Here is a 57671-nt window from a genome sequence, read left to right as displayed (position 1 = left end):
AATCCTGACAACCTGACACTAAATGCGCACAGAGAAATGCAATTTGCTGATGCCGTTTTCTACGATCAAGAAGTTAATACCGATATCATTGAATACATCAGGCGTGACGCCAGTAAATTTCCTCAAGATATATCATCAAGTATTTTAATTAATGTTCAGCACGCGCTAGATTTAGCCGAAAAGGGTGAAAAAGTTATATATTTACTGCACGGTACATTAGAGCTACCTAGCAATAAAACCTTAACTGAAAGTCCAATTACTAAAAAGCATTTATATAGCGGCAACTAGTAGCTGCCGCTTTGTGCTAACTTAGTGCTGATGGCCGCTATTCGTCACCACAGCATTATCTCTAGGTGCAGATGTCGGCATCGAAAAGCCTTGGTTAATCATTTTAGCTAAAAATGGAATGCCTTCGTTATCTCCCACATCCGCATAATCAGTTGTTTGATAAGTATCGTATTGCTTAAATAACGCCGGCATATTTTCGTCATTGTGTTGATATTTTGTTAGCTGCCATTGCTGTGTTAGCTGCGCGCTTTGCAATTTAAGTGATTTTACTAAGCGTAAATTTGGTAACCAAATCAATTGAAAACCCTGATGCTGGCCTTTCAATACTTTACCTTTCAATACATAGTACTCTTCAAGCAAGCAACCTGATCCCCTTTGCTCAACCAGTTGCAATTGATTAAGTACGGGTATGTCAACCAACTGAAAAACATCTTGCCACTGTGGCTGATATCTCAATTCATTCGGTTGATAGTCAATAATATGCTGATACTTGTCAAATGCTCTGCTGAGCGATAAACGATTAGCATGTAATGACCAAATGTCATTGATACCTTTATTAACATTGCGTTGCAAAATTTGATTATTATTACGATGTAATTCGAATAATTGCTGAACTGGTGGTTGTTTCAATTCGTTTTCGGTAGTTTGAGTATCAAGTTGATAATAAGCACTGATTACATCAGCAGAAATTTCGCACTCATTGGCACTAGCACTTAATGATAAGGTGAATAATAAGGCGGCAATAATTTTCATAATAAAACCTATTAAGACATATTGTTGTGTCGTTATATAACAATGACTAGCCAGCATGATTGATCAATACGGTTAATGCAGACTAGCGAAAAAGGAAGTTACCATTTTTAAGGTGACAACTTCCCTAAATAAACTAACTCAGCGCTAATTAGTTTAATGCTTGCTCAGCCTTGCTCACTAAATCAGCGGCGTAATCCATGGCATGAAAAATCACACTTTGTTCATTCGTACCAGTAATTAAATGTGCTCCCGGTCCTGACGCATAAATACCTACATCTTCACCCGCGTGCGTTTCAGAGCCCATGGGTACTAAAGCTTCTTGGTGAAAACCAGCAGAAGTGGTATCAACAGAACTTAAATCCACACGTCCTGTGACTGCATCACCGCTATAACCAACATCAACATCCGTTTCTGACCCTAAATCTCTAAAACCTTTTCCGTTGGTATAACCTAAAGTGGTATATGGCATACCATCGCTTGCTAGACTTGGTTCAGTACTACCCACACTCACTACTTTGCCTAAAATAGGATTACCACGCTTAGGGTAGCCAGCCATGGTAAATACATGACTATGATCAGCGGTGACAATAATTAACGTCTCCTCAGGGTCTGTGGAATCAACAGCCGCTTGTACCGCATCAGCAAAAGCCATAGCGTCAGTTAATGCACCATGAGCACTACCAGCATGATGACCGTGATCAATTCTGCCCGCTTCAACCATCAGGAAGAAACCTTCTTCGTTGTTATCAAGTACATCAATCGCTTTACTAGTCATCTCCTTTAAAGAAGGCTCACCGGCAATATCATTACCTCGGTCAGCTTCATATTGCATATGTGATTCATTGAACAAACCAAATAAACGCGGCGTTGTATTGGCATCAACAGCGTCAAAGCCTGCTTGGTCGATAACATAGCTACCGGCTGGATACTGTGCTTTCCATTCTGCGGTTAAGTCTCGACCATCGGTTCTATCACCTTCAATAGCACTTACTGCATCAGCACTATTAAATGCGGCATCTTTTGGTAAAAAGTGTCGTCTTCCGCCACCTAATACTACTTCGATACCATCAACATCAGCGCCAGCAAACTTGCTTTCCATATCACTTTCAAAACTAATCAACTGTGAAGCGATATCGACACAACCAGCTGTAATAGCATCGGCTGGCATATCAGAAATATCTTCCCAGTTTCGGTCAGCTGATTTTGCGTAAGTTGCCGCCGGCGTAGCATGAGTAATACGTGCAGTAGAGATAATGCCCGTTGATTTACCCGCTATTTCAGCTAATTCTAAGGCGGTGACTAACTCATTGCCTGATACCGTATAACAATCTCCTCGGCTAATGGCTTCACTGACACCAATCACACCAACATCGGTTTTTACTCCTGACATCATCGCCGTCATAGTGCCCGCAGAGTCCGGTGTTTGTGCATCAACATTATACGTTTTAGCAAAACCAGAATAAGGCAGTTTATCAAAGCTCAGTTGATGCTCTTCGCCCATTTTACCTAACTTTTGTCCGGCTAAAATACGCGTTGCGGTTACGGTAGAAATGCCCATACCGTCACCAACAAATAGAATCACATTTTTCGCTTTACCTTTAGTATTCACTAAAGATTGAGCATTAAGATCAGCTTGCGCTAAAACACTTTGTCCTTGCTCATACCAGAGGTTATTTGTTGTCGCGGCCAATGCTGAACCTTGTGCTTGTGTTAAGGTTGGTGAGCAAACAAATTCAGTTGCATCAATCTCTCCAGCATCTAGCACACCAGAGCCATCATCATCTAGGCCTGAATCAATTTGTACACCGCCATTAAGACATTGCGCATCACCAACATTTAATAATGTTTGGCTGATCAGGCTATTGATACCGCTATTGCCGTTAACACCATTAGTGCCATTTGTACCATCGTCACCACCACAACCGGCTAATGCCGCCAACACGGCTAAAGATAAAATCTTTACTGTTTTCATGTTAATTCCTTTCGATTAGCAGGTTATTTAGCAATTAAGCCAAGAGATTGATTGATGATATGAAACACAACACTTTGCTCGATAACGCCTTGCGCCAAATGCGCACCAGGTCCCGAGGCATGTAAACTAATATCTTCGCCGGCATGGGTCTCAGAGCTCAGCGGTACGGTTGTCTCTTGATGAAAACCTGTTGTCGTAGTATCAACCGTTGTTAAGTTTTGGCGACCGGCTAAAGCATCATCGTTATAGCTAAGGTCGGCATCAGTTTCGTTTACTAAATTTCTGAAACCTTTACCATTGGTATAACCGACGGTGGTGTATGGCATGCCATCATCCGCTAAAGCAGGCTCGGTTGCCCCAACATTAACTACTTTGCCTAAAATTGGATTACCACGTTTAGGATAGCCGGCAATAGTGAAGACATGACTATGATCAGCCGTCACTAAAATTAATGTTTCTTCTGGATTAGTACTGTCGATAGCGGCTTGTACGGCGTTAGAGAATTCGATGGTATCAGTTAAAGCGTTATACGCAGAGCCAGCATGGTGCCCATGATCAATTCGTCCAGACTCGACAACAAGAAAGTAACCTTTTTCATTATTATCAAGAATATCAATTGCTTTGCTAGTCAGTTCGGTTAGCGAAGGCTCACCAGCAATATCATTACCACGGTCAGCTTCATATTGCATATGCGATTCATTAAATAAACCCAACACGCGTTCTGTGCTACTAGCATCCATAGCATCAAAACCTGCTTGGTCGATAATATATTGACCATTTTGATATTGCTCTTGCCATTTAGCGGTTAAATCAACGCCATCAGTGCGATCGCCTTCAATAGCACTGACAGCATCGGCGCTATTAAAGCTGGCATCTTTAGGTAAAAAATGACGACGGCCGCCACCAAATGCCACTTCAATCCCATCAACATCAACACCTGGAAAACGTTGTTCGAGGTTTTTTTCAAAATCAATAAGCTGGGTTGCAATATCAGCACAGCCGGCAGTTACCGCTTCTGCTGGCATATCAGAAACATCTTCCCAGTTACGATCAGCTGATTTTGCATAAGTTGCCGCTGGTGTTGCATGAGTAATACGTGCCGTTGAAATAATGCCGGTAGATAAACCTTTAATCTCAGCAACTTCTAAAGATGTGACTAATTCATTACCATTAACGGTTGAACAAACACCACGCTCAATACCTTCATCAACGCCAATCACACCAACATCGGTTTTAACACCTGACATCATCGCCGTCATGGTGCCAGCAGAATCAGGGGTTTGTGCATCCACATTGTAGGTTTTTACTTGTGCAGAATAAGGAAACGCTTCAAAGCTTAAATAGCCTTCTTCACCCGACTGGCCTTTATTTTGTCCATCTAAAATGCGTGCAGCGGTTAAGGTAGAAAGTCCCATACCGTCACCAACAAATAAAATGACATTTTTTGCTTTATTACGTGTTGTTAATTTAGTTTTAGCCATCACTGTTTGCTGACCATCAACAAACCATTGGCTGTTTTTTTGCACATTCGGTAAAACGCCAGCGACTGCAACGCTAGAGAGTAAAAAAGATGACAAAGCTGAAAGTGAAACCCATGTCGAGTTCATAATGCTTCCTTTAATGTTGTTTTTAGTGAAATAAGTTTTGCTAATGCACATGCACTAACATCACGAGCATGCTAAGCACTAAAAATGACAGTAAGGTAAAAGAAAAATGAACGAACGATGAAAACTTTATTACGTAAATATGACAAGGGTTGTCATGAAGAGCTGATTAGTATTATCAAATAACCGTAAAATATGTAGCTCAGGTATAAAATAGCTGAATTTAATCAGTTAATATTGTATTAATACTGCCGAGGCGTAAAAGAGCTAGTCTATGCTACCAGCGCAATGGCCACTAATAACATGAATACCGCAACACTCCGCATTAGATTAATGATAGGGCTTGCAGTGGGGAATTGATTAACATCTTGCATAAGTAACTCACCGGTAAACATATTAACTAAGTAATACTATAGAACCGTCAATAGTCGATTAAGTTCCAAGCTTTACGCTTCCTTACATTTATATTGTTTACCCTGTTTATATATGTAGACACCATTTAATTAATATATAACTTAAAATTCGCCAACTAATAACTTACACCTATGAATGCGGCTGCGAAGGGTATATTAATATGATCACCGATAACGCTAAAGATCTCCGTGTATTAATTGACTGGGTAATAGAGAAAACTCAATTTTCAGCCCGTAAAGTCAATGCTGCTGGGCTACCGCATCAGCGATATATTGTTTTTAAACGGCTACGGTTGCGTTTGGTAAACCCAGAATGGTAAACATAATAAAAATCAGCTAACCAACAAGAAATGTTTTACATGCCCAAACTGTATTCGGCTTAATTTCCTTCAATATAGGCCTTTTATTAACAACCTCTCCATTCACACTGTCTCATCACTTGAATCACCAAAGTAAAAATTTAATGGCTTTTTATGAAGTGAAATCTATCTTATTGATAATAAATCACCACATTACGCTCAAATGATAGACAACCCTAAACAAGTGTAATAATCTGACAAGAGCTTGGTTTATAATAACTAAATGTGTAAAAACAGGTTATTTTATAATTTTGAGTTACACTGAATTAAAGAGAAAAGTCTAATAAATGGAATGTAATAGATGCCAAATAATAAAGATATCAAAAAAGAGCAGCAGCAAGATGTAGCTCAAGTAAATGAACTTGATCAGCTTCGGCAAATTGTGTTTGGTGCAGCTGAGCAACAACTAAAACAACAAATTGCCTCTACACGCAGTGATCTTGAACACGCGTTGAGTAAACAAAATTCCAGCTTTAACGATCGTCTAACGCAAATGCAAGAAAGTATTAACCAACGATTTTCTAATTTAGAGCAACAATTACAACTTGCAGATAAAAGTCACGACGATAACGAAGCTTCAATTGAGAAAAACCTTGCTAGTTTATCATCAGAACATGAAATGTTTGCTAGTACCACTCTACAAGATTTTAAAAATATAGAACAAGCACTTGATAATGAAAGTCAGTCGCTTACTCGTAATTTCAACGATCAGCTAGAGCAATTGAAAACCCACCTCGAATCCGTATCAAAAGAACTTAGCTCGTCAAAAACCGATAGAAAAACACTCGCTAAATTACTAGCAACTATGGCAACAAATTTAGAAGATGATGAATTATAATGCCCACCGATGCAGCAAAAGAAGCTGAGTCAGCGCAACAATTAGAACAAGTTCGTACGCTACTGTTAGGTAAAGACAACAGTAGAATTACCGACAGTTTAAAAAAAGATGCGCGCAAAATAGTAGCTGAAGTTATCACTGAAGCGCTGCACGATAGGCAACAAAAAGACAATTCAGTAGATAAGGTATTACAACCTTTTGTAGAAGACTCGGTGCAAATATCTGTCGCGCACAATAGCGAACAAATGGTTATCTCTTTATATCCTATTGTCGGTAGTTTAGTGAGGAAATCAGTTGCGGCTTTCCTCAGTGACTTTATGGAAAGAACCAATCAGTTAATAGAGAATAGTTTAACCATAAAAGGCCTAACGTGGAGATTTAAAGCCCGACAAGGCGGTGTGAGTTACTCGCAATATGCTGCCTCGCAAACTTTTATCTATCGGGTTGAGCATGTTTTTCTTATTCACAGAGAGACTGGTCTACTGCTCAATACTGTCGCATTGGATAACGAAAGCAAAAGTGATGCTGACATTGTATCGGCAATGTTAACGGCAATTAATGATTTTGTGGGTGACTCGTTTTTAACCAACGATGATCGGCTCAAAGAACAATTACAATCAGTGACTACCGAAAACTTCACCTTATTGATCAAGCCTGGACCAAGTGCATTAGTGGTTGCAGCAGTTAGCGGGAATCCTCCCCAAAGTATCAGTAACCAATTACAAATAACTGTTGAAAACATTCATAGTTTGTATCTTGAAGAACTCAATAATTTTGATGGTGACAATCAGCAATTCAACAAAACCGATAGTTTACTGCGCGACTGCTTATTATCAGAGCAAAAAACAGCACCCTCCAGTAAGAAAAAAACACCTTGGTTTGCTTGGGCTATTGTATGTTTTATTATGCTATACGCTGGTTACCAAGGTTTAAATTGGTTAAAAACTTCGCAATTACATGAAAAAATAATGCAGCTAGATGCACAGCCTGGCGTTATTATTAAGCAACTTAACATAGACGATATTAATACTATAACACTTGACGTTTTACGCGACCCTGACGCCATAAAAATTTCTGACTGGCTCAATGCTAATGCAATAAACTCAGCTAACGTTAAACTTATCGAACGCAATTATTATTCTTTAGATGCGCCTATATTGCACCAACGTGTTGACCGGATTAATGCCAACTATCCTAATATTAACTTTACATGGCAAAACAATATGCTTGTACTCGCTGGCACCTTAAGTATCAGCGAAACTGAACAATTACTTAATGCTTTAGGACTTGCAGGATTTACAGTCGGTAATAATTTAGACACTTCACAACTGCAATTAACGTCATCTAACGCTGTAGCTCAAAGTAAGCAAATTAAACAGCAGGTATTTAACGACATAATCGGTCGAATAGCATCGCTTCAGCTAAATTTCCCTGTTGCCGCTCAAACCGTCACACCTGAAATGCGACTGACGCTGCAAAAAATTTATCAATACATAGAGCAGTTAACACCATTAGCAGAATCACTTAACATTAATTTTGGTTTACTCATATTAGGCAGTAGCGATAACACTGGCAGCTCTTCGACTAATCGTATTATTAGTCTGCAAAGAGCAAACAATGCTGCTGATGTGCTACAAGAGCATGGTATTGATAAAGCACAAATGTTTGTTACTGGTCTAGGAAAAATAGATATTAACGAGATAAGCACTAAGGCAAGAACCGTTATGTTTAATATTATTCATATAAATAACAATTAGCTAAATAATTAAGTGACTATTATACAAAAAAGAGTAGTATTTTAATCAGACTAATAACGCGTATAGTTTATGCAAAGCGAGAATTAAAAGCTTAATAAAACCAACAAACTGTCGAACATGGAGAGGACACTTTGATTCAAAAGAAAATATGCCTTTTAGGGGCTTCCAGTGTTGGTAAAACAAGTTTGGTTAAACAATTTGTTGAAGGTATTTTTAGTGAGAAGTATCTCACCACTATTGGTGTGAAAATAGATAAAAAAACTATAACTTTCGAAAATGAACAAGTTCAGTTCATGTTATGGGACATGGAAGGTAATGACACTTATAACGTTTTCCAAGAAAGGTATTTACGTGGTGCTGCAGGCTATATCATCGTTGTTGACCAAACCCGTACAACTTCTTTTCATGAAGGGTTAGATATCCATACGCTCGCGCGACAAGTGACTGACTGCCCCGCTATATTAACTATTAATAAAAAAGACTTACCTGCCACTTGGAATATAGAAGCCGAAGAAAATAAGGTTTACAAAGACTTATTTGAAATGCAGTTTTCAACTAGCGCTAAAACAGGAGAGAATGTCGAAGACATGTTTTTAGCCTTAGCTAAGTTATTATTAAAGGATTGAGTAAATATGACGTCGCTACTGAATAAAGTAATTAATGCCTTAGAACAAATTGTTTTAGAAGTAACCGATACCACCACAGGCACTGTAAAATGGGTTGAAGGTGATGGCGAATGGGCGCATGACTTATTTCCAAAGTCGGGTAACAAGCAAGAATTCACCATAAATGAAGAAACACCTTTCTTACTCGATTTTCTCTATGACGCAACATTACTATGGCAAGTACCAGAAAATGGCAGATTACGCTCAGGCTTGTGGACCGAAACGACGTTAAATAATAAAGAGTTACACTTAGAAGCTACCGCTATAAGGCAAGACCAACATAATCTGCTTATTATAACAAACCAACGAGAAGACTTTGATTTTCAACAAAAAACCAAACAAGTAGCACGTGAAGTTTTACTTTCATATGATCGACTTTTTCTAAAAAACGAGTATTTGCATACTCGATTACTGTCTATTTTAAATCAGCCTACAGAACAAAGTCATATTTTAAAAACCCTTGCGAAGGTTATTGAGAACGCTGAGTTTGCGGTATTTATCGCCAGCAGTGACTTTAATACCAATATAGAAAATTCCGCGGCCTTAAGCCTTTTTGAAGAACAGAACTTACTCAGTTCAGCGCCGACAAGGCCAATAAACATAATTCTTAATTTGATGCAGAATCAATTACCAGAATATGAACGAATATTGGCAACCCACTCGAGTTGGGATGGTGAATTATGTTGGATTTCACCACCATCAACGCTCAAATGGTTAAAAGTTGCATTTTACCCCGTTATAAATAAGCTTCACGAAGTTGAAAACTGGATAATATTCGCCAACGATATCAGTACTATTAAGCACTTGGTACAGCGTAACGAAAAGCTTGCTATGCAAGATATGCTAACAGAGTTGCCTAACCGCTATGCTTTTTTGCAAACACTAGAAAAACACATTATTAGTGACAGTCCATTTTATTTACTTTATATCGATATTAATGAATTTAGACGCCACAACGAGTTTTATGGTCACGAAGAAGGCGACAAACTACTTGCTGAATTAAGTAAGCGTATTAATGCCGCCGTAAAGTCATCAGATTTTGTTGCCCGTGTAGGTGGAGACGAGTTTGCGATAATCCTTGCAAATGTTGATAATCAATCGAGTTGCGAATCAGCCATTTCGCGTATTATTGACAGTGTAAATAAGCCATTTCACACTAAAAAGCCCAATAGCTTTCATATCAGTATTAGCGTTGGTGCGGCTAATTATCCTAATGATGCTCGCAATGTTGATGAATTGATGAAGTTTGTCGACTTGAGTGCATACAATGGAAAGAAAAATAAAAAGAATACAATCCAGTTTTATTCTCAATCGATGAAAGATGCTTCACAGCACCTTATTATAATTGAGCAAGAACTAAGACGAGCCATTAAAAACAATGAGTTTGAATTATATTTACAACCTATTATTGACATTAAAACCAATTGCATCAATAAAGCTGAAGCATTAATCCGTTGGAATCACCCTAAAAACGGCTTGGTTAGTCCTGATGATTTTATTCCAATCGCCGAAAGAAGCGGCTTGATCATTGCGATTGGAGAGTGGGTAATTAATCGCACTTGTGAAATTTCAAAAGAACTTAGCAACCTAGGGTTCGATATTAAAATATCAATGAACCTATCCCCTTCTCAAGTTGCCGATAGTAATCTGTTTACCTATTTGAAAGCCAGTATTGAAGACAACCAAGTTGACCCTTGTTTATTAGAGTTAGAAGTGACTGAAGATGTATTGGTTGATGATTACTCAGTGGCAGAAAAGCTCTTAAGTAAAGCGAGACAGATGGGAATGAGTGTGTCGGTAGATGATTTTGGTACGGGTTACAGTTCACTTTCGTACTTGAAAAAATTACCGTTAGACTATTTGAAAATCGACCGTTCATTTATTAAAGAAATTGTTGCCGATGATAACGACAAAGCCATAGTACGTGCTGTTATTGCGATGGCACATAACTTAAATTTATGTGTTACTGCTGAAGGTGTAGAAACACAAGAGCAATTAAGCTTTCTCGTTGATAATGCCTGTAACTCGGTGCAAGGCTATATGTTTAGTCGACCAATTAGTATGGTTCATTTTATAAAACTACTTAATGAACAACAATAAAATGTTCACTGAAAACAAAATCCCAAACTTAGGTTAACGAACTAAGTTTGGGATTTTCATGTTTTATATAAACTTGATTAGATATATATTGTAAATATTACTTTCTAGCGACTAAATGAACTGTACTGGTTGAGCGCTCGAGAAAAGCCCCCTCACAATAAGCAAAATAATAAAGCCAAAGACGTTTAAACTTCTCATCATAACCAAAAGGTTTAAGCTCAGGCCAAGACTGTAAAAAAGCTTCTCGCCAATCTGCGAGCGTTCTTGCATAGTCTAAACCCATATCGTTAATCGACTCAGTCACTAAATCGGTATATTGCGTTAAGTTTTGTGTCAGTACGGTAACCGAGGGTAAAAAACCGCCAGGAAAAATATAACGCTGAATAAAGTCGACATTGTGTTTGTAATGTTCAAAACGCTGATCCGCAATAGTGATCGACTGTATTAACAGTTTACCGCCAGGTTTTAATCTTTCATTACATTGTTTAAAGAAACTCGGTAAGTATTCAAAACCAACGGCTTCTATCATTTCTATTGAAACTAATTTGTCGTATTCACCAGTTAAGTCTCTGTAATCTTTTTTTAACAAGGTTATCTTGTCATCAAGCCCAAGCTGTTCAATACGGTTTTTAGCATACTCATACTGTGCATCAGAAATGGTGGTTGTCGTTACTTTACAGCCATAATGTTGTGCGGCATAAATTGCTAAGCCGCCCCAGCCAGTACCTATTTCTAATAAGTGGTCATCTGCAGTTAATTCTAAACGCTGGCAAATAGTCGACATTTTGTGAACTTGTGCCTCTGCTAAGCTTGCTTCTTTATTAGGGTAAATAGCTGATGAGTACATCATTTCAGGATCAAGAAAGCGACTATAAAGCTCATTACCTAAATCGTAATGCGCAAGAATATTCTTTTTTGAACCCGCCTGACTATTACGATTACGTCGGTGAAGCAATGCATACTTAAGCTTCGTTAGCCAAGGATTTTTCTTTTCAAGGCTATCAACCTCCTGCTGAGCACGAGCAAATATACGGATAACCGTCGTTAAATTTGGGCTACTCCATTTTCCTGCAATAAAGGCTTCTGCCACACCAATAGAGCCACCTTTAACAAAATCTTTATATACGCTGCTGTCATGAATATTAATGCGACCAAGTAACGATTTGTTTTCAGCAAACTCAGGAAAAAGAAAACGCTCAGTATTATCAACTAACTCTATTTGACCATAGTTAATCTTTGCGAATGCTGAAAAAACCAAACTGCGACAACGTTTGTCTAGCCAATTTGCTTGTTTTTTTATTTTTAAACCTGACACTTGTTCCACCACTAACCCCCTGTTTTAGAATTTGTTTGTTTACTTTTCTGATAACCAATAAATGGTATACGTTTCAAGAATAACTTCAGGGCTTGCCAGTAAATACCTAATACAATTTTCAACGTCATTACCGGTATATTCAGCCAAAGTTGCCATAACGAAGTGCGTGTAAATGGCGCTTTAATTAAATTCATTGTTACATCAAATATTTTGCGTTCTTGCTTTAGTTTGCTATCTACTATGGCAACTGCATTACTATCAGCATTTATATGGTTTTCTATATGTACTAATAGTGTTGAACTATTTTCGCTTGGCGCCTTAAAGCGCCACTTGTAGCACATGTTTAAATCCATAAAAGGCGATACCTGAAAATCTTTATCCGTAGAATGCGACATTGTCTCTTCATTATTAATATCGCTGTTAACTAACGGTACTAAATAATAATGTCTTTCGTTCCAGGGTGTATTACTTACTTCAACCAATACTTGTGTGCAGATATTATTAACGTCATAACAAAAGTAAAAATTGGCAGGACTAAAATAAATCCCCAAGCACCTAACCTGAACGAGCATACTAATGCGACTTATATCTTCAAAACCGGATAACATCGCTACTTTATTCTTTATACGGAGCTTAAGACTTTTAGGTTCACCTCTTAGGTAATCCTTTTGGTTAAACCTCAACAAGTTGTACCAGGAAAAGCCAAAAATTCCTGGCGGGGCTTGCTGAGCTTTCATTTCATCAACATCTAACGCCAGCATATAGAGTTTATAACTGAAACTATGCGACTTAGGTGTAAATCGCCTATGTCGAATTTGGCCACGATAAATGCGGCTATGTGTTGAAGGTTCAACCATTATTTTGTGATGGCCCACTTTGTTGTAAATAGCAGTCAAAACGTTGTGCAACATCTACTGCACTTCTAACACCGTCTTCATGAAAACCGCTATACCAATATGCGCCCGCAAAGTGAGTATGCTGTTGCCCACAAATAGCTAGACGCTGTTGTTGAGCATTTATTGAGTCCGTTGAAAATACCGGATGATGATAAATAAACTCACGTAAAATTTTGCTTGGTTCTATATCTTCACGTTGATTCAAGGTTACACAAAAAGTATGTGACGAGTTCAGTCCTTGTAATATATTCATATTATAAGTAACGCTGGCAGGTTTAGCTCTGTTGGCACTTAGCTGGTAATTCCAACTTGCCCACGCTTTTTTTCTTTTTGGTAATAAATTAATATCGGTATGCAAAACGACTGAGTTTTCACTGTAGGGAATAGCACCCAGTATTTCTTGCTCATGCTGACTGGCATCACCCAGCAATGCTAATGCTTGGTCTGAATGACACGCTATAACGACTTCATCAAAGGTTTGTACTTCACCATTAGCAAAACATAATTGGACTTGGTTGTTTTCTCTTGTGATCTTTTTGATATCAGCATTAAGATGAATATTATCAACAAAGGGCTCACACAGCGGAGCTAAGTAACTTCTAGAGCAACCCGGCACAACATACCACTGAGGACGGTCGGCTATATTTAATAAACCATGATTATGAAAAAATTTCACAAAAAAATGAAATTGAAAATCTTGCATTTGTACCAAAGAGCTAGACCAAATAGCCGCTCCCATTGGCAAAATATAATGCTCAGCAAAATAATAACCGAAGTCATTTTTTTGTAAAAACTCGCCTAATGTTGAACTTTCATCATAGTTTTTAGCTTGATAACTTTTCTTACACAGCTTATTAAACCTAAGAATTTCTTTTACTAGCCACCAAAACTTAGGATTAAATATATTGCGACGTTGAGCAAATAACGTATCTAGGTTATGACCATTGTATTCCATACCTGAATCAGAGTTATGCACAGAAAAACTCATTTCAGTTTCTTGTTTACCCACTCCTATTTCGTCCAGTAGTGCTAAATAGTTAGGATAGGTTTTATCATTAAAAACAATAAAACCGGTATCAATTGCGTAGTGCTGCTCAGCCAACTCAACATCAACGGTTGCCGTATGTCCGCCAATGATAGAAGACTTTTCAAAAACACTGACTTGATGCTTTTTCGAAAGCAAATAAGCTGCGGTTAAGCCCGAAACACCTGTTCCGATAATGGCAATACGCTTCATTATTTATCATTCCTTTTATTATTTTCATTTTTTAAAGCAATACTCTGCCAAATAAAATCAGGCAGCAGTGCAAATAATTTCATTATAAATGTCAGTCTTTTAGGAAATTGTAAATAAGCTTTGCGCGCATTAACCCCTTGGTAAATTCTGTTAGCTGCTTGCTCACTGGTCAGTAAAAACGGCATAGGAAAATCATTTTTATCGGTTAATGGGGTTTTAATAAACCCTGGATGCACTAAAGTAACCGCTATATTTTCTGCTTTTAAATCTAAACGTAAGCTCTTTGCTAGATAGTCTATTCCAGCTTTAGATGCACCATAAGCTTCGGCCCGAGGAAAAGGTAATATAGTGGCACTAGAGCTGACAAAAACCACTTGTCCACCCACGGCTACTTTAGGCAGGAAGTTCTCTAGCATATAACCTAAAAACTGTAAGTTTGTGGCAATTACGCTAGCAAATAGAGCGCCGTCAAATGACTTAGCGTTGTCTATATAACGACAGTCACCAGCATTCAGCATTAAAATATCAATATGTTTTATTTCAGTAAGTTTATTCGCCGCATTACAAATTTGCTCGATATTGGTAATATCAAAAGCTAGCGGAATAACATCGCTATTTTGATCTGACAATTGTTTCAGTTTTTCTTCATTTCGCCCACAAGCAATAACTTGATAACCATTGGCTAAATAGCGCTGTAATAATGACTCGCCTATGCCCGACGTTGCACCTGTAATAAGAATTGTTTTTTGGTTAGCCATTAAGATACTGCCCTCTTTTTAAACCAGCGAATAATGCGTCCAAAAAAAGGTAATTGCTCATATAACATAGCGCCTAAATCTAAGTAATCTCGATGATAAATAACTTTGTCATCAAGGCCTTTTAGGTGAGAACTGCCTTGCACGCTTACCATATTGCCTGAGTTTAATTTTGGATGTTGAAAGCGCATTTGCCAATAAATAGCCGCCTCAGAATCTTGCGCTATGACTTGTTCAATTACAAAATCACAATAACTGAGTTTTGTATAAAGTTGATTAAAGTAATCGTTTAATTGCTCAAAGCCCTTTAGATGGTGCATGGGATCTTTGAACACGATATCGCGATGATAGACGTCTGCTAACAAAGACAAGTTATCGGTAGATAACTTTTGGTAAATGTTAATAAATTTAACTAACCACAATGAATTTTGAACATGTTCACTTAACTCATCAACATCCATAACCTTTTTATTTAACATAAATACTCTTATTTTTTATAATATTCAAACTCTTAAAAACAAAAATATAAAGTTTTTACCGAGACTAAATACCCGTCATAAATAACTACCGATAAAATTCAAGTGCCGATAATCTCGCTTGCTTGTGTTCAACGATAGCTGGCCAATAGAGTGATAACTTTTGTTTAGCAATATATAGATGAGGAAAATGAATTTCTTTATCCGGTAATTGCGCCAGCTCTGGTATAAATTTACGTATAAACTCACCTTTTGGATCAAATCTTTCGCTTTGTCTGATCGGATTAAAGACACGAAAGTAAGGTTGAGCATCGCAGCCAGTACTTGCTGCCCATTGCCAACCGCCATTATTTGCCGCAAGATCACCGTCAATTAGCTGCTGCATAAAGTATTTTTCTCCCCAGCGCCAATCAATTAACAAGTGTTTAGTTAAGAAGCTTGCCACTACCATACGTAATCGATTATGCATCCAACCCGTTTGATTCAGCTGCCTCATCGCCGCATCGACTAACGGATAACCAGTTTTCCCTTCGCACCATTGTGTAAATAACGTTTGATTATTAGGCCAAACTACAGCGCGATATTTAGGGTTAAAGCACTCATGTTTGGACAGGTCTTGTCGATGAAAAATTAAATTTCGATAGAACTCTCTCCAAATTAATTCATTTAACCAAGTAAATTCTTCACTGTCTGAGGCAACTAAAATATCAGGAAATCGCTGAGTAAATAATAAGAGTAAATAGCGTGGACTAATAGCACCTATGGCTAAATATGGTGATAAGCCAGACGTCGCTTTAATCGCAGGGAAATCACGTTTTTTACCGTAATTAGCGACTTTATATTCAAAAAATTCTGGAATAACCTGTTGTTCAACTTGATCAGCTAAAGGCCATAAATCTGAGGTGCCTGCACAATCTAATGGTGGTTTGAAGTTTAGTTTAGCTTCTTCAGCCTGCTTAGCTGAAATACTGGGGCTAGGTTTGCCTAAATAAGAAAAACCGTGCTGCTTTACATAAGTTAGCCAAGCACGTTTATAAGGGGTAAACACCTTATACATTTCATTTGTTTTATTTAGTACTTGGCCTTTTTTAACAATAACGTCGCTTTCAAACATGTGTAATGGAATGCCTTGCTCAACACAAGTTTCATCACGTTGCTTTTCATTAAACTCGATCTCTTGGTTAGCAACCACCTCACTAACATTATGCTGAGTACAGTATTGCTTTAAGTAGGAAATTTGCGCTGAGAAATCATCACAATGCACAACCTCTAAAGCAATATTTAACGACAATAGCTGCTCAGCAAGTGCATTAACATGCCGCTTGATAAAGTCAATTTTGATTGCTGACCAATCATGAGCCAACCATTGTTTTTCACTGACAAAAAAAATCGCCTTAGCCATTCCTGCATCATGATGTTGCTTGAGAAAATAATCTAAGGCTGGATTATCGTGAATTCTAATATCGTTGCGAAACCAAAGTAACAAGGACATTCCTTAATAATTAATTGGGTTTAATAACCGTATCTAAGTTTTAACGACTCAGGGTATGGGTTTAGATAAGCTTGTTGAGCTAAATAAGCATTAGGGTGCCCCAATAAATAATGATTAATCAGGGTCAATGGCACCATTAACGGCATTAAGCCCTCGCGGTAAGCATCAATTTGTTGTGACAGCTCTTTACGTTGATCTTTATTAAGGTGCTTAGAAAAATAGCCTTGGATATGAGATAACGTATTCGCATGATTTTTACGTGTAGCAACGCGCTTTAATGCCGTCATTAACCCAGTTATATATTGCTCGGCCATTGTCTCTACTGCAATATCAGCACTCGCTAGCAAACGCCCTAACTGCTTGTAAGCAACAAGATCATGACTCATTAGTGTGTATTTATACTGGGCATGAAAACTTGTAAGTTTATGCTTACTTACGCCTGACTCTTTTAATGCTAACCAGTGTCGGTAAGTGAACACACGAGCAACAAAATTTTCTCTAAGAATAGGATCGTTCAAACGTCCGTTTTCTTCACAAGGTAATATGGGGTTAGCTTTCATGATTTCTCGAGAAAAAACACCAATACCTTGTCCTTGTAATGGGTCACCACTTGGCGAGTAAACTTTTACACGTTCCATGCCACAGCTCGGGCTTTTGGCACAAAAAACATATCCACTGAGGTTTTTAGAAAGTGATGCTATTTTTTTTCCGTAGGCTTTTATTGCCTCAGTAACATCACCAGAACCGTCAGGTCTAGAAACTTTGATCACTTGTTCATCTTTGATCAAACGAATAGTAGGTCGAGGTATCGGCATACCAATAGCAACTTCTGGGCAATATGCTTTATACGTTACATGCTGACCCAGCTCTTTATTGCAAAAGTTAGACGGTTTGTTGCTGGCATCAAACCTAACTTTTTCACCAATTAAACATGCACTAATGCCGACAATAACATCTTCTTTGTCAAATTCTTTATACATAACAATCTCTACTAGTAAATAAATGCACCAATAGGGTTTAGTAATTTATTAATCCCTTGGGTAAAGTGTAGTGCATCATTGGCTACTGTATAGCAAAGACAACCATGTTCTGTTGCAGGTTGGTGCTGATGGCGTTTATCTAGCATGATAAAGTCACCTGCCACGTACTCTCCTTGCTCATCAGCAAAGGTGCCGGCTAGCAATAGTGTTAGCTCGAAACCTTTGTGCGTATGCTCGGGAATTGAACCACCAGGACCAATATGCAATAAATTAGTGTGAATTTCTCCTTCACCTAAATTTATGCGGGTGCGTGATAATTTACCAATTTGTGCTGTTCTTCCCAAATCCATATTGTCCAGCGTGTGTGGAAGCGAATACTGCATTCCTTTAAACGTAATTAAACGTTCGTCCGCAATAATTTTTGCAGGTGCTATATCATCAGTGGCTGTAATTTGACTAATAATGTCATCAAAATTCATTTCTGAAGTTTCAGACAAACTTTCATTACCCACAATTGGAGCACTGTGGAGTAGGTCTTGCTCAAAACTGGCTTCAGCAACTTGTTCTGTTAGGTGAGCAACTTTTTGTTGGCAGATTGGACACATGTCAGCATGTATTGCGATACCTGCCGCAAGTGAAGCGGGTAAGTCACCATCCACAAAACTTTTTAACAACGCAAATTTAGGGTGATGCTTAATCATGGTCTTCTCCTAATTTCAACTTCAGCTTGCCAAGTGCTAACCGAAGTCGAGACTTTATTGTGCCTAGTGGTAGATTTAAGTGAACAGCAAGCTGCTCTTGTGACATTTCCAAAAAGTAAAATCCTTTAACCACCTGTTGCTGGTTTTCGGGCAGCGTATCAATAATGCCTTTTAAATTACGACTTTGAATATGGTCACTGAATACTTCTTCCTCTGTATTTTCAGATTCTGCCAATGGCCATATATCATCACTGAGGTTGTCTTCTTTATTCGCTTTCATTTTACGTAACAAATCAAAAGTAACATTACGCATGATGGTATAAACCCAAGTGGTTGCCGCACCTTTGCTTTCATCAAATAGGTGTGCTTTTCTCCAGACATTCGTCATGGTGTCTTGCACAACTTCTGCTGCAAGTGCCTCACTATTTATTTTGCCTTGCGCTATGCGTTTTATTTTGGGTGCGAAAAAACTAAACACTTCAGTAAATGCTTGTTTATCTCTGTCATCAGCTATCGATTTAAGCCATTGACAAAGTTGGGGATGATCGATTTTATTAGTCATAAGACTAGATGTAGCATTTGCTTTATGACTTGGCAACTCTGAATGCAATAACTGCATGTTTCTTACCTATTATTTTACTTATATTGACTAATACGCAGACAAAACATGATTAGATCACATTAATATTTAAATACCTTCATCGGTTAAAATTATGCGCTGCAAAAGTTGCTTCGCTTGGTTATACGAATTTTGATTCGTGAATAACGTTTTTTCAGCGAGCTTTAAGGGGATAAGCTCCATCCAACGAGCAACTACCCAGTTACCCAATGAAAAGCACGGCTTCTGATATAATTCATCTAACTCTGTATTTTCACTAAAAAGTTTATTTAAAGAGGCTGATAGTTCACCTGTAGTTTTATCTAGGCTGGTATCTGGCCAATGACTTTTAGGGGTTACATCACCATGATGAAGGTTAACTTTATCTTGGGTAATCGCTTGAATGTCCACAAGGCACTTGCAACGAACATCAATTAATAAAATACCATCGTCACCTTGATCAAAGTTTATTACTTCAACCCAGCTGCCTACTTTCATGGTATTAACTTTCTCACTGTTATCATGACTAAAAATAACAAAGCCTTGGTTTTTCATTGCTAGCGATACCATTTTTAAATAACGAGCTTCAAATATGCGTAGTCGTGTAATTCCTTGAGGCAATATAAATATCGGCAACGGAAAAATAGGTAAGTTAAGAGTAGGCATCGGCTTTTAGTAACTCATATATGTTATTAGATAGTGGTTATACGTAGATAAACCAAAAAACGATCAAAAAAAAGCCTCATAAAGAGGCAAGGTGTTACACAGCGGGAGTAGAATGTATATATGTTGGTTATACGTAAAACATTTAAAATAAGATCATAAATAAATAGATGTTTTTAATAAGGCTTTAGCAAGATTGTATTTTGCTTTATTGATAACAAACTTATTAATAACAAAAGCGATATAAAAGCATCAAACACTTAGCTGACAATTTTTAATCGGTAACTGTTTATCAAAAAACAAGGTTATTTCGGCAACTGTGACACCCAGCTTTTTCATCTTAGTTCGATTAAAAACTCGATATTCATCGATTTGATACATCCAATCATCAAGTGAGAGTTCAATAACATCGCCATCGATAGGCACCATTAAATTGTATTGCCACTGAAATGCAAAACCCTTTTGCTGACCATTAGCTTCGCCAACTACATCTTCAGCTCGGCCCCGATATTTACCCTGTTCTAATTTTGTTAACTGCCAGTTTCGGTAGCTAACCTCTCCATCAGTAAAATAAAATACTTCTTTTAATATACCTTCGTTGCCCTGCCATTCGCCGTCAAGCTCAACACAAAAACGACGCGTAACTTTACTGCTGTAATCTTGCACCATTCCCCAGGCAATCGACTTACCATTGAAGTATTCTTGTATATCTAGCTTAGGAGATGTTGTCTGGTAATCTTCTAATTGTGCTGTACAGCTGCTAAGGGCGAGTACTAAGCCAAAAACCGCCATAAAATTTACATATTGCTTCATACATTATCTCCGAGAAGTTTTAATCTTAACTTAGGCTCGCTGGTGTTTTCATCTATCCAAATACCCAAGAATGTTTTAGCAAAAGTTGAACTTTCAATTTCACCAATATGCTCGCGATTCAAATAAAATACAGTTTTGTTTTGCTGAGTTAGCATTGATAATCGATCGCCTTTCTTAATGTCTTGCCAGATACTTTCAAGTAAAGGCAAAAAAGCTGAATACTCACTTTCTTTAAGCGATAAATGTTGCCACTGAGAAACGGTATTATCTAATAAATCTTTTTTACTAATATCGCGTAAGTAATGAATTTCAAACAATAACTGCTGACATAAATGACTAAAAGGTCGTTGGCCATCAGCAGTTGATAGCGAGCTTTCGTAAATATCCCAAAATAGCACCGAAAATTTAGCCCTGCCCAATAAGGTAAAACGTTGTTCGGTAATATCCTCTGTTAAACTATTAGGCTTAACCCATTGCCGTTCAACCGCTTCGCAGTTTTTATCTGTGAGACTAGGCTTTGTTTTTGCCACTAACTCTGTAGCGTAATCAGCAGCAACGTGAAATGAACATAAGTAAATAAGTGCTACCAGCACCGGTAAAATTTTAGTGTTAAACAGCATGGGTTTCTTCATTTAATACAAGTATCCAACGATTTAGTGCAAAAAATGCCAACATTAATGGTGCCCATATACAAGCGAGTAATACATAACTAACCCCTAACGATGGCACCAAATAAACCACAGAAAATTTAGCACCTGCAAGGTAACTTAGTGGCGCAAATATTGCGCCGGTGAAAAATTGTAATAACTTCGATTTTTCAAGAAACGCCAAGCTATGTCGAATGGTACCCGCGAAAACAATCCAAAGTGTGATTAGCCATAATGGAATACCGTTAGTCTCTGGAAAAATAAAAACACCGAAATAAACTAAAGCATAATCTAACCAAATACCTGTGGTGGCTACCAAACAGATTAACAGCAGTTCATTTTTAGTACTTTGAAAAGCCCAAAGTTGCACGATGAACAAAACCACGGCAACAGGAATAAATAAATCGCCAATAAAAACTAGGCCAAACCAAGCAATATTGAACCCGACCAAATTCCACAAGGGAGACTTTATTCTCATTATAGTACCTAGCATTCTTTTACGATTGTATTGGTTCATACGTAATAAAATGAAAATCGGATTAGTTTAAGCACTAATTTATGATCTAAGTGCAAGAAATCGTCGTATATAAGAGGAGTAAGTCATTAAAATGCGGTACAACTTATAATGTATATAAAACAATACTTAGGATATTTGGGGCTAATACCTTTTATACTCACATTCGCTTTCGGCAATTATATTGAAAAATTTTTAAGCATACCTGCGGAAAAGGTTTTTATATTTTACAGTGCAATTATACTGAGTTTTATTGCTGGTACCCTATGGCGTAAAGACACTGACAAGGTCAGTATTCAACTGCAGGTTTTAAGCAATCTCTTTAGTTTACTCGCTTTTCTGACACTATTTTTACCCAGTTATATCGCACTGGTGGCCTTATCAAAAATTTATTTGTTGTCTTTACTTTGTGAATACCATTTTGATCATGCCGCCCCAGAAAATTATAACTATTTACAAATGCGCATGCACCTTACGGCCTTAGTCGTTACTATGCACATTATAGCTTTTGTAATTTGGTGTATTTAATGACTAGATTTTACTACACAGGTAAGTTGAATTTAACAATGAGTATTTAGCTAACTAGGTCTAAAAATAAGTAGTTAAAATCTAATGGCTTAAAGAATAAGGTTGGGATTAAAATCAGATTTAAATAATCTTAATCTCCATTCAAAATAGGTATTATTGCCAACCAAAGCGCCAAAGTTTAGGTTCTTTTAAATCACGCCAATTTATCGCGTATTCATTATGGTTAATCACCGCCGTTATTATGCATTCAACAACATTCTTGTGTTCATCAAACTCGACCTGCGTAATCACAAAATGCTTTTCTCGGTTTTCAACACTGAGCTTAGTCCACTTACTATTTATCAGTACTTTAGGATTAACTCTGTTCATACTGCTGATACCAATAATTTGTTAACTTTAGTTAAAAAAGCGTCCATGGTTTCTTGTTCTTGAAAGTCAAAAGTATAACGACCGTGAAATAACAGGGTCAATGTCAAATCTTTATAACCTAAAAAGCAGGTGTAGCCATCAAAATCATGCCATGCTTTAATGCCTTCAAATTCATAGTTACCCTCAACTTTACTTCCTTGAGTCGTTACTATATTGAACACCTGTAATAAATCGCTCAAGGCAACATTATTATTTTTCATCATTAACATAATATCCTTTGTCTATAGCGGGCACTGCTAGGTAGCCCACACATTTCATCGTAAGCACAGTTTAATTCAAGCATCGCAGAAAAAATATCATTACGTCTTAAATAGGCCTTAGCTTCAACTATTGTAGCAACAACTTGTACTGATTTTTGTTTAAGCCCTGAAAAGTTATTGTTTGAGTCGACAACACCGACGAGGTAATGATTAGTATCGCCCACAGCGATAATCAAGGGTTGTAAAAAAGTAGTTGATGTTGAACTTGATTGCACGCTAAACCTCCTGATTTATGTCCGCATTAATTATCTCTTTTAGTTAGTAATGTTATACGTTTCTATTCACAATTAAGTTCAATATTAGCGGCATTAATAGCGTATTTTATTTTGAATAAAGAAGTATGCAGATTTAATGAAATGGAAGGTTTTATCTACTGAAGTAATTTATATAGGACAGTGTATTCATAAACAAGTATCCCCTAAAGCGGGTAGCTTTGAATGCCTACCTTATAATGATTAGGTAAGCATTCAAAACCAAACAGCTTAAATTTATAAGCTGTTTGGCTAGCAATAACCATCACAGTTACTGGTAAGCACCTTGTGAATAAGTTAATTCATAGCTGTGACTATAAATTTCAAGAATATTACCAAACGGGTCTTCCATGTATATCATACGGTAAGGCTTTTCACCTGGGTAATAATAACGCGGCGCGGCCATACGCTTTTTACCACCAGCAGCAACAATTTTTTCTACTAACTCTTCAAGATTTGGATCTTGTACACAAAAGTGAAATACACCTGTTTTCCAGTATTCAAAATTGTTATCTGGATTTTGCTGGTTTTTAAACTCAAATAACTCAACACCGATACGATCACCTGTCGACATATGGGCAATTTTAAATTTATCCCAATTGGCGCCAAATACATCGGTACACATAACACCTATGGCACTGTCGTCTTCAACAACTTCTGTTGGTTCCATAATTAAATACCAACCTAAAACCTCAGTATAAAACTTAACCGCCTTTTCTACACTCGGCACTGAAATTCCTATGTGTGAAAATGTTCTTGGATATGCTTTGCTCATGTGAATAACCTCTTTTAATTTGATAGACAAAGTATAGTGAACATTATAAATTATAAGAAATTATCATTAATTATGATTATAAGTACATTTCGTTATGATAAATCTTGTTTGGTTAAAAACTTTTTGCACATTAGTTGAAGTAGGCCACTTCACTAAAACCGCTGACATGCTTTTTATGACCCAGTCTGGAGTAAGCCAACAAGTAAAAAAATTAGAACAGCAACTCAGTACACCTTTACTGATCCGCGAAGGTAAATCTTTCTCACTCACAGACGCAGGCATTAAATTAAATCAACAAGGTCAAAATTTATTACAGCGCTCAGCTGAACTAGAAAAATCAATAAAATATGATGATCAATATACTGGCACTGTCACGATTGCTTCACCCGGTAGTATTGGTTTAAAGCTTTACCCTTATATGCTCGATATTCAACAACAGCACCCCAAATTAGCGATAGATTACAAATTTGCGCCAAATAAAAATATAGCGCAGGATTTAGTTGAACGTAAGATTGATATTGGCTTGGTTACGGAACTGTGCAAGGCTGAGAATATTGTTAGCCAAGAAGTTACCGTGGAGCCTTTAGTGTTAGTGACTGCACATAATGTCAGCAACATCGAATGGGGGAAGCTAATCAAAATTGGCTTTATAAATCATCCCGACGGTCAACATCATGCACAACTTTTACTGAGTAAAAACTACCCACAATTTGAACATATAAATCAACTTGAACATCGCGGTTTTTCTAACCAAATAAGCTTAATTTTAGAGCCAGTGAGTCGAGGGATTGGTTTTACCGTATTACCTTTACATGCTGTAAATGCTTTTAGTAATCAAAAAGCACTAAAAGTGCATAAATTAAAGCACTCGGTGAATGAAACTCTGTACTTATGTCAAAACCGCCACACGCTGGAAAATAATCGCAGTAAGTTTATTAAAAGAAAAATTATTGATTTTATTGGCTTAATATAAGTTTTGGTATAAGTATTAATACCATATTTTACAGTCAGATTAAAAAACCTCCCGCGTGACCTCTTAAACCATACTATTCTTAATTAAGTACAAAAATCAGTTGCACCAATATGGATCAATTAATTTGATTGGTGCATTTTTATACCTTTAATTTTTTTACATCAAAACTACAACATTAAAAATAAACCTTAAATTACAAGGTATTAATTCAAATAGACAGCCACTAGAGATAGTGGCATAAGAGTTGAAGGTATCATGTTATTAATATTTAGCCACAGTGAAAATTATGCTTACTACTTTTATTAAACAACACAAGTTACCTGAAAAATTTAGACTGACAGCGAAAGACTATTTCCAACCTCTCGCCGAGCGAATTTTCAGCCAGTTTTCAAAAAGTAGTCGACCATACTTTGTAGGCATTAATGGTTGCCAAGGTAGCGGTAAATCAACACTTACCGATTACATTGGGGAGTATCTTACAAAAACGCACAAGTTAAATATCGTTGTAATGTCATTAGATGATTTTTATTTTACGGGTGAAAAACGTCAAGAACTTTCCCGTGATATTCATCCCTTACTAGCCACACGAGGTGTTCCTGGCACACATGACATGGCAATGCTCGAAAACACACTCATCAAATTAAAAGCAAAAGAAACCGGTTTTACTATCCCAAGGTTTAACAAAGCAACTGATGAACCCTACCCTCAAGAACAATGGCAAGTTATTGAAAAACCAATAGACATTATATTATTAGAAGGTTGGTGCTGGGGTGTAAAACCACAAACAGCCGAGCAATTAATTTCTCCGGTTAATGAGCTTGAACTTAAACACGATAAAAATGGCGCTTGGCGTAATTATGTTAACCAACAACTTCAACAGTACTATCAACCTTTATATGCACAGATGGATTTTTGGTTAGCCTTGCAAGCTCCTTCATTTGACTGTGTTTATAAGTGGCGCTTAGAGCAGGAAGAAAAATTAAAAGCTAACAATCAAGGTTTGTCTAATTCAAAAATAATGCAGTCTGATGGCATTTTAAATTTCACTCAATATTTTCAGCGCCTTAGCGTGCAGGCCTGTAACACTATTTCTCAATCAGCCGACGCTATTTTTTATTTAGATTACGCTAGAAACATTACAAGCGTACCCGTTACGGACGACGAATGATTAATAAAAAACCAATTATATTTAGTGATTTAGATGGCACGCTACTTGACCACTATAGCTATAAATCAACCGCTGCTGATCCAACACTGCAAGAATTGCAGCGAGCAAATATACCCGTAATTCTCAATACCAGTAAAACACTGGCTGAACTTGAAGTTATCAAGGTTGAACTTAAACTTAATACGCCATTTATTATTGAAAATGGTGCTGCTGTATACATTCCAAAAAGCACCTTCGCCACACAACCCGAAGACACTAAAGTAGAGGGTAATTATTGGGTGAAATCATTCTGTTTACCCAGAAAGCATTGGTTAGATTTACTCAATGAACATTGTGGTGGATTTAGTCAATATTATCGCGGATTTTCAATGTTATCAGTGGCAGAGTTGAGCCAAATAACGGGCTTAGACTTAACACAAGCCGAACGGGCAAAAGAGCGTCAGTATGGAGAACCTATTCAATGGCTAGGAGACGAGGTAACCAAAAAAGCCTTTATCGTACATTTAGTTGAATTAGGTGCCAATGTCGTTCATGGCGGAAGGTTTATTCATGTAGGAGGCTTTTGTGACAAAGGCCAAGCACTCATTTGGTTGACCGAGCAATACCGAGAACATTATAGCAACTGTTCGGTATACACCATTGCTTTAGGTGACGGTGAAAATGACACCCCCATGTTAGACGCTGCAGATATTGCGGTACAGATACGCTCCCCGGTTCATGATTTCCCCCCTTGTATCGGGAATATAAAACTAGTCAGACACAATTATATGGCCCAGAAGGTTGGGCAGAATCGATACAGCAGTTGCTCGCTGAGCAAATATTAGCGACCTAACGCCTAGCAGCAAAACCAAGTTCACCAAGCAATTAAATTAGAGGTATATCATGGCTGACTTTTATCAAAATGGAACGGTAACCACATTACATAATTTAGCTCAACGCGACCCAGAAAACATGGCAGCTGAGTTATTAGAATTCTCAAAAAAACGTTCTTTGGGGCTTATTCTTCCCTCTTTATTTTCCGAGTTAGAAGGAAAAGCATTACCAGACATTATCAGTAAAATTAAAGACGTAAAATACCTGTCTGAAATCGTTATTGGTTTAGACCGTGCAGATTTAGCGCAATACAAACACGCCTTGTCGTTTTTTGGGCAATTGCCTCAACACCATCGAGTATTATGGAATGATGGACCAAGACTACAAGCAATAGATGCAAAACTACAAAAGCTGGGTTTAGCGCCTAAAGAGCTCGGTAAAGGACGTAATGTTTGGTATTGCATGGGATATATTTTAGCGTCAGGTAAGGCTGAATCAATTGCGCTGCACGACTGTGATATTTTAACTTACGAAAAAGAATTACTCGACCGACTGCTTTATCCGGTTGCTAATCCGTTATTTAATTATGAGTTTTCCAAAGGGTTTTATGCTCGAGTAGCTGGTGGAAAAATCAATGGTAGAGTGTCTCGCCTACTGGTGACTCCACTGATAAAAGCATTGAAAAAAACCGTCGGTCATTGTGACTACCTCGAATACATGGACAGCTTTTTATATCCACTTGCTGGCGAGTTTTCATTTCGCCGAGATGTCTTAAGTGACATACGCATTCCAAGTGATTGGGGATTAGAGATAGGCGTTTTATCTGAAATGTATCGTAACTACTCGCCAAATCGCCTTTGCCAAGTCGATATAGCAGCCACCTACGACCATAAACATCAGGACTTATCTTTAGATAGCACCGCCGGCGGCTTATCAAAAATGTCGATAGATATTAGCAAAGCCTTTATTCGTAAACTTGCCACGCAAGGCGAAACCTTTAGTGCTGAAAAGTTTAGAACCTTAAAAGCAACGTATTATCGTATCGCGTTAGATTATGTTGAAACTTATAGAAATGATGCAATGATGAACGGCCTTGAGCTTGATATTCACAGTGAAGAAAAAGCGGTAGAAATGTTCGCAGAAAATATTTTAACCGCCGGAAACACTTTTTTAGAAAATCCAATGGAAACACCTTTCATACCTTCTTGGAACCGTGTTGTAAGTGCTATTCCTGATATTTTATCGCAGTTAAAAGAAGCCGTAGAGTTAGATAATAAAGAATTTAGTCAAACATAAAGGAAAGTGTCGATTATGTCAGCGCAGCTTAAACCGTTAAAAAACAAATTAATTCAACAGCTCTCAACTATTTATCAAGATATTACGCTTAAACAGCCTATCGATGATATTGCAGATGCCTTGATTGACATTATGCAATTAACAAGCGAGATAGAGCCGCCAACACCTTTTACAAATCATTGGTCGGAAACTGACATTATATTGATCACTTATGGTGATAGCGTTATAAAAACAGGCCAAGCACCATTACAGACGCTGAAAAATTTTTTAGATAGAAACATTAAAGACACCATTAATAGTGTGCATATTTTACCATTTTTTCCGTATAGCTCTGATGATGGTTTTTCGGTTATTGACTATTCTTCTGTTAATGAGTCTTTGGGTTCTTGGCAAGATATCACTGAGATAAGTCAAAATTATCAGTTAATGTCGGATTTGGTGATTAATCATTGCTCAAGTCGCAGTGCATGGTTCGATAACTTTATAAAAGGTGAAGGACAAGGGCATGACTTTTTCTTTACCGCGCAGTTAGATGATGACCTATCAAATGTGGTGCGTCCACGAACCTCACCTTTATTAAAAGAAGTGGTAACTGGCCAAGGACAAAAGTTTGTTTGGTGTACCTTCAGTCATGATCAAGTTGACTTTGACTTTCGTAACCCTGAAGTATTAAAAGCCTTTACGTCGATTATTCGGCAATACCTTGATAGCGGAGTAAAAATATTCAGATTTGATGCTATTGCTTTTTTATGGAAGATTGTTGGACGTGATTGTATCAACTTACCCCAAACTCACGAGGTGGTAAGATTATTACGAACACTCATTGAGTCTGCTGACCCTAAAGCTATTATTATTACTGAAACTAATATCCCTAACACTCAAAACCTGACTTACTTTGGTAATGCTAATGAAGCGCATGGGATTTATAATTTCTCCCTACCTCCGTTACTTATCAACACCTTACTTACCGGCAATTGCACACATTTAAAACGATGGCTTATGAGTATGCCACCCTCGCAAGACGGCACAATGTATTTCAACTTCATTGCATCACATGACGGAATTGGTTTACGTCCTGCCGAGGGTTTATTAAATGACTCTGAGCTTGATAACCTCGTTCAAACCATCGAGAGTTTTGGCGGTAAAATTTCATGGCGAACATCAGACCAGGGCGAACAAAAAGCTTATGAAATGAATATTGCCCTTTATGATGCACTACAAGGTACAGTGAAAGGTAAAGATGAATGGAATTTTGAACGTTTTATTTGTGCACATGCCATTATGTTTGCGCTTGAAGGTGTGCCTGGGATTTATATCCACAGTATGTTGGGTACGAAAAATGATTACAACAAACTTGCCAATACGCATAATAACCGCTCGATTAATCGTCATCGTTGGGATGATGATGAGCTAGAAAGCACTTTAGCAAATACTGATTTACATCATGGTAAAGTACTTTCAACCTTAAAATCGTTATTAAGTACTCGTATTAAACAGCCTGCATTTCATCCTAATGCGACGCAATTTACACTTCATTTGGGGTTACAGTTATTTGGTTTTTGGCGACAAAGCCAAAACAGAAAACAAAGCATGTTCTGTGTCAGTAACATTTCAGATAAGCCTGTCGCTTTGCCCTTAAGCGAGCTTAATTTAATTGTGACCGAAGCTTGGGTCGAATTAATAAGCGGTGATAAAATAACCGTGTTAACGGAAGAAATAATGTTATCGCCTTATCAAACAGTATGGATATCTAATAAATAGCAAAGCTAAAATAGCATTATTACTACATTGCAGTATGAATTGTAGTAATAATGCAGTCATCGGTTACTGTTAGCTTGTGATAGCATCACAAGCTGTTGTACTGTCTATCACCTCGATCCTATTACGTCCATTTTCCTTGGCTCGATACATAGCGATATCAGCATCTTTTATTACCGATTCAAAATTAGCGTGATTGTCATTAACGACACAAATACCCAGACTTAAAGTCACACATATTTCGTTACCTTCAAAGGTAATAGCATTATTTGCTAAAGATTTTTGAATACGTTCAGCCGTTTTAACGGCGCCAGATAACTCGCTTTCAGGTAAAAGTATAATAAATTCTTCACCGCCATAGCGTGCAAAAAAATCAATATTTCTAATTTCTTCAGAGCATATTTTACATATATGTTTTAATACTTCATCACCAAATGAATGACCAAATTGATCATTCACATCTTTAAATAAATCACAATCTAACAATATAATGGTAAATTTATTATGACTCCTTTGAATTCTAGAAAACTCTGCATTACCTCTTTCAAATAAAGCACGTCTATTAGCAACACCTGTTAATGGGTCGGTATTAGACAGTTTTTCTAACACCTCGGTTCTCTCAGCTACAATTTGGGTCATCGACTCTAAAGAAATGGTTGTTTCACTTAACTCCGTATTCATTTCATTAAATGCATTAGCAATACTGTCAAACTCTTCAGATTTATTAGACAGTTCTATTTTTTGAAAATTGCCACAACGGGTATTTACAAAAGCTGATTTAACTTCTTTGAGTGAAGTTCTAAAGATTCTAACGACCTTAAATGCACCAAAAACCATAATAAAAAGGCTCAGCAATAATATCGACAAAATGATAATAACTTGCTGACGAATAACGCTATTTATATCAACCTGCACAATATTAAAAAGCTGAATAGAGTCGGCTCTTATTGCTTCCAATTGTGTTATCAACCTAATTTTTAAATGCTGTTTAATGTTCTCACCTGCATTTAACAATTTATTTTTTGTAATCGCGTTAAATAACCGTAAAACATTTTTATTTTGGCTTTCAATACTATTTTGAATAGTTTGCTGTTGCGAGGTCAAGTTAGGGGTTGATCTTAGTAGCTCACTAAAATCACGATCTAATGCCAACCAATTATCGGTATTAAAGTCGTTCGCGTAAATATTTTCAATACTAATAAATTGTTTTAAAATGTTGGCATGATTTTCAACTTTATGAGCATACCTTTCTCTTTCCAATGCAACATTGACCACCTGAATTGACCACAATATACTGATCGCAAGTGCAAGAAAAAACACACAACTACTGAGCGTAAATGCGTAAATGTTCTGTTGTAAGCTTAACTTCATAGAATATCCCTTTTCACATTGAAAGGTTTACTGACCCAGGACTGACCTTGGTAAGTGCCCTACTATCAACAATACGATCTGTGTTGTGAATATGGTCAAACCCTCCTAATTGCGCCTCCATAGCCCAAATAGCTTGAGAGTTAATATTTAACATCAAGGAATGATTTAAGCCAAGCTTAAAAATGTAATCTGACCAAACCCAAGCAATAAATTCAGGATCTACATCCAACTCTGCAATGACTATTTTTTTAGCTGTTTCGGGGTTTGAAGCAATATAATCAATGGCAATGTTTAAGCCTTCAATAACACATTGTGCTTTTTCTAAAAGCTCGCTGTCTGCGGTTTTAGAGATCAGGTTAAAGCTCAAGGTGCTTAAACTTTTAGTATCGTGAATTTTTACTTTTTCATTCAATAGTTGCATCGCTTCAAAGGCAAAGGGTTCCCATGGAAGAATAGCGTCAACTTCCCCCTGATTAAAGCCATAGAGCAATTCTTCAGGTTTATAATGATGCAACTTGACATCATTCATCGTTAGCCCTTCAATAGCCAATAAAGTGCTTAAGATATATTCGCTAGATGTGCCTCTAGTAACTCCTATTCGCTTCCCTTTTAACGCTGACATGGACTCAATTTCATCAACAGCATGAGTAATTAATTTCACATCATTATCCGACTGTACGAACATAGCGTGGGTGACAAATTGCTGCGACGTTAAGCTTTGAAAAGCAATGACAGAATCTGAACTTGTGCCAAAATCAACCTCACCATTCATAACTTTTTCAAAAGATACTTGTCCTCCCATCACCTGATCAAACGTCACATCAACACAAGTATTTTCAAACGCATTTATAGCATTGGCAACATAAAAAGGCGTAGAAAGCGGCGTTTTAGAAACAGCAATAGTGATGGGGTATTTTTCTTGGTTTGTAAAACCTTCTACAATAAAGTAGCAAATTACAATACCAGTAATGGCAAGCACTAAAACAGCAGGTGCTAGTGGTTTTTTTTCATGCAAAGCTTAAATCTCCTTTTTTACCCATGCATTATCAATAGATATTATATGCACGTTTAATGATATATCCTATTAATTCAGCATCAAATCTTAATTAATTGAATTACGGCAGTCATTAAACAATAATATTAGCAGTTATCTTTTAATCTGCTTTTTAATTTACGTTAAAGTCTCTGTTAAACTTTAACGTTAAAAAAATATCTTTAATAAATCATTCAAAAACTAAAATTTTCACTGCAAAAAGTATCCCCAAGATTTACGCAATCTCTGTATTTTCTATACTCACCACTAGAGTGAATTAACATCTTTAAAGTCGAATACATTAAATTTTGTGGCTATGAGGTCACACTCACTTTATCCATCCACATTTATCAATCTGCTTTTATTAATCCGCTTAATTAAGAAAGTAGTCTCACCACGCCATGATAAATGCAATCGTTGACTTATTTGCTTCAGCTCAACATTGTTAAATTCAACGTTGTGCTGACAGAGAAAAACGTTACCGTAATCATTGCTATTATTTAACAATAACATCAATGAAATAAGATCTATGCATGAACGAGAAACAACTCCGTGTAATTAAATGGTACTTGGTTGGCTTTATAACATTCACTATTTGGACAATGCTAATTTGGCAATATTTTCACTTGGGCGTGCCAAGTCATTATTTTCTTCAGCGTGCTGACATGCCAGAAATATCAAATGGCTGGGGCGGAATTTTGTTACCATTTTTTACTTGGTTAGCTATGATCCGAATTGAAAATAGAATACGAAAAGCACCTGCTGAGCAAAACTCATTAATTTGTAAACAGGTGGTATTCAGTTTTTTTATAGCCTTTGGTTATGGCGTAATATTGTCATTAATGTTTATTAAAGGGTATAGCGATATTTCTGCGGTTTTATTTCCTGCGATACTCGTTTTTGCGCTATTTTTTAAAGTTTATCAAGCGCAATACGTATTAGGCTTTATTCTTAGTATGAACATTACTTTTGGCGCGGTATTGTCATCTGTTTTTGCTGCTGTAATAGCCTTAGCCTCGGTTGTGATTTACTTCTTTATGCACTTTGTTATTGCACAAATAAAAAAGGCTTTTTTCAACTAAATAGCAAAACGATTAGCTAACCTAGCAATCTTCATTATTGCAGGTTCATTTAAAATAAGGTGATCGTAAACCCGATGCTTGTCGTATTGAATAATAGATATGGCTTACCAAACATAACTTAAATGAAATATATAAATAAAGACGAAATGACTTCAATGGCTCCTCGTTATAGAGCGCAAATTATTAATAGCTTGTCTGGTTTTAAAAGTGCCAACCTTATTGGGACGAGTAGCCAGAGCAGCACACACAACTTAGCGATGTTTAGCTCTGTATTTCATTTAGGTGCTTCACCTGCTTTAGTGGGTTTTATTTCACGTCCAGACAGTGTTGATCGACATACGTTAAAAAATATTAAACTGACTCAACAATATACCATCAATCAAGTGAGTGAGAGCTTTTGGCAAGCAGCCCATCAAACATCAGCCCGTTATGATGATGAAGAATGCGAATTTAAACAAACCGGCCTAACCGCAGAGTTAATCGCAGGTATAGATGCACCTTTTGTTAAAGAGAGTCAGCTAAAGTATGCCCTGGCATTAAAATCAATAGTCCCTATCACGCTTAATAATACGGTATTAGTTATTGGTGAAATTACCGATATTTTATGCCAAAAATCAGCGATTAAAGATGATGGTTACATTGATATTGAGTCATTGAATACCGTTATGGTTTCAGGCCTTGACAGTTACCACACCAGTAAAAGACTTTCACGTTTGAGTTACGCTAAACCTGGGGTATTGCCCAAAAGCATTCCTCTTAACGGTGAATAAAAGGCAAACTCAAATACACTTAAACCTCTGTGAGGCATGTTGATGTTAACAATTTTTTATGATGGTAATTGCCCAATGTGCGCGACAGAAATGGCACACCTTAAAAAGCATGATACAGACAACAGAATTAGCTTGGTCGATATACATCAAGATGATTTTTCTGCACGCTACCCGAGTGTTTGCTTTGATGATGCCATGAAAATATTGCATGGGCATTATAAGTCACAGTTGCTACTGGGACTTGAAGTAACCCATAGAGCTTGGACTTTAGTGGGTAAAGGCTTTTGGGTAGCGCCATTAAATTGGCCAATAATTAAAACCATCAGCCACTGGATATATTTGGGTTTAGCGAAATATCGTCATCCAATTTCAGCGCTGCTCGCAAAAATATTTAACATTAAAACCACTCACTGCACATCAGGAACATGCTATGACAACCCAACAAACACTGATCATCGGCGCAAGTAGCGATATTGGTATGGCTATCGCTAAGCAAGTACAAACTGATAAAAATACAGGTTTACTGCTGATAAGCCGTAATTTCAAACATGCTGACTTGCAAACGAGTGTAACCAATTCATCACAGGTGACTAAAATTAGGGTTGAAGATTATCAACCACAGTCAATTGATCACGCTATAACGCAATTAGCACAACATAACCAAGCACCAATAACCCGCGTATTTGTTTGTAACGGTATACTCCACAACGACACCATTAAACCGGAAAAACGCTTAGAAGACTTTGATGCTCAATCTTTCATTCAAGTAATGACATCAAACACTTTAACGCCGATGTTATGGATACAAAAGTTAACTCCATTATTGACAGGGAAGTCACCCTGCACATTCGTGCTATTTAGCGCTAGAGTAGGCAGTATAAGCGACAACCGCTTAGGTGGTTGGTATAGTTATCGCGCATCAAAAGCGGCTTTAAACATGATGATAAAAACCGCAGCGATAGAGCTAGCTCGCAGAGCTAAAAATATAAAACTTATTGCTTTTCACCCAGGTACAACCGATACGCCATTATCGAAACCGTTTCAAAAAAATGTTCCGGAAAATAAGCTTTTTAGTACAGAGTTTGTCGCTAAGCAGCTATTAGATATTGTTGAAAACACCCCAATAGACCAGAGCCCAAGTTATCTTGATTGGCAAGGTGAAACGATTAACTGGTAGTCAAAGGCTTACTATTTGATAATTAAGTAGCTAGGTTAGCGACTTAATTATCACAACCATTACGAAGCTTTACCAAACAGCACTCGCTATTTAAAGTTTACACTTGAAATGGCTAATGAAAAAGCACCAGCGACTTTACTACTCACTAAAAATCCCACTTCTATAATGTTTTCTGATAACAGTACTGGTGCATTAGGAATGTTGCGCCCCCGAAATGAGGCTTGAAAGTCTGCTAACAAAAACGTTAACTGCTTTTGTTGGCCAGCAACTGTAGTAAAATTGTGTTTATACGCTAAACGATAACCATCAAGCTTTACGCTCATTCTTAATTGATAAGTAAGCCCATCACCTTTAATATTAATAGACACCTTTTCAAAGCCTTTGTTTAACGATTTAATCGAACGAAAGACTGAACTAAACCCGCCATTATTTTCTAGCGAAATATGACCTGCAAAAAGAGCATGACTTGCTTGCAATGAAAAGCTCCCTTGAGATTGACCTCCCATAACGCCATCATTTGTAATACGCCAGCTTTCAATGTCTTGTGGTTCCAAAAGGCCTAGCTGTGATAAATTTTGCTTAGTAAAGTCAATCATAGGTATATGCTCTTTTTTGCTCGCTATCAGTTCCGAGCTATTCAGCGTAAATGGCTTATTGCTATAAATTTTTACTAAACCAAAAAAGGTACACAAAGTAAAAAATATAATTAAAGCAATAAAGCGCATCATGCTTACTTAGATATTAAAGCGGGATTAATTTTCGCCGCGTGATGAGTTTTAGGCTGAGTCACAAGTAGTTTCACGGGCAAAGGTTAACTCAATACTATGGCTTAACTCGGTAAGCTCATTCACCACAATTGTCGCCATACTGGCATATTCAACCACTTCAAGATGTGTGACTAAGCATGACATAGTATGAGCATTTTCAGCCGCTTGTAGGTCATATAAGTAATCGCCAACATATAATAAGTTTTCAACGGGCAGTGCCCATAGTTTAGCTAAGTGTAATAAGGCGTCTGGTGCGGGTTTGGCTTTGTGGTCCGCTCTTGTAAAAAGCAATTCAATGTCAATATTGTTACGCTGAATTTTTATTAATGCGGCTTCTCGACAATTACGCGTGACAATAGCACAAGGAATACCTAACCGAGACAATAGCTCAATAAGTTCACCAGTACCGAGTAACTTTTTTGTATTTAGCGCGTCATTAAGTTCAAATTCAACTAATAAATTATTGGCTAATATTTGCTGCTTTTTTGGTAAGGTATCTACAAAATCGAGTACGTCGATATTTTTCGGGCACCTTAATGCTGTGCGAATATCGTCGAAGTTTAAGTTTGAAGAAACCAAGGTATTATCTAAGTCAAATATTACGCCTAACAATTTATGTGGTAACACGCCATTTATCTCCTTATAAGAATGTTCAAGTAGCCGTTTGAGTATTTATTGAAATCAATACTTAATCTAACTAACAGTACGCGCTCTGCGTAAATAAAGATCATCTAAAGCGTGAAACTATCCTTTGCCCTGCAACTAAACTCGATTAATTCGACAACTGAAACTTCCAGACATTGCTTGTGTCTGACTCAATTTTTTCACAAGCAAAAAAGTCGTGTGAAAAAGCCGTATTACAACTATTAGGCGTTCTGCCTTTAAAGTTGTAAATAATTTTCTGTTCAAGCGTTGTTAAATTTAATGACTTATATGATTTACCCATTAAGTAATAAATCGTATTATCGCGCAATTGCCAATGTCGCCAACCAGAAATAGGAAAACTTTCAATTATGGTCGACTCAACACCGGTCATTAAATCTAATTGATATAAGCCTTCGTGATTAAACTTAGTGTAATAAATTTGATTATTGCTTCCTTGAACACTATAGCCACCGTTAGTCGTTACCTGAGTAACGGTATTATCTGGTGACATCTGCCAGATGTTCCATTGTCCATCAACTTCAGCACTAAACATGATGCGCTTTTCAACATAAGCAACGTGATGCACTTTTGTAAATCCTACTGCGATTTTCTGCCATTTTTTATTTTTCAAAGAATAGCGATATAAAGCATTATTAATGCTCGCAACGAGTTGATTATCTTCAGATGAGAAGGCCATAGCGGCAATATAAGTGATTTTTTCATCAAACGCGGCAATACTAATGCCACCTTGTTCAGCTTGAATATATATTTGTTCTTTACCCGTACGGTTAGATGTAAATGCCAGTACGTTAGATTTATTTCCAAGTATCGGATTGAGATTAATACCACTACTTTTTGTTAATGGTATTAACTTATTGCCCTGATTAGCGTAACTAAAAATATTAACCGTCGATTGACTACGTTCAGTTATCACCGTTTGATTAGTGTCGCCTTTTGCAAGCCGGCTGAACTGGTCGCCATGTTCAATAACCGTTAGCGTATGATGATTAACATCAAAACTGAATAATCCAGTACTGTTTGCCACTAAAATTATATCTGCTGAATGCCAAACCATGCCGTAAACTTCATCAACAAAATCGGCAGTCAATATAATAGAATTATCATTTAGCGAAATAAGTTTAACTTTATCGGTTTCATCACCGTTGTACTCAATAACAGCTAAGGTTTTAAAGTTAGGCGATATTGCAAACATATAATCCCCTACCGTATTACCTGTTTGTATCGGATGAGTAAGTTGTTGCTTTCTTCCGGTATCAAGTTGATAAGAATAAATAGCATATGGCTCAGATATACTTGATCTAGAGCGATAAATTAATCGTCTCTTTTTCTCATCAAAAACGAGTTGTGTAACCACCCTTTCGCCACAATCAATTATCGGTTCAAACGCCATGGCAGCTAAATTAACTTTAACTATTTCACACTGCCTTTGTTGTAAGTTGTTTAATCTCGATGCATAAATAAAACCATCGCCGGCAAATAAAACATCGGTGTAGTAATAATTATCATCTGTAATCGCTTGAGCAGGTGCGTCAGCCTGTTTAATGAAAAGTTGTGCACTCGCATCAGTGCCAGTCCGGTGTAGGTAAACCAGTGAACCTGTTTTTGCATCATAACTCGCGTTAAAAGCGTTCCCTAATGTTGATGTAACAGGTTGCCACCCAACAACCCGCAAGTTGTCGGCTGAACTTGTAGACCCATATAATTTATAAATAAAAAATACACTTAACGCTAATGCCGCAAAAATCCATCCTCGTTTACCGCCTAATAGCTGAAATTTATGACGATTATTTGTTGGCGTAGCAATCTCATCATTTTCAGCTGGGTGAGTGTCTAGGGAATCAGACTCAGCTAAGTCCGATTGAGGCTTATTATTTTCACTTGGGATGTTTTGTATAACAGGTGCTGCCGTTAATCTATACCCCACTTTACTTACCGTTTTTATCCATTGTGGTGAGGACGGGTTATCTTCGATTAATTTACGTAATTCACCAACAGCTCGATTAATCGCTGCATCACTAACAATTCTGCCTCGCCAAACTTTTGCAATTAACTCTTCTCTAGAAATAGCCTCTTGAGGATGTTGACAAAAATAGACCAGTAATTCAAAAATTCGAGGCTCAAACTCAATACATTTATCGTCTTTAATTAACGCTATCTGTTCAACGTCAACGACTATATCGCCAAATAAAAAACGCATTTAGTATTCCATCATTTAATTAATCATTATCATTTCATTATAAAACCATTGTTACCTCTTTATTGAATGAAATCAAGAAACTGACACACTCCAGCTTTAAATGAGTAAAGCATAACAAGAGCAATATAATGAATAAAAAAAGCATGATTAACCTTACTATAATCTCGTGTAGTTTACTTTTAGGCTGTGGAGGAAGCGGTAGTAAAAAAGCAGAGCAACCATCTCCCACACCGATAATAACGACATGTGCAGGACAATCACTTGAGTCGGGAACAAGCTGTATAACATTAGAGAATAGAGAGGCCATTGTTTATAAACCTAGCAATACTATTGAAGGGATCGCAGTGTTTTTACATGGCGCTCCTGGATCTCCTAAAAAAGTCAGTAAAATATTTAATGCTAAATCAATCAGTGATAGTGAACAATTAATATCCGTTTCGCCTCAAGGTATAAATGAAAAATGGGGCTGGGAAAGTGTTAATGACTCCGCGAATGCTAAGCAAGCCGATGTAGATTTTATTGTTAACCTTCTGACTAAGATCAGAACTGACAACAACATTACCACCGATAAAGTTTATATTTTTGGCTACTCTGCCGGTGGGTTTATGGCTTATAAACTTGCCTGTCAAATACCAGGACATATAACCGCAATTGTATCTCTTGCAGGACAATATAGGGGTGACTTTAGCGCCTGCTCAACATCTACACCGGTGACTGTGCATCACTTTCATAGTCCACAAGATAGAGAAGTCCCTATCAAGGGTAGAGAGGTGGGTGAGATAAAATCGGTTGCCGAAACACTCGCACACTGGTTGCTTATCAATGGTTGTAGTGAAACATTCACCACAGTGGAACACCCGAAAGTAAGTAGTACCAGTAATGGCACTGAGACTCAAACCTGGGAAGGTTGTGTCAAAGAAGTCAGCTTTTCAGCATTAAATAATGTACCGCATGAAGCCAGTTATAGCGCAGAAGTATTGAAACAAATCTACCAGCCTATTTTTAATTAAAGTAGGCCGTGTGGCAAAAGATTATCAAATATAATAAAGGATACATTATGCAGAAAATTTTCAGTTTTTTACTTATAGTAGTTTTTATATCGGCTTGCTCTGACGGTGGCAATAACGCAGAAATACCACAAACAGATAATACTTCAGGTAACACCAGCATACCGATTAATAATATCGCGATCCCTGATAATCGTTATGCTAATAACTATCAAGTGTTACTCTTTGGTAATAGCCATGTTATAGGGTTAAGTGGCTTACTTAAAAGACTTATTAGTGCAGGCAACCCTTTTGCCACAATTACCATAAAAAATGCTGGAGGTGGATTTTTAGATGATAGTTCCAGTAAACAAAGAAGAATTGAGTTACTTGAAAGTGAGCTTTGGACGCATGTTATCTTACAAGGCCAAAAATATTCTCAATCAGGTGCGAAAACCTACCCAATTAATGCAGCACTAGCTTGGATAGATAAAGCTAAGAGTCATAACACAACCCCGATACTTTTCCCTGAGCACCCACAAAAAGGGAAAACTCAAGAAGGGAGTAGAGTGCATCTTATACATACTGGTATTGCTGAATTACAAAAGGCGTGTGTTGCACCTGTTGGCTTAGCTTGGGATAGAGTCATCATGACGTATCCACAAATCGTCTTACATACAGATGACGGTAATCACGCATCTTTGACTGGGCAATTACTCAGCGCTTTCATTTTTTATGAAGTTATTACTGGTGAGGCAGCAGATTTGTTGCCCTTTGATAGTAACATCGATGTAGATGAAGCAACTCAGCAAATTTTAAGGCAAATGGCTTCTGAAACTATTAAAACTCATCCGCCTTGCATATTTGAAAAATAAATTTTCGGTGGAAGCTTCTATTTATAACAGCGGTTCCATTAAAGGAGTCGCTGTTTTATGAATCAACTAATCAGTATGTTGACCTACCTGCCCCAAGAGCAACCTATTGATAAATACTGTGCTATAGGTGTATTAGTAGTGACGTTTGTTCTTTTTTAGGCATTTTACTCACCACTAACCTATATGAGTTATCCATCATGCGTTCAATTTCTCCCTGAGGAATTGAACCATCCAAAATCACCGTATTCCATTGTACTTTATTCATATGATAGCCAGGTATAACCGCGCTGAATACATCACGTAACATTACAGCCTCATCGGGTTCACATTTTAAGTTAATACAATAATGCCCCGCCATTTTCCCTTGAGTGCCTTTTTCATTACCTTTGCCTAGGGCTAAGGTTGCAAACATTTTATGCTTTACTTTAAATACACTGACATCCTCACCAAAAGGAAAATATTCGATTGTTTCAGCTTTATCTAGTAAATAACGCCTAGCTTGTATGTTATCCATAATATTGTTACTGCACCTTAAATGAGTGATTAACACTCTATTCCGATAAAAAAACTAATTGACTACAATGGCAAAAAAATTGCCATTCATTAAGTAAATCCACAAGGACAATGACTAAAAACAGCCTAAAATAATGGCCGAAATCATACTTATATCATTCAAAAATAAAGATATAAGCCTGCGTTTTAAATGATAACTATTATCATTAAATCATACTCCAACAAACACGATACGACAACAAATAAAACCGCAAACTTAGGGGAGCGAACAGCTTAAAAAACTCTCATTCTTTTCATAAAAAAGTTGTAAAAAATAACAAAAAAACACTAAAAGGCCTAGTTAAAATAAGAAGACAAATTCATTATTTGCTTTGCAGGCATCGGCTTACTTAAATAAAAGCCTTGTACAAAATCACAACCTAACTCTCCCAACAAAGTATGTTGCTCTTTGGTTTCTACTCCTTCAGCTACAACCAAAAGCCCTAAACTATGTGACATGGCGATAGTTGCTTTAACTAAATCACAATCCGATTTATTTAACGTTATACCATGAATAAAACTACGATCAATTTTTAATATATCAAAATGATACTGCCTTAAATAACTTAACGATGAATAACCTGTGCCAAAGTCATCCATTGATAGTTTTATACCTAACTTATTGATTTCATGTAAAGCATCTTTAATATAAGACTGTCCTCCCATCAATACGCCTTCAGTAATTTCTAACTCAAAATCCTCAAAATCAATACCAGCTTCATTCACCGTATTTTGAATCAATCTCAATAGCCCTTCATCTCTGAACTGGCGAGGAGATAAATTAACGGCCATGGTGTATTTTTTATTCCCTTTACCTTGCCAAACACTTAAAAACGTTAAGGCTTGCCTAATGACAAACTGCCCAATGGGTACTATCAGTCCTGTGTGCTCAGCAATAGGTATAAATTCATCAGGTGTAACGTTACCTAATACAGGATTATGCCAGCGCAATAAAGCTTCCGCACCGACCATTTTGTCATTGCTAAGATCAAATTGGGCTTGATAGTATAATTCAAACTCTTGACGCTCTAATGCTCCGTGCATTTGCTCTTCAATCGCAAAACGACGTTGCATAACCGTGTTCATTTCTTTGGTAAAAAAAGAATGAGTATTACGCCCTAAAGCTTTAGCTTGGTACATTGCTGTATCAGCATTACGTAATAAGTCTGAGGCGCCAAGGCCATTTTCAGGATAAAGGGCAATTCCGATACTCAATGTTAATATCAGCTCTCTGCCATCAATATTGAATGGCTCTCTAAAGGTTTTTAGTAAAACCTCAGCAACGGCAAGCGCATTGTAATGTTCGGTTAGGCCCCGTAAAAGAATAATAAACTCATCACCACCTAAACGACCAACCGTATCTTCTTTTCGTAAAACATTTTGCAGTCGCTTCGCGGACTCGATCAACAACTTGTCGCCGATTTCATGTCCTAAAGAATCGTTCACTTTTTTAAAGTCATCTAAATCAAGAAAAAGTACCGCCGCCTGCTCAGTATTCCTATCTGCTTCAATTAATATTTGTGTTAAGCGATCTAGTGCCAAAAATCGATTTGGTAATAGCGTTAAACAATCAAAATAAGCTTGATGACGGATCAACTCTGCATTTTTATGTTGCTCAGTAATATCACGAATAATAACAACGAGCTGCTGGTATTTTGACAAATAATTAATTCTAGCTTCAAAAAAGGATAAACCACGCGGCAGGATTAAATCATATTCAAAACTTATCATTTCGGTTTGTTTTAATGCTTTGGCTATATGGTTATGAAACTTGCGGGCAACGTCTTCCGGTAGTACATCAGTCATATTTTTACCAATAAATTTTTCAGGCGATACATAAAGGTCACTTATGTTACTGGCGTGATAATCTACAATCGTTCCATCACTTTCCATCAAGAAAAATAAATCGGGTATCGCTTTAAATATAGTCTCAAGCATCTGATCTTTAAAAGTAGCTTGTGCTTGTGCATGTATTACATCGGTTAAATCAATATCAATACAGTACATTTGTTTATTGTTGTATTGGTTAGTAAAGAGCACATGACTTGAGTAAACACATACATCATTACCCTGTTTATCAAGTAAAGTAAGTTCTGCTGCGGGTATTTCTACACCATTTTTTATCCAGTTAGTGTGCGCAGCAATAACAAACTCACACATGGGTTTGGGAATAATAAGGTCTTCTATTTGTTGCCCCGTCGCCTCTTCTTTGGTGAAGCCATAAAGTAACTCGCTGCCCTCGTTCCAATAAATTACCCGTCGATTTTCATCATATCCCTGTACAGAAATAGCACTGACTGCATCAAATATCTGATGCAATGGGTCGTTAATAATATATTTGTGGCTTAACGCGCTAACAGCTTTTTTCGAATTCATAACGTGGAGAGGCCCAGTAACTTCAATATATTAATAATAGACTTAAATAGGTAATTTCGCTTATGTAAACAAAATAAAGCTGAGTAATATGCATCAGAGTAAATGATGGCTATTAGCTAGTTATACATATGTTTTCGCTTATATTAGCCCTTCGGGGAAATGAGGTTACTAAGCTACTGATTATACAAAGCCTCTAATGTGCTCTGTGCTGCTCAAGCTGCTTTAATTAAAAACGACAGTTTTATCGGCTATTAATAATCAAATGCTCACATTACCATTCCATCAACCATGTTATGCAACAGAGAAAAACGGTATTTAATCGGATAAAAGATGACAAAATTTATTACACTGGCACAATGGTAACCAGATAAGTTCTGCTTTGCCTAAAGGTCAAACAGTTCCTAAAGTAATAATAAAAAAGGATATTCAATGAAAGCTATTTTTGCTCTGCTACTTATGTGTTTTAGCACGTTAAGTTTTGCTGTTGAGCAGGCCGAAGAAATTTTTAAACAATTAGCCCCTTCACTTTATCAAATACGCTTAATCGACAAAGCCAGTGGTGAAAAGTCTTCTATTGGCTCGGGTTTTCAAATTAGCAGCGATGGTCTTATTGCGACTAATTATCACGTTATTTCAGGTTTTGCCCGACATCCTCATAAATACACCATAGAGTATTTAGATAATAAAGGTAACAAGTCAGCGCTTACCTTAAAAAGTGTAGATGTCATTAATGACCTTGCCATTGTTCAACGTGAAGTTAGCACTGAAATGCCATATTTTCATATCGCGAAGCAAGCGCCGACAAAAGGTGAGGAGCTATTTTCGTTAGGTAACCCGCATGACTTAGGCATGATAGTCGTACCGGGTACATATAATGGTTTAAAAAATGAGTCTTTTAACGACCGCATTCACTTTACGGGTTCAGTTAACTCAGGCATGAGTGGTGGCCCCGTTGTTAATAAGAATACCGAAGTCGTCGGCATTAATGTTGCTACCTCGGGTAATCAAATCGGTTTTTTAGTGCCACACGACAAATTACTTGCGCTTTATCAGCAATATCAACAAAACCCACCAAAAAGCATTGAGCAACAAATGGCAGCTCAGCTTATGCAGAATCAAGAAAAGTTAATTACTACAATTTTGAAAAGTGATTGGCAATTAAAGCAATTAGGTCGAGGCTTAATACCTACTATTGATGTGCCTTTTGTACGTTGCTGGGGTGAGTCCAACTCAGATAAAGTCGATGCTCAAATAATGGCGGCCGTTGCAAATTGCGATTTAGATGAAAATACCTATATTTCTTCTGACTTTTTTACTGGCTCTTTAGAAATGGAATACCGTTATATGGAATCAGATAAAATTGGCAGTACTAAGTTTTATCATATTTTTGAGCGTCAGCTAAACCAAGTAGCACCAGGTAATCTAGCAGGTAAGGATGATGTAACTGAATATCAATGTCACCATGACCTTGTTATGCCACAAAGCAGCAATATTAATAATAAAGCCGTATTTTGTACTCGTGCTTATAAAGATTTCCCGGCGCTGTACGATGTGCTTTATATCGCTATTTCTGTCGACCATGAGCAATACGCATTACTCAGCCATTTCACCATTTCTGGCGTTGCACAAGAAACCTCACTTGCCTTTTTAGCTAAATTTATGGAGTCGGTTTCATGGAAATAATTATTGAAGAAATCAGTCATGGTCACAAACTCTTAAGTCGCCAAAAATTTGCTCCAAACAACATTACTATAGGTCGGGGCTACGATAACGACATTATCATTAGTGACCCTCATGTTTGTCCTGAACACTTGCAGTTGCATTTTAACGGTGAGCATTGGTTGGTTGATGATCAAGGGTCAATTAACGGCAGTTTTCTTGAAGGCAGTAAAGAAAATGTTATCCAACATAAAGTCAGTTCTGGCGATATTATCTCCATTGGTAAAAGCCAAGTACGCCTTGTTTTTCCTAGTCATCCTGTATCTGAAAGTATTGCCATTAGTCCATTCGAGAGCTTAATAAACTTAGCGCGTCACCCTGTTGTACTTGCACTTAGTATGACTTTATTTGCTTTAATTGGTGGTTGGATAATCAATTTAAACAATGCTAACGAAGTTTCGTTAACTCAAATACTTGTGCCTACCATTGGCTTAACCTTAGGCTTTGCCTTATGGCCTGCCGGCATTGCATTAGTGTCACACTTGACCAAACATGATGCGCGTTTTTGGACCCAAATGGGCATTAGCTTTATCTTTTTTAATTTAATGTGGCTCAGTGATATTTTTGAAAACATTGTGCACTTTAATACTTCCAGTAATTTTTCAATGCTCTGGTTGTTATCTATTATTCCATTGCTATTGGCTTTTGGCTTATTTTGGCTTAACTGTTATGTCGGCTTTCACATGACTTTACGTCGTAGAAATGTTGTCGCCTCATGTTTAATACTCTTGCTCTTTGGCGGCAGTTTTGTCATTCAAATGAGTAAACAACCTGACTTTAATCCGCGCCCGCAATTTGACACCACCATTATGTCGCCAGCCTTTATATTTGCGCCAAGTACTAATGTTGAAACCTTTGTTAATGACGCAAGTAAGCTCTTTGATAAAGCGACAAAAAGCGTAGAAAAAGACAGTAAAGATTAATTAGATAAAAGCTTAGTATTACTGAGGTTTAAGCATAAAAAAGCCGTCGTGGTTACGACGGCTTTTTAGATATTACAAAAGTGCAATAAGGTGTAATTAAGGTTTGGCGATAAAACCAATAGCTTGATAAACCTCAGCTAGCAATTTACTCGCACGCGCTGACGCTTTATCTGCACCTTTTCGCATCACTTCATCTAAGTAGGCTTGGTCATTACGAAATTGATGATAACGTTCTTGAATCGGCGCAAGTAAAGCAACAACAGCTTCAGCAACATCACCTTTTAAATGCCCATACATTTTATCTTCATATTCAGGCACAAGTTCAGCAACTGTTTTACCTGTTGTACATGATAAAAGCGATAACAAGTTTGATACACCAGGCTTTTCTGCAATATCAAAATAGATATTCGCTTGCTCGTCTGAATCAGTCACAGCACGTTTAATTTTTTTGGTTATTTTCTTAGTATCTTCTAGTAAGCCAATAAAGTTACCTGGATTCGTATCAGATTTTGACATTTTTTTAGTCGGCTCTAATAAGCTCATGACACGAGCGCCAAACTCAGGAATAAAGGGTTCAGGCACTTTAAAAGTTTCACCATGCAAGTTATTAAAACGCGTAGCAATGTCACGTGCTAATTCTAAATGCTGTTTTTGATCATCGCCAACGGGCACTTTATTGGCGCCGTATAATAAAATATCAGCGGCCATTAAAACCGGATAAGTAAACAAACCTGAGTTCATATTGGCTTCAGATTTAGACGACTTATCTTTATATTGCGTCATGCGATTAAGCTCACCCATTTGAGTGTAGCAATTTAATACCCAGCTCAATTGCGCATGCTCAGGCACATGTGATTGAATAAAAATAGTGCTTTTTTCTGGGTCAACGCCACAAGCTAAATATAATGCTAAACCATCTAAAGTTGCTTTGCGCAACGCTTCAGGCTCAGGGCGAACAGTTATGGCATGCTGATCAACCAGCATGTAATAACATTCGTGACTATCTTGCATGCTTACCCATTGCTTTAATGCACCAAGATAATTGCCAATGGTTAACTCGCCTGATGGCTGACAGCCGCTTAGTACAATAGGTTTACTCATTTTTTATCCTTGAAGTTTTCTTAATTATTTAATCTGTTAATTATTTAACGGTGGCTAATGCTGCGCGCATTTCATCAATTGCAACTTTGTAATCTGGCTTTGAAAATATAGCCGAACCAGCCACAAACATATCAGCGCCTGCTTTAGCTATATCTGCAATATTATCGGCTTTAACGCCACCATCTACTTGTAAACGAATATCGAAACCACTGGCATCGATTTTTTCACGCACTAAGCGAAGTTTATCTAAAGTAGTAGGAATAAATGATTGCCCACCAAAGCCTGGGTTAACTGACATTAACAAAATAACATCGAGTTTATCCATAACGAAATCTAAAACATGTAAAGGTGTTGCAGGGTTTAATACTAAGCCCGCTTTACAGCCATGATCTTTAATGAGCTGCAAGGTTCTATCAATATGATCACTAGCTTCAGGGTGGAAGGTAATAATATCAGCACCGGCTTTAGCAAAATCAGGGATCAGGCTATCAACAGGCTTCACCATTAAATGCACATCAATAGGTGCGGTAATACCGTAGTCTCGTAATGATTTACAGATCATTGAGCCAAACGTTAAGTTTGGTACAAAGTGATTATCCATCACATCAAAATGAATAACATCAGCGCCAGCATTAAGCACCTTTGTAACATCTTCGCCCAAGCGAGCAAAGTCAGCAGATAAAATTGATGGAGCAATAAGAAAATCAGACATAGTAATTACCTTGACAAAATTTGCGATACTTTAACTTAATTGTGCAAATTTTGCGACTTAGATCAGTCACAAAAATGTATATAACATCTTATATCGTAATCAAGTTCACATGTAGATTTCAACACCTTGATTAATTTCAGTATAAGAAGCATTAAATATTGAATACTTGCATCAAACGATGCCCTTTTTTGCACACAATCGATGATAATTGCACCAATTTAGTACAATTATACATTTGATGACAAATTAAAATTCAACTAAAAAACATGTAAAGCACTGATATATGATTATTTAATATAAAAATAGGCACTCAGGCACTTTCTTTGCAATAGCTACATCAATTATAAAAACTTAGTGGACTAAAACATGAAAAAATCAATTATCTCTCTTTCATTATCGACGATTCTAGCAACTTCAGCATTGGTTTCTACTTCAGCCTCAGCACTTGAAGTAGAAGGTTTAAGTGCCAATGTTGGTCTAGTTTCTCAATATATTTTCCGTGGTATTGTACAAACAGACACAGCCTCAGCTAGTGCCGGTATTGACTATGAAAATAGTGGCTTTTATCTTGGAACTTGGGCGGCGGACGTTCAAGACGGTTTAGAAGTTGATATTTATGGTGGCTACGGCGGAGAGCTAGACAGTGGTCTAGGCTATAGCGTTGGTTTTACTTCATACCAATACACGGGTGATTTTGATACCTCATATAACGAAATCAACTTAGGTTTAAGCTACGATATGTTCTCACTGACTTATAACGTGGGTGAGTGGGAAGTTGAAAATGGTCCAGATCAAGACTACGACTTCTTATCGGCTACTGTTGAGCATGAAGGTTTTTATGCTATTTACGGTACTTGGGGTAAAGACTTTGATGGTGATTACATCGAAGTAGGTTACGGTACTGAAGTTTCAGGTTTCGATGTTGGTATTGCTATTGTATCTAACTCAAAAGAATTAGCCGGCTCTACAAGTGACGAAAACCTAGTATTTAGCATAGGTAAATCTTTTTAATACATAGTTAACAGCAACTATAATTAGATGTATCAATAAAATATTGATTGGTTGAGTTAAAGCCAATCAATATTTTTTTATCGCTAACAGTTTTGTAATGAATGAAAATTAAAATCCTTAATCTATATCTCTAATTTAAGTCCTTAATTTAAACCTCAACTTAAACCTCAATTTAAACCATTGATCTTAACTTGCTGATGACGATGATTTAATTGTTGGCAAATAGTAACCAAATCGGCATGAATGCCACCAGCGGTTACATCACGACCTGCACCTGGGCCACGAATAATCAACGCATTTTCCTGATACCACTCACTCTTAATTTGAAATACGTTATCGCACGGTGTTAACTGCGAGAAGGCATCCGTTTCACTTAACTCTTCCAAACTTACCTTAGCTACAACCTGATCATCTTCGCTTATAAATCTTGCTACATAACGAATAACACAAGCTTTCTCTTGTGCCTGCTTTAAGCGCGACAAAAACATTTCGTCTAGCTCAGCTGTTCGTGTAAGAAACTCGGCTAATGATATATCACGTAGTGGCTCTGGTACTAAGCTTTGGCAATCGATATCAGTTAACGATAACTCAAATCCAGCAGCACGCGCGAGTATTAAGAGTTTACGTTGTACATCTCTACCTGATAAATCTTCTCGTGGATCTGGCTCTGTAATACCTTGTGATAACGCGTCATTAAGCAGCGTTGAAAATGGTGTCAAACCATCGTAATACTGAAATAACCAAGATAAAGTACCAGAAAATATGCCAGAGATTTCTGAAATTTTGTCACCACTATTAAGTAGCTCTTTAATAGTTGAATTAATAGGTAAGCCTGCACCAACCGTCGTATTTCCAAGCCAAATACTGTTACTTTTTTCTGCAGTTATCAGTAATTTTCGATAGTTTTCTGTACTTGAAGAAGCAGCCCATTTATTCGCACCAATGACATGTATGCCACGGGTAAAAAACTCTTGATACAAATGGCTGAAAGCTTCACTAGGTGTAATATCAACAATAATCAATTCATCGTATGGGTGACTGGTTAGCCACGCTAATAATTGTTCACTATCATATTGCTGTGCTTGTTGCTGATAATGTTCAAGCGCATTGGCTACATCTATACCATCGGTATTTATTAACGCTTTACTGGCACCAACCAAGCCAACTAAATGAACATTTTCTAAGCCTGAAACTCGTGCAATTTGTTTAGGTAACATGGTTAAAAAACGTTGACCAACATTGCCTAAACCAGCAACAACCAATGCAATATTTTTAGCGTCTTTTGTCATATCTGCATGAACATTATTGAGCACTTCACTCGAACAAACCTCTGGTAATATCGCAATATAACTATGTTCATTAAAAGAATGTAAAAAATGTAAAGTAGGCTGATGTTTTAGCGCTCTTTTAAACCTAGCGCGCATATCTCCTTGCTTTGCCACGCTATGACCCACAATAGCTATAATCGCCACTGGTTTAAAGGTTACTTCTGTGTCATGGCTTGCTAGCCACTGGCTAACCGACTTTTGTTGTGCCTGTGGTACAACTATGTAGCCTTCGTCAAGGTTATAACAAACCGGTGAAAATTCACTTACCGCTAACTCACCTGACTTGGCTAAAAAACTAGCAGACTTTGCTAATATTAAATCGTTTAAACTGGTCACTGAAAGCTCTTGCTTTGCTATTTGACCAAACTTGCCTATTTCACTACCGCTAATATCAGGTGCAAAACTGCTCGCAACATGTAGGTGGGTATTATGACTAGTTAATGGTTGTAAAGTTTTTGCATGTAAAACAGGATTACCCAAACGACCAAGTTCATTAGCTACAGCATTAGGCAAACGGTGTAGTTTTCTCGCTGAAGGTACAATGCGAGGATCAGCGCTATAAATACCATCAACATCAGTCCAAAGCGTAACATTTCGCGCTTGTGACAATGCTGCCATTATTGTGGCCGAATAATCACTACCGTTACGCCCCAATGTACACGTTTGCTGTTGTTTATTACGTGCGATGTAGCCTGTTACAACCACTAATTTATTCTGTTGGCGAAGCGCAGAGAATGCAGTTTCACTTACGCTATAGTCAATGGTGCAATTTTTTTCATCTTGAAGTAGCAAGAAATCCCTCGCATCTAACATATAACTTGGGCAAACACTTTCACTTAATACCGCTGACAATAAACGTGCTGACCATACTTCACCAAAGGCTAATAAGTCATTTTGATAACTTATAGGGTCATTGATTAATTTTTTTGTGCTGTCTGCAATTTCATCACTTAATAAACCATTAAGTCTGGCAGCACTGCTGGTATTTAAAAGCTCATCAATTAATGTGGCTTGCACAGTATTTAAATCAGCAAGCGCGGCAAGTAATTGCTCACGTAACGTTACTAATTCATTATTTTCTTTATTGTATTCAGCACTTAGCAACGTCGCATCTTTTAGTTCAACAGCTAGCTGATAGATATCAAACAATGCATCTGTAGTACTACCGTTGGCAGATACCACTACAATGTCGTTTATCTGGCAATGCTGACGAATAATATCCACTACACGTTCAATACATGCACTGGTGGCTAAGCTACTACCTCCGAATTTATGCACATTACTAGCAATTTTTACCAATTTATTATTTGCCGAATTAGGCGTTTCCGCTACATTAGGATCAATCATTTTATTACCGCAGGCTGACTGATATTGTCACACCACTTTTAAATTATTTTTAATACGCTTATATCAAGGTCGACCAAATACACGGATTGGCCAACTTTTGAATAACGAATTTAGGCTTGGCTTGCATCAAGTGCTTGCGAAAGGTCATCGATCATATCTTCGATATCTTCAATACCCACAGAAAGTCGTATTAATGACTGAGTTATACCAGCAGCCAATTGTGCTTCAATCTCCATACCCGCGTGAGTCATAGTGGATGGATGACTGATCAAGCTTTCAACACCACCTAATGATTGAGCAAGGGTGAAAAACTTTAATTTATCGAACAATACTTTCACCGCTTCAACGCCCCCTTTAATCTCAAAGCTCATCATGGCGCCAAAATCATATTGCTGCTTTTTAGCTAATTCATGTTGTGGGTGATCGCTCAAGCCTGGAAAATATACTTGTTCTACCGCTGAATGCTGTTGCAAAAACGCTGCGACAGCATTAGCGTTAATTTGATGTTGTTTCATCCGAATAGGTAAGGTCTTTAAGCCACGTAAAGCTAAGTAACTGTCGAATGCTGAGCCTGTTATGCCGATACAGTTTGCCCACCAAGCAAGCTCTTCACCTAATGCTTGTTCTTTGGCAACTAAAACGCCGCCAACGACATCACTATGACCATTGATATATTTAGTTGTTGAGTGAAAAACAATATCAGCACCTAACAATAGTGGTTGCTGTAACGCCGGTGATAAAAAGGTGTTATCAACAGCGACTAAAGCGCCTACGTTATGGGCTTGTATGGTTATCGCGGCAATGTCGACCAAACGTAAAAGCGGATTACTAGGAGACTCAAGTAAGACTAACTTAGGTTTTTTGGCAAGCGCTTCGCTTAATGCTGTTTGATCGTTTTGATCAACAACCACTAAGTTAAATTGCCCACGTTTGGCCAGGTGCGTAAATAATCGAAAACTGCCCCCGTAACAATCATGAGGGATCACTACTGTGTCTTCGGTATTAAGCAACTGGCAAATTAGATGAACGGCCGACATACCTGTACTTGTGACAATACCAACCGCACCTTGTTCTAATTCAGCAATAGCACGGGCAAATGTTGCGCGCGTTGGATTACCCGTACGTGAATAGTCAAACTGACGCTTTTCATTGAAACCTTTCAATGCATAGGTACTTGAAAGATGAAGAGCTGGAATAACAGCGCCATGGTGTTGGTCACTGTTTATACCGGCTCGAACAGCGGTAGTGGCTATTTTTTTCTCGCTCATGTGAACTCCAGATTGGATATTTTCTATATAGATGTTTGGACGTCTATCAATCTAAACGCTTTAAAGTGTGCGGTCAAGAACTTTAGACATCTAAACTTCTACACATTCGTTATTGACTCACGCCCCACAACCAGTAAAATCAGCTAGTAAGATAAAACTTATCGCAAACTGGTACACCAGAACAGCAATTTCTAAGTTTATCGCAATTAATTAAGCATAGAGGAATATTCATGGCAGAGTGGAATGGCGAGTATATTAACCCTTACGCCGAACACGGCAAAAAAAGTGAGCAAGTAAAAAAAATAACCGTGTCTATCCCTTTACGTGTGTTAAAAGTACTAACTGATGAACGTACACGCCGACAAGTAAATAACTTGCGCCATGCAACCAACAGTGAACTATTATGTGAAGCGTTTTTACACGCATTCACTGGCCAACCGTTACCTGACGATAGTGATTTGGCTAAAGACAACACACAAAAATTACCAGCAAGTGTTCGCAGAGCGTTAGAAGCACAAGGTGTAACTGACTTTAGTGAATACGAAACTGACATGGAAGAAGAAACAGAAGATTAATGGGATATAAACTATTAGGTTTATAAATGACAAAAGGCGCTTAAAGCGCCTTTTTTATTATCTGAAGTATTTACTGGTGAAATTCATTTTTAAATCTACCAAGTTGCATCATTTAATTGTAGTAAATCCCACTTCGTTCCATATAAGTCCTTAAACACGACTACTGTGCCATATTCTTCAACCCGAGGCTGTTCTGTAAACTCAACACCTTGGCTTTTCATGTGTTCATAGTCTCGCCAAAAGTCATTGGTTTGTAGAAATAAAAAAACTCGTCCGCCGGCTTGGTTACCAATTGATTGTTGCTGCTGATCATTACTCGCTTTCGCCAATAATATATTAGTCCCTTCAGCGTTCGGAGGTGAAATTTGTACCCAGCGTTTTCCGCCGCCCAAATCGGTATTTTCAACGAGTTCGAAGTTCAATTTTTGGGTATAAAATTTAATTGCATCATCGTAATCTTCAACCACTAAGGCAATGTTAGATATGCGTTGTTTAATTGCTTTTGTCATATACTCTGCTCTACTGCCTTGCTTGTAAATTTACTCTGGAGTTTTTTTCAGCATACATATCATTCTAAAGTTGTTGATAAATAGTTTTCAAAAACCGAAGAAATCCATTGTCTGTATTTAATAAGCTTTTAAAATCAAAAAAGACGTCAATGTGACGCCTAATTTGTAGTGCCAATACCGACACCCTATCTTGCTTTTAGCTACCTCAATAACTAACCGTTATAGTTTTCAGGCATCTCTAGTGCTGCAACACCTGAATCAACGGCGGCTTGCGCAACTGCAATAGCTACAGCTGAACGTAAGCGCGAGTCCATTGGCTTAGGAATAATATAATCTTTACCGAAGCTTAAGCTTTCAGTACCACTAGCGGCAAGCACTTCAGCCGGCACGACTTCTTTCGCCAAGGTACGAATAGCATGCACAGCGGCTATTTTCATTTCGTCATTAATAGTACGTGCGCGTACATCTAAAGCGCCACGGAAAATAAATGGAAAACAAAGTACGTTGTTTACTTGGTTAGGGTAGTCTGAACGACCTGTAGCGATAATTAAATCATCACGCGTAGCCAAAGCAAGTTCTGGCTTAATTTCAGGATCTGGGTTTGAACAAGCAAATATCACGGGCTTAGCAGCCATCAGCTTGACATGTTCCGCCGATAATACATTAGGGCCAGATACGCCAACGAATACGTCTGCACCATCAATAGCTTCTACTAAAGTGCGTTTATCGGTATTATTAGCAAATAATTTTTTATATTCATTTAAATCGTCACGACGGGTATGAATAACGCCTTTCGTGTCGAGCATATAAATTTTTTCACGTTGTGCGCCACATTTAATCAACAGCTCCATACAAGCAATTGCTGCCGCACCTGCGCCCATACAAACAATGTTAGCGTGTCGCAGTTCTTTACCTTGAATTTCTAACGCGTTGATCATACCTGCTGCGGTGACAATAGCAGTACCATGTTGGTCATCGTGAAACACGGGTACTTTACAACGTTCAATTAACGCTTTTTCAATGACAAAACATTCAGGTGCTTTAATGTCTTCTAAGTTAATACCACCAAAGCTGTCAGCGATATTTGCTACTGTGCTAATAAAGTCTTCAACCGTTTTGTGTTTTACTTCAATATCAAAAGAATTAATACCGGCAAAACGTTTAAATAATAATGCTTTACCTTCCATCACCGGTTTAGCGGCCATTGGACCTAAGTTACCTAGACCTAAAATTGCTGTACCGTTAGTAATAACAGCAACCGTATTACCTTTACCGGTATATTTATAGACATCGTCAGGGTTCTCAGCAATAGCACGAACAGGTTCAGCAACACCAGGACTATAAGCGAGTGATAGATCTTGGCTGGTCTCAGCCGGGGTAGTTAATTCAACACTAATTTTACCTGGAGTTGGGTATTGGTGATAATCCAGTGCTTGTTGTCTAAGATCTGTCATGTTAATTCCTAATGTATGCGTCTGATGCGAGAGTCTATGGTTGTTTTTTTTTAGTAATGTCACTTAATATACTATTGCAATGCGTTGGCTAATTTCAAGCTATTTTGTATATATTAATTAGCTACAAGCTATAATTAATATAGCTTTAAATAATTTATTTTTCATATAACTAAGTTGAATATTCAACATATATAGTTAACTATTCATAGAAAAATAGCACTTAGAGCGTCTTATCAAATGATATCTCCCTTAAAAGGCAGCTATGAGTGCAAGTTAACTGTTTTATATGTAAATCTATATGTTTTTGTATTATTTCAGGTTCAATACCAGAATTTAGCCTAAGTTAACTTCTGAATAGCTGATTATGTTAACTCGCGCTGATTTTAGCACACATCACCACTGGTTAACCTGATGAAATATTTTTTATTTTGAAGCTAGAATACTTGAGGTAGGGATATTATTTTGCAAAGTTATATTTTAGTTAGCTCAATGTGTTTGTAGCTATATTTCTTAGAAATATACTACTTAAACTTTATATTTACGTGGTGTGTATCTCATTAAATGAATGCACATTCAGTTTAAGGCTTGGGTAGCCATAAATAACTTTGAGGCTGGTATGACTGGTTACGCCTGTATAGTGTCGTTCTTGTCTATCTATGTATTAACTATATAGGTATACCCTTTACATCACCTTTCTTGTACATCCATGCACCCTCGACATACGTGCGTCCTGCACATCGTCGTTCCTGTGCTTCCTTGCACCCACGACATACGTGCGTCCTGCACATCGTCGTTCCTGTACTTCCTTGCACCCACGACATACGTGCGTCCTGCACATCGCCGTTCCTGTGCTTCCTGCACCCACGACATACGTGCGTCCTGCACATCGTCGTTCCTGTGCTTCCTTGCACCCACGACATACGTGCGTCCTGCACATAAAAAAACCACCTAGAAGGTGGTTTTTTATGGATTAAAACGTTGAGATTAAGTTATTCGTCAAACGGGTTCACTAAAATCATCGTTTCAACTCGGTCTGGACCAGTTGAAATAATATCAACAGGTACACCGGTAATTTCTTCAATGCGCTTAATGTAAGCTATTGCATTAGCAGGCAATGCATCAACAGATGTTGCGCCTACTGTTGTTTCGCTCCAACCTGGCATTTCTTCATACACTGGGGTAATTTTCTCATAACCTTCAGCTGCTGTAGGTGGCACAGTAATAATATCGCCTTCAGCTGTTTTGTAGCCTGTACATATTTTTAATGTTTTAAGGCCATCTAAAACGTCTAGCTTAGTTAAACAAAAACCACTAATGCTGTTTACTTGAACGGCACGGTGCATTGCAACGGCATCAAACCAACCACAACGACGTTCACGGCCAGTTGTAGCACCAAATTCATGGCCTACAGTACCTAAGTGATTTCCCACTTCGTCGTCTAACTCAGTTGGGAATGGACCCGAACCAACACGTGTAGTGTATGCTTTAGTAATACCAAGTACGTAATCTAAGTAAAGTGGACCAAAACCGCTACCAGTAGCAACGCCACCAACAGTTGTATTAGACGATGTTACGTATGGGTAAGTACCGTGGTCAATATCAAGCAATGTACCTTGCGCACCTTCAAACATGATAGATTCGCCCGCTTTACGCGCTTGATCTAGCATTTCAGAGATATCAGCAACCATGCCTTTAATGACTTCAGCAACGGCCATAGCATCGCTAAGCACTTCTTCGTAGCTTACAGGGTCAGCTTTATAATAATTAGTTAATACGAAGTTATGG

55 protein-coding genes and 1 pseudogene (2 of these 56 cut by a window edge) are annotated in these 57671 nt (G+C 37.5%); 22 read left to right on the top strand and 34 right to left on the bottom strand.

Annotation, left to right across the window (positions count from 1 at the left end):
• Window positions 1-288, top strand: the 3' end of a protein-coding gene (locus tag DBO93_RS01755) for an NAD(P)-dependent oxidoreductase (protein WP_108454799.1). It extends 678 nt beyond the left edge of the window; 288 of the gene's 966 nt are visible here — the last part of the coding sequence; its start codon lies off the left edge, out of view; its stop codon occupies window positions 286-288.
• 21 nt (window positions 289-309) lie between these two features.
• On the opposite strand, the gene DBO93_RS01750 is transcribed toward DBO93_RS01755, so the two are convergent.
• The 3 genes from DBO93_RS01750 to DBO93_RS01740 form a co-directional block, all read right to left on the bottom strand.
• A complete protein-coding gene (locus DBO93_RS01750) occupies window positions 310-1041 on the bottom strand; it encodes a hypothetical protein (protein WP_108454798.1) in 732 nt (243 codons plus the stop codon).
• A gap of 148 nt (window positions 1042-1189) precedes the next feature.
• On the bottom strand, window positions 1190-3013 hold the full coding sequence (locus DBO93_RS01745) for an alkaline phosphatase (RefSeq protein ID WP_108454797.1): 1824 nt from the start codon (window positions 3011-3013) through the stop codon (window positions 1190-1192).
• A gap of 23 nt (window positions 3014-3036) precedes the next feature.
• On the bottom strand, window positions 3037-4620 hold the full coding sequence (locus DBO93_RS01740) for an alkaline phosphatase (RefSeq protein WP_108454796.1): 1584 nt from the start codon (window positions 4618-4620) through the stop codon (window positions 3037-3039).
• 571 nt (window positions 4621-5191) lie between these two features.
• Here DBO93_RS01740 and DBO93_RS18660 point away from each other — a divergent pair.
• From DBO93_RS18660 to DBO93_RS01720, 5 genes and pseudogenes are all read left to right on the top strand, one after another.
• Window positions 5192-5350: a hypothetical protein gene (locus tag DBO93_RS18660; RefSeq protein WP_162533696.1), complete on the top strand. Its 159-nt coding sequence runs from the start codon at window positions 5192-5194 to the stop codon at window positions 5348-5350.
• Window positions 5351-5690: 340 nt separating this feature from the next.
• Complete coding sequence (locus DBO93_RS01735) at window positions 5691-6227, top strand: hypothetical protein (protein WP_108454795.1); 537 nt, start codon at window positions 5691-5693, stop codon at window positions 6225-6227.
• Window positions 6227-7984: an OmpA family protein gene (locus DBO93_RS01730; protein WP_108454794.1), complete on the top strand. Its 1758-nt coding sequence runs from the start codon at window positions 6227-6229 to the stop codon at window positions 7982-7984. Before DBO93_RS01735 ends, DBO93_RS01730 begins: the two co-directional genes overlap by 1 nt.
• A gap of 128 nt (window positions 7985-8112) precedes the next feature.
• Window positions 8113-8610: pseudogene (locus tag DBO93_RS01725) on the top strand (Rab family GTPase); the annotation flags it as partial.
• Between the two features lie 6 nt (window positions 8611-8616).
• Complete coding sequence (locus tag DBO93_RS01720; protein WP_108454792.1) at window positions 8617-10749, top strand: bifunctional diguanylate cyclase/phosphodiesterase; 2133 nt, start codon at window positions 8617-8619, stop codon at window positions 10747-10749.
• A gap of 97 nt (window positions 10750-10846) precedes the next feature.
• On the opposite strand, the gene DBO93_RS01715 is transcribed toward DBO93_RS01720, so the two are convergent.
• From DBO93_RS01715 to DBO93_RS01655, 13 genes are all read right to left on the bottom strand, one after another.
• Window positions 10847-12073 (bottom strand): cyclopropane-fatty-acyl-phospholipid synthase family protein, encoded by a 1227-nt coding sequence (locus tag DBO93_RS01715; protein WP_108454791.1) that lies wholly within the window; start codon window positions 12071-12073, stop codon window positions 10847-10849.
• Window positions 12074-12075: 2 nt separating this feature from the next.
• Entirely contained in the window at window positions 12076-12921 is an 846-nt protein-coding gene (locus DBO93_RS01710; RefSeq protein ID WP_108454790.1) for a DUF1365 domain-containing protein, read from the bottom strand.
• Window positions 12914-14197: an FAD-dependent oxidoreductase gene (locus tag DBO93_RS01705; protein ID WP_204100638.1), complete on the bottom strand. Its 1284-nt coding sequence runs from the start codon at window positions 14195-14197 to the stop codon at window positions 12914-12916. The genes DBO93_RS01710 and DBO93_RS01705 overlap by 8 nt, the downstream gene beginning before the upstream one ends.
• The gene (locus tag DBO93_RS01700) at window positions 14197-14955 is read right to left on the bottom strand and encodes an SDR family NAD(P)-dependent oxidoreductase (RefSeq protein WP_108454788.1); all 759 of its coding nucleotides are present in this window, start codon (window positions 14953-14955) and stop codon (window positions 14197-14199) included. The genes DBO93_RS01705 and DBO93_RS01700 overlap by 1 nt, the downstream gene beginning before the upstream one ends.
• Entirely contained in the window at window positions 14955-15431 is a 477-nt protein-coding gene (locus tag DBO93_RS01695) for a nuclear transport factor 2 family protein (protein WP_239059069.1), read from the bottom strand. The genes DBO93_RS01700 and DBO93_RS01695 overlap by 1 nt, the downstream gene beginning before the upstream one ends.
• 85 nt (window positions 15432-15516) lie before the next feature.
• On the bottom strand, window positions 15517-16920 hold the full coding sequence (gene phrB, locus DBO93_RS01690; RefSeq protein ID WP_108454787.1) for a deoxyribodipyrimidine photo-lyase: 1404 nt from the start codon (window positions 16918-16920) through the stop codon (window positions 15517-15519).
• Between the two features lie 20 nt (window positions 16921-16940).
• Entirely contained in the window at window positions 16941-17900 is a 960-nt protein-coding gene (locus tag DBO93_RS01685) for a DUF523 and DUF1722 domain-containing protein (protein WP_108454786.1), read from the bottom strand.
• A gap of 11 nt (window positions 17901-17911) precedes the next feature.
• Window positions 17912-18601, bottom strand: a complete 690-nt coding sequence (locus DBO93_RS01680; protein ID WP_108454785.1) for a ChrR family anti-sigma-E factor — start codon at window positions 18599-18601, stop codon at window positions 17912-17914.
• Window positions 18594-19220 (bottom strand): sigma-70 family RNA polymerase sigma factor, encoded by a 627-nt coding sequence (locus DBO93_RS01675; RefSeq protein ID WP_108454784.1) that lies wholly within the window; start codon window positions 19218-19220, stop codon window positions 18594-18596. Before DBO93_RS01675 ends, DBO93_RS01680 begins: the two co-directional genes overlap by 8 nt.
• A gap of 69 nt (window positions 19221-19289) precedes the next feature.
• Window positions 19290-19865, bottom strand: coding sequence for an LON peptidase substrate-binding domain-containing protein (locus tag DBO93_RS01670; RefSeq protein ID WP_108454783.1), 576 nt, complete (start codon window positions 19863-19865; stop codon window positions 19290-19292).
• 249 nt (window positions 19866-20114) lie between these two features.
• The gene (locus tag DBO93_RS01665; RefSeq protein WP_108454782.1) at window positions 20115-20675 is read right to left on the bottom strand and encodes a DUF3833 domain-containing protein; all 561 of its coding nucleotides are present in this window, start codon (window positions 20673-20675) and stop codon (window positions 20115-20117) included.
• Entirely contained in the window at window positions 20672-21307 is a 636-nt protein-coding gene (locus DBO93_RS01660) for a chalcone isomerase family protein (RefSeq protein ID WP_108454781.1), read from the bottom strand. The genes DBO93_RS01665 and DBO93_RS01660 overlap by 4 nt, the downstream gene beginning before the upstream one ends.
• Window positions 21285-21800 carry a DUF2878 domain-containing protein gene (locus DBO93_RS01655; RefSeq protein ID WP_162533695.1) on the bottom strand — a complete coding sequence of 172 codons (516 nt, stop codon included), beginning with the start codon at window positions 21798-21800 and terminating at the stop codon, window positions 21285-21287. The genes DBO93_RS01660 and DBO93_RS01655 overlap by 23 nt, the downstream gene beginning before the upstream one ends.
• A gap of 147 nt (window positions 21801-21947) precedes the next feature.
• Between DBO93_RS01655 and DBO93_RS01650 the strand changes: the two genes are divergently transcribed.
• Complete coding sequence (locus DBO93_RS01650; protein WP_108454779.1) at window positions 21948-22364, top strand: DUF3429 domain-containing protein; 417 nt, start codon at window positions 21948-21950, stop codon at window positions 22362-22364.
• 153 nt (window positions 22365-22517) lie between these two features.
• Here DBO93_RS01650 and DBO93_RS01645 read toward each other — a convergent pair whose 3' ends face one another.
• The 4 genes from DBO93_RS01645 to DBO93_RS01630 form a co-directional block, all read right to left on the bottom strand.
• Window positions 22518-22733 (bottom strand): TIGR02450 family Trp-rich protein, encoded by a 216-nt coding sequence (locus DBO93_RS01645; protein WP_108454778.1) that lies wholly within the window; start codon window positions 22731-22733, stop codon window positions 22518-22520.
• Entirely contained in the window at window positions 22730-22996 is a 267-nt protein-coding gene (locus DBO93_RS01640) for a DUF3081 family protein (protein WP_239059068.1), read from the bottom strand. The genes DBO93_RS01645 and DBO93_RS01640 overlap by 4 nt, the downstream gene beginning before the upstream one ends.
• Window positions 22996-23268, bottom strand: a complete 273-nt coding sequence (locus tag DBO93_RS01635; protein ID WP_108454777.1) for a DUF6482 family protein — start codon at window positions 23266-23268, stop codon at window positions 22996-22998. The genes DBO93_RS01640 and DBO93_RS01635 overlap by 1 nt, the downstream gene beginning before the upstream one ends.
• Before the next feature lie 307 nt (window positions 23269-23575).
• Complete coding sequence (locus tag DBO93_RS01630) at window positions 23576-24079, bottom strand: lactoylglutathione lyase family protein (protein ID WP_108454776.1); 504 nt, start codon at window positions 24077-24079, stop codon at window positions 23576-23578.
• Between the two features lie 94 nt (window positions 24080-24173).
• Here DBO93_RS01630 and DBO93_RS01625 point away from each other — a divergent pair, with 94 nt between their 5' ends.
• The 5 genes from DBO93_RS01625 (at window position 24174) to DBO93_RS01605 (ending at window position 30090) form a co-directional block, all read left to right on the top strand.
• Window positions 24174-25052 (top strand): LysR family transcriptional regulator, encoded by an 879-nt coding sequence (locus tag DBO93_RS01625; RefSeq protein WP_108454775.1) that lies wholly within the window; start codon window positions 24174-24176, stop codon window positions 25050-25052.
• Window positions 25053-25338: 286 nt separating this feature from the next.
• Window positions 25339-26220: a kinase gene (locus tag DBO93_RS01620; protein WP_108454774.1), complete on the top strand. Its 882-nt coding sequence runs from the start codon at window positions 25339-25341 to the stop codon at window positions 26218-26220.
• On the top strand, window positions 26217-27044 hold the full coding sequence (locus tag DBO93_RS01615; protein WP_239059067.1) for an HAD-IIB family hydrolase: 828 nt from the start codon (window positions 26217-26219) through the stop codon (window positions 27042-27044). Before DBO93_RS01620 ends, DBO93_RS01615 begins: the two co-directional genes overlap by 4 nt.
• A gap of 58 nt (window positions 27045-27102) precedes the next feature.
• Window positions 27103-28329, top strand: coding sequence for a glycosyl transferase (locus tag DBO93_RS01610; RefSeq protein ID WP_108454773.1), 1227 nt, complete (start codon window positions 27103-27105; stop codon window positions 28327-28329).
• 15 nt (window positions 28330-28344) lie between these two features.
• Window positions 28345-30090 carry a sugar phosphorylase gene (locus DBO93_RS01605; RefSeq protein ID WP_108454772.1) on the top strand — a complete coding sequence of 582 codons (1746 nt, stop codon included), beginning with the start codon at window positions 28345-28347 and terminating at the stop codon, window positions 30088-30090.
• A gap of 69 nt (window positions 30091-30159) precedes the next feature.
• On the opposite strand, the gene DBO93_RS01600 is transcribed toward DBO93_RS01605, so the two are convergent.
• Together DBO93_RS01600 and DBO93_RS01595 are read right to left on the bottom strand one after the other, a co-directional pair.
• Window positions 30160-31458, bottom strand: a complete 1299-nt coding sequence (locus DBO93_RS01600; protein WP_108454771.1) for a GGDEF domain-containing protein — start codon at window positions 31456-31458, stop codon at window positions 30160-30162.
• Window positions 31459-31471: 13 nt separating this feature from the next.
• Window positions 31472-32473, bottom strand: coding sequence for an ABC transporter substrate-binding protein (locus DBO93_RS01595; protein WP_108454770.1), 1002 nt, complete (start codon window positions 32471-32473; stop codon window positions 31472-31474).
• 551 nt (window positions 32474-33024) lie between these two features.
• Between DBO93_RS01595 and DBO93_RS01590 the strand changes: the two genes are divergently transcribed.
• The 4 genes from DBO93_RS01590 to DBO93_RS01575 all read left to right on the top strand — a co-directional run bounded on the left by DBO93_RS01590 (window position 33025) and on the right by DBO93_RS01575 (window position 35520).
• Complete coding sequence (locus DBO93_RS01590; RefSeq protein ID WP_108454769.1) at window positions 33025-33573, top strand: hypothetical protein; 549 nt, start codon at window positions 33025-33027, stop codon at window positions 33571-33573.
• 122 nt (window positions 33574-33695) lie between these two features.
• The gene (locus tag DBO93_RS01585; RefSeq protein ID WP_108454768.1) at window positions 33696-34343 is read left to right on the top strand and encodes a flavin reductase; all 648 of its coding nucleotides are present in this window, start codon (window positions 33696-33698) and stop codon (window positions 34341-34343) included.
• Window positions 34344-34385: 42 nt separating this feature from the next.
• Window positions 34386-34811, top strand: a complete 426-nt coding sequence (locus tag DBO93_RS01580; protein ID WP_108454767.1) for a DUF393 domain-containing protein — start codon at window positions 34386-34388, stop codon at window positions 34809-34811.
• A complete protein-coding gene (locus DBO93_RS01575) occupies window positions 34774-35520 on the top strand; it encodes an SDR family NAD(P)-dependent oxidoreductase (protein ID WP_108454766.1) in 747 nt (248 codons plus the stop codon). The genes DBO93_RS01580 and DBO93_RS01575 overlap by 38 nt, the downstream gene beginning before the upstream one ends.
• An 86-nt stretch (window positions 35521-35606) precedes the next feature.
• Here the strand turns inward: DBO93_RS01575 and DBO93_RS01570 are convergent, their stop codons facing one another.
• The 3 genes from DBO93_RS01570 to DBO93_RS01560 form a co-directional block, all read right to left on the bottom strand.
• On the bottom strand, window positions 35607-36116 hold the full coding sequence (locus DBO93_RS01570) for a CIA30 family protein (protein ID WP_108457700.1): 510 nt from the start codon (window positions 36114-36116) through the stop codon (window positions 35607-35609).
• A gap of 180 nt (window positions 36117-36296) precedes the next feature.
• Entirely contained in the window at window positions 36297-36914 is a 618-nt protein-coding gene (locus tag DBO93_RS01565; protein WP_162533694.1) for an HAD-IA family hydrolase, read from the bottom strand.
• Between the two features lie 145 nt (window positions 36915-37059).
• A complete protein-coding gene (locus DBO93_RS01560) occupies window positions 37060-39150 on the bottom strand; it encodes a transcriptional regulator (RefSeq protein ID WP_108454764.1) in 2091 nt (696 codons plus the stop codon).
• Between the two features lie 128 nt (window positions 39151-39278).
• On the opposite strand from DBO93_RS01560, the gene DBO93_RS01555 reads away from it, so the two are divergent.
• Window positions 39279-40160, top strand: coding sequence for a prolyl oligopeptidase family serine peptidase (locus tag DBO93_RS01555; RefSeq protein ID WP_108454763.1), 882 nt, complete (start codon window positions 39279-39281; stop codon window positions 40158-40160).
• A gap of 47 nt (window positions 40161-40207) precedes the next feature.
• Entirely contained in the window at window positions 40208-41011 is an 804-nt protein-coding gene (locus DBO93_RS01550; protein ID WP_108454762.1) for a hypothetical protein, read from the top strand.
• A gap of 121 nt (window positions 41012-41132) precedes the next feature.
• On the opposite strand, the gene DBO93_RS01545 is transcribed toward DBO93_RS01550, so the two are convergent.
• Both DBO93_RS01545 and DBO93_RS01540 read right to left on the bottom strand, forming a co-directional pair.
• Entirely contained in the window at window positions 41133-41525 is a 393-nt protein-coding gene (locus DBO93_RS01545) for an MmcQ/YjbR family DNA-binding protein (protein WP_108454761.1), read from the bottom strand.
• 335 nt (window positions 41526-41860) lie between these two features.
• On the bottom strand, window positions 41861-43939 hold the full coding sequence (locus DBO93_RS01540) for an EAL domain-containing protein (RefSeq protein ID WP_108454760.1): 2079 nt from the start codon (window positions 43937-43939) through the stop codon (window positions 41861-41863).
• 429 nt (window positions 43940-44368) lie between these two features.
• Between DBO93_RS01540 and DBO93_RS01535 the strand changes: the two genes are divergently transcribed.
• The gene (locus DBO93_RS01535; protein ID WP_108454759.1) at window positions 44369-45622 is read left to right on the top strand and encodes a serine protease; all 1254 of its coding nucleotides are present in this window, start codon (window positions 44369-44371) and stop codon (window positions 45620-45622) included.
• On the top strand, window positions 45613-46581 hold the full coding sequence (locus DBO93_RS01530; protein WP_108454758.1) for an FHA domain-containing protein: 969 nt from the start codon (window positions 45613-45615) through the stop codon (window positions 46579-46581). Before DBO93_RS01535 ends, DBO93_RS01530 begins: the two co-directional genes overlap by 10 nt.
• A gap of 96 nt (window positions 46582-46677) precedes the next feature.
• On the opposite strand, the gene trpS is transcribed toward DBO93_RS01530, so the two are convergent.
• On the bottom strand, window positions 46678-47682 hold the full coding sequence (gene trpS, locus DBO93_RS01525; RefSeq protein WP_108454757.1) for a tryptophan--tRNA ligase: 1005 nt from the start codon (window positions 47680-47682) through the stop codon (window positions 46678-46680).
• 40 nt (window positions 47683-47722) lie between these two features.
• A complete protein-coding gene (rpe, locus tag DBO93_RS01520) occupies window positions 47723-48394 on the bottom strand; it encodes a ribulose-phosphate 3-epimerase (protein WP_108454756.1) in 672 nt (223 codons plus the stop codon).
• Between the two features lie 366 nt (window positions 48395-48760).
• Here rpe and DBO93_RS01515 point away from each other — a divergent pair, with 366 nt between their 5' ends.
• Window positions 48761-49405, top strand: coding sequence for a TorF family putative porin (locus DBO93_RS01515; RefSeq protein WP_108454755.1), 645 nt, complete (start codon window positions 48761-48763; stop codon window positions 49403-49405).
• Window positions 49406-49572: 167 nt separating this feature from the next.
• Here the strand turns inward: DBO93_RS01515 and metL are convergent, their stop codons facing one another.
• Together metL and metB are read right to left on the bottom strand one after the other, a co-directional pair.
• The gene (gene metL / locus DBO93_RS01510; RefSeq protein WP_108454754.1) at window positions 49573-52080 is read right to left on the bottom strand and encodes a bifunctional aspartate kinase/homoserine dehydrogenase II; all 2508 of its coding nucleotides are present in this window, start codon (window positions 52078-52080) and stop codon (window positions 49573-49575) included.
• 110 nt (window positions 52081-52190) lie between these two features.
• Complete coding sequence (gene metB / locus DBO93_RS01505) at window positions 52191-53348, bottom strand: cystathionine gamma-synthase (RefSeq protein ID WP_108454753.1); 1158 nt, start codon at window positions 53346-53348, stop codon at window positions 52191-52193.
• A 230-nt stretch (window positions 53349-53578) separates the two neighbouring features.
• On the opposite strand from metB, the gene metJ reads away from it, so the two are divergent.
• Window positions 53579-53923 carry a met regulon transcriptional regulator MetJ gene (gene metJ, locus DBO93_RS01500; RefSeq protein WP_108454752.1) on the top strand — a complete coding sequence of 115 codons (345 nt, stop codon included), beginning with the start codon at window positions 53579-53581 and terminating at the stop codon, window positions 53921-53923.
• Between the two features lie 95 nt (window positions 53924-54018).
• Here metJ and DBO93_RS01495 read toward each other — a convergent pair whose 3' ends face one another.
• From DBO93_RS01495 to DBO93_RS01485, 3 genes are all read right to left on the bottom strand, one after another.
• Window positions 54019-54432, bottom strand: coding sequence for a VOC family protein (locus tag DBO93_RS01495; protein ID WP_108454751.1), 414 nt, complete (start codon window positions 54430-54432; stop codon window positions 54019-54021).
• A 212-nt stretch (window positions 54433-54644) separates the two neighbouring features.
• Window positions 54645-55886: a malic enzyme-like NAD(P)-binding protein gene (locus DBO93_RS01490; protein WP_108454750.1), complete on the bottom strand. Its 1242-nt coding sequence runs from the start codon at window positions 55884-55886 to the stop codon at window positions 54645-54647.
• 989 nt (window positions 55887-56875) lie between these two features.
• A protein-coding gene (locus DBO93_RS01485) for an adenylosuccinate synthase (protein WP_108454749.1) crosses the window boundary here: on the bottom strand, window positions 56876-57671 show its 3' portion. Its footprint extends 503 nt past the window's final position; the window shows 796 of its 1299 coding nt (coding positions 504-1299); its start codon lies beyond the right edge, outside the window; it ends in the stop codon at window positions 56876-56878.

The sequence above is a fragment of the Colwellia sp. Arc7-D genome, from assembly GCF_003061515.1.
Classification (GTDB): Bacteria; Pseudomonadota; Gammaproteobacteria; order Enterobacterales; family Alteromonadaceae; genus Cognaticolwellia.
The sequence above is the reverse complement of the archived record's forward strand: the minus strand, read 5'-3'. Positions and strand labels throughout refer to the sequence as shown.

What these genes read in the sequence shown, in the direction of transcription:
- DBO93_RS01750 (WP_108454798.1), bottom strand. Translation starts at nt 1,041, where the DNA reads ATGAAAATTATTGCCGCCTTATTATTCACCTTATCATTAAGTGCTAGT.
- DBO93_RS01745 (WP_108454797.1), bottom strand. Translation starts at nt 3,013, where the DNA reads ATGAAAACAGTAAAGATTTTATCTTTAGCCGTGTTGGCGGCATTAGCC.
- DBO93_RS01740 (WP_108454796.1), bottom strand. Translation starts at nt 4,620, where the DNA reads ATGAACTCGACATGGGTTTCACTTTCAGCTTTGTCATCTTTTTTACTC.
- DBO93_RS18660 (WP_162533696.1), top strand. Translation starts at nt 5,192, where the DNA reads ATGATCACCGATAACGCTAAAGATCTCCGTGTATTAATTGACTGGGTA.
- DBO93_RS01735 (WP_108454795.1), top strand. Translation starts at nt 5,691, where the DNA reads ATGCCAAATAATAAAGATATCAAAAAAGAGCAGCAGCAAGATGTAGCT.
- DBO93_RS01730 (WP_108454794.1), top strand. Translation starts at nt 6,227, where the DNA reads ATGCCCACCGATGCAGCAAAAGAAGCTGAGTCAGCGCAACAATTAGAA.
- DBO93_RS01720 (WP_108454792.1), top strand. Translation starts at nt 8,617, where the DNA reads ATGACGTCGCTACTGAATAAAGTAATTAATGCCTTAGAACAAATTGTT.
- DBO93_RS01710 (WP_108454790.1), bottom strand. Translation starts at nt 12,921, where the DNA reads ATGGTTGAACCTTCAACACATAGCCGCATTTATCGTGGCCAAATTCGA.
- DBO93_RS01705 (WP_204100638.1), bottom strand. Translation starts at nt 14,197, where the DNA reads ATGAAGCGTATTGCCATTATCGGAACAGGTGTTTCGGGCTTAACCGCA.
- DBO93_RS01700 (WP_108454788.1), bottom strand. Translation starts at nt 14,955, where the DNA reads ATGGCTAACCAAAAAACAATTCTTATTACAGGTGCAACGTCGGGCATA.
- DBO93_RS01695 (WP_239059069.1), bottom strand. Translation starts at nt 15,431, where the DNA reads ATGTTAAATAAAAAGGTTATGGATGTTGATGAGTTAAGTGAACATGTT.
- phrB (WP_108454787.1), bottom strand. Translation starts at nt 16,920, where the DNA reads ATGTCCTTGTTACTTTGGTTTCGCAACGATATTAGAATTCACGATAAT.
- DBO93_RS01685 (WP_108454786.1), bottom strand. Translation starts at nt 17,900, where the DNA reads ATGTATAAAGAATTTGACAAAGAAGATGTTATTGTCGGCATTAGTGCA.
- DBO93_RS01680 (WP_108454785.1), bottom strand. Translation starts at nt 18,601, where the DNA reads ATGATTAAGCATCACCCTAAATTTGCGTTGTTAAAAAGTTTTGTGGAT.
- DBO93_RS01675 (WP_108454784.1), bottom strand. Translation starts at nt 19,220, where the DNA reads ATGCAGTTATTGCATTCAGAGTTGCCAAGTCATAAAGCAAATGCTACA.
- DBO93_RS01670 (WP_108454783.1), bottom strand. Translation starts at nt 19,865, where the DNA reads ATGCCTACTCTTAACTTACCTATTTTTCCGTTGCCGATATTTATATTG.
- DBO93_RS01665 (WP_108454782.1), bottom strand. Translation starts at nt 20,675, where the DNA reads ATGAAGCAATATGTAAATTTTATGGCGGTTTTTGGCTTAGTACTCGCC.
- DBO93_RS01660 (WP_108454781.1), bottom strand. Translation starts at nt 21,307, where the DNA reads ATGAAGAAACCCATGCTGTTTAACACTAAAATTTTACCGGTGCTGGTA.
- DBO93_RS01655 (WP_162533695.1), bottom strand. Translation starts at nt 21,800, where the DNA reads ATGAGAATAAAGTCTCCCTTGTGGAATTTGGTCGGGTTCAATATTGCT.
- DBO93_RS01650 (WP_108454779.1), top strand. Translation starts at nt 21,948, where the DNA reads ATGTATATAAAACAATACTTAGGATATTTGGGGCTAATACCTTTTATA.
- DBO93_RS01645 (WP_108454778.1), bottom strand. Translation starts at nt 22,733, where the DNA reads ATGAACAGAGTTAATCCTAAAGTACTGATAAATAGTAAGTGGACTAAG.
- DBO93_RS01640 (WP_239059068.1), bottom strand. Translation starts at nt 22,996, where the DNA reads ATGATGAAAAATAATAATGTTGCCTTGAGCGATTTATTACAGGTGTTC.
- DBO93_RS01630 (WP_108454776.1), bottom strand. Translation starts at nt 24,079, where the DNA reads ATGAGCAAAGCATATCCAAGAACATTTTCACACATAGGAATTTCAGTG.
- DBO93_RS01625 (WP_108454775.1), top strand. Translation starts at nt 24,174, where the DNA reads ATGATAAATCTTGTTTGGTTAAAAACTTTTTGCACATTAGTTGAAGTA.
- DBO93_RS01620 (WP_108454774.1), top strand. Translation starts at nt 25,339, where the DNA reads ATGCTTACTACTTTTATTAAACAACACAAGTTACCTGAAAAATTTAGA.
- DBO93_RS01615 (WP_239059067.1), top strand. Translation starts at nt 26,217, where the DNA reads ATGATTAATAAAAAACCAATTATATTTAGTGATTTAGATGGCACGCTA.
- DBO93_RS01610 (WP_108454773.1), top strand. Translation starts at nt 27,103, where the DNA reads ATGGCTGACTTTTATCAAAATGGAACGGTAACCACATTACATAATTTA.
- DBO93_RS01605 (WP_108454772.1), top strand. Translation starts at nt 28,345, where the DNA reads ATGTCAGCGCAGCTTAAACCGTTAAAAAACAAATTAATTCAACAGCTC.
- DBO93_RS01600 (WP_108454771.1), bottom strand. Translation starts at nt 31,458, where the DNA reads ATGAAGTTAAGCTTACAACAGAACATTTACGCATTTACGCTCAGTAGT.
- DBO93_RS01590 (WP_108454769.1), top strand. Translation starts at nt 33,025, where the DNA reads ATGAACGAGAAACAACTCCGTGTAATTAAATGGTACTTGGTTGGCTTT.
- DBO93_RS01585 (WP_108454768.1), top strand. Translation starts at nt 33,696, where the DNA reads ATGAAATATATAAATAAAGACGAAATGACTTCAATGGCTCCTCGTTAT.
- DBO93_RS01580 (WP_108454767.1), top strand. Translation starts at nt 34,386, where the DNA reads ATGTTAACAATTTTTTATGATGGTAATTGCCCAATGTGCGCGACAGAA.
- DBO93_RS01575 (WP_108454766.1), top strand. Translation starts at nt 34,774, where the DNA reads ATGACAACCCAACAAACACTGATCATCGGCGCAAGTAGCGATATTGGT.
- DBO93_RS01570 (WP_108457700.1), bottom strand. Translation starts at nt 36,116, where the DNA reads ATGATTGACTTTACTAAGCAAAATTTATCACAGCTAGGCCTTTTGGAA.
- DBO93_RS01560 (WP_108454764.1), bottom strand. Translation starts at nt 39,150, where the DNA reads ATGCGTTTTTTATTTGGCGATATAGTCGTTGACGTTGAACAGATAGCG.
- DBO93_RS01555 (WP_108454763.1), top strand. Translation starts at nt 39,279, where the DNA reads ATGAATAAAAAAAGCATGATTAACCTTACTATAATCTCGTGTAGTTTA.
- DBO93_RS01550 (WP_108454762.1), top strand. Translation starts at nt 40,208, where the DNA reads ATGCAGAAAATTTTCAGTTTTTTACTTATAGTAGTTTTTATATCGGCT.
- DBO93_RS01545 (WP_108454761.1), bottom strand. Translation starts at nt 41,525, where the DNA reads ATGGATAACATACAAGCTAGGCGTTATTTACTAGATAAAGCTGAAACA.
- DBO93_RS01540 (WP_108454760.1), bottom strand. Translation starts at nt 43,939, where the DNA reads ATGAATTCGAAAAAAGCTGTTAGCGCGTTAAGCCACAAATATATTATT.
- DBO93_RS01535 (WP_108454759.1), top strand. Translation starts at nt 44,369, where the DNA reads ATGAAAGCTATTTTTGCTCTGCTACTTATGTGTTTTAGCACGTTAAGT.
- DBO93_RS01530 (WP_108454758.1), top strand. Translation starts at nt 45,613, where the DNA reads ATGGAAATAATTATTGAAGAAATCAGTCATGGTCACAAACTCTTAAGT.
- trpS (WP_108454757.1), bottom strand. Translation starts at nt 47,682, where the DNA reads ATGAGTAAACCTATTGTACTAAGCGGCTGTCAGCCATCAGGCGAGTTA.
- rpe (WP_108454756.1), bottom strand. Translation starts at nt 48,394, where the DNA reads ATGTCTGATTTTCTTATTGCTCCATCAATTTTATCTGCTGACTTTGCT.
- DBO93_RS01515 (WP_108454755.1), top strand. Translation starts at nt 48,761, where the DNA reads ATGAAAAAATCAATTATCTCTCTTTCATTATCGACGATTCTAGCAACT.
- metL (WP_108454754.1), bottom strand. Translation starts at nt 52,080, where the DNA reads ATGATTGATCCTAATGTAGCGGAAACGCCTAATTCGGCAAATAATAAA.
- metB (WP_108454753.1), bottom strand. Translation starts at nt 53,348, where the DNA reads ATGAGCGAGAAAAAAATAGCCACTACCGCTGTTCGAGCCGGTATAAAC.
- metJ (WP_108454752.1), top strand. Translation starts at nt 53,579, where the DNA reads ATGGCAGAGTGGAATGGCGAGTATATTAACCCTTACGCCGAACACGGC.
- DBO93_RS01495 (WP_108454751.1), bottom strand. Translation starts at nt 54,432, where the DNA reads ATGACAAAAGCAATTAAACAACGCATATCTAACATTGCCTTAGTGGTT.
- DBO93_RS01490 (WP_108454750.1), bottom strand. Translation starts at nt 55,886, where the DNA reads ATGACAGATCTTAGACAACAAGCACTGGATTATCACCAATACCCAACT.